The following is a 57,671-nucleotide window of genomic DNA, read 5'->3' on the forward strand; positions in this document are numbered from 1 at the left end:
TTCTCGCCCTCGGACGTGCCTGACCTGCATGACCTGACCGGCAAGGCCTTCGAAGAGCGTTACGAGTATTACGAAGCCCTGATCGAGTACGGCAAGATCAAGCTGTACAAAACCATCCAGGCCCGCGACCTGTGGCGCAAGATGCTCAGCATGCTGTTCGAAACCGGTCATCCCTGGCTGACCTTCAAGGACGCCTGCAACCTGCGCAGCCCGCAGCAGCACGCCGGTGTAGTCCACAGTTCCAACCTGTGCACCGAGATCACCCTGAACACCTCGGCCGACGAAATCGCCGTGTGTAACCTGGGCTCAATCAACCTGCCGCAGCACATCGTCGATGGCAAGCTGGACACTGCCAAGCTTGAGCGCACCGTCAAGACCGCTGTACGCATGCTCGATAACGTCATCGACATCAACTATTACAGCGTGCCGCAGGCGAAGAACTCCAACCTCAAACACCGCCCGGTCGGCCTCGGCCTGATGGGCTTCCAGGACGCTCTGTACCTGCAACACATCGCCTATGGCTCGGACGCTGCCGTAGCCTTTGCTGACCAGTCGATGGAAGCGATCAGCTACTTCGCCATCCAGGCCTCGTGCGATCTGGCCGATGAGCGCGGCGCCTACTCCAGCTTTGATGGTTCGTTGTGGAGCCAGGGCGTCCTGCCGCTCGACTCGCTGGACATCCTCACCGAGCAGCGCGGCCAGCAGTACATCGACGTCGACCGCAGCCAGACTCTGGACTGGGCACCGGTACGCGAACGGGTCAAGAAAGGCATCCGCAACTCCAACATCATGGCCATCGCCCCGACCGCGACCATCGCCAACATTACCGGCGTATCGCAGTCGATCGAGCCGACCTACCAGAACCTGTACGTCAAATCGAACCTGTCCGGTGAGTTCACCGTGATCAACCCCTACCTGGTACGCGACCTCAAGGCCCGCAACCTGTGGGATCCGGTCATGGTCAACGACCTCAAGTTCTACGACGGCTCGGTACAGCAGATCGACCGCATCCCCGATGACCTCAAGGCCCTGTACGCGACAGCCTTCGAAGTCGACACCAAGTGGATCGTCGAAGCCGCCAGCCGCCGCCAGAAGTGGATCGACCAGGCCCAGTCACTGAACCTGTACATCTCCGGTGCCAGCGGCAAGAAGCTGGATGTGACCTACCGCATGGCCTGGTTCCGTGGTCTGAAAACCACCTACTACCTGCGCGCCCTGGCCGCCACCAGCACCGAGAAGTCCACAGTCAACACGGGCAAGCTCAACGCCGTATCCAGCGGCAGTGCGCCAGCGGCAAACGCTGCACCAGCCGGCCCGGCACCGGTGCCGCAGGCGTGTTCGATTGATGACCCCGATTGCGAGGCTTGTCAGTAAACGCACGTATCTGAGCGGCGCCCGCGTTGTTGCCGCGCCAGCCGAACCCGGTCACGTACTCCAGTACGCTCCCGGGTCCGGCAGCCACGGCGCCTAGCGCTCACTCGCTCAGCGACAACCAGGCAGACACCGAACCAATTCAAAAAGGGAGCCCCACCATGCTCAGCTGGGACGAATTCGACAAAGAAGACCAACCCGCCACTCCGGCAGCGGCCGCCCAGAGCGCCCAACCGGCCCAGGCCAACAACGCCCTCAACGACCAGGCCAGCAGCGCCGTTGAAGATGCCCGCCAGGTCAATGCCGACGACTCCGACGCGGTAGCGCGCGCCAAAGCCGCGCTTGACCAGCTCGACATCCAGGAAGGCCTCGACGATCTTGAAGGTGCTGCCGCACGGGTACAGGTTGGCGACAAGCAAATGATCAACGCCCGCGCCGACCTCAACCAGCTCGTACCCTTCAAATACGACTGGGCCTGGCAGAAATACCTCGACGGCTGCGCCAACCACTGGATGCCGCAAGAGGTCAACATGACCGCCGACATCGCCCTGTGGAAAAGCGCCGACGGCCTCACCGAAGACGAGCGCCGCATCGTCAAGCGCAACCTCGGCTTTTTCTCCACCGCCGACTCACTGGTCGCCAACAACCTGGTACTGGCCGTCTACCGCCTGATCACCAACCCCGAATGCCGCCAGTACATCCTGCGCCAGGCCTTCGAAGAAGCGATCCACACCCACGCCTACCAGTACTGCATCGAGTCACTGGGCATGGATGAAGGCGAAATCTTCAACATGTACCACGAGATCCCCAGCGTCGCGAAAAAGGCCGCCTGGGGCCTCAAGTACACCCGCGCCATCTCCGACCCGACCTTCAACACCGGTACCGTGGAAACCGACAAGGAACTGCTGCGCAACCTGATCGCCTACTACTGCGTACTCGAAGGCGTGTTCTTCTACTGCGGCTTTACCCAGATCCTGTCCATGGGCCGGCGCAACAAGATGACCGGCGTCGCCGAGCAGTTCCAGTACATCCTGCGCGACGAGTCCATGCACCTGAACTTCGGCATCGACGTGATCAACCAGATCAAGATCGAAAACCCGCACCTGTGGGACGCCCAGATGAAGGACGAGGCAACCCAGATGATCCTGCAGGGTACCCAACTGGAAATCGAATACGCCCGCGACACCATGCCGCGTGGAGTACTGGGCATGAACGCCGCGATGATGGAGGACTACCTCAAGTTCATCGCCAACCGCCGCCTGACCCAGATCGGCCTGAAGGAAGAATACCCAGGCACCAGCAACCCGTTCCCGTGGATGAGCGAGATCATGGACCTGAAGAAAGAGAAGAACTTCTTCGAAACCCGCGTGATCGAGTATCAGACTGGTGGGGCACTGACCTGGGATTGATATAAGCCACCCGGCTTCCCTGCAATGTTCGGTAGGAGCGGCCTGCGGCCGCGAAACAGATTACCAGCGGCCCCAAACCCATTCGCGCTCGCAGAGCGCTCCTACCGGTGCTCCGGTACTGCAGTGTACGATCGTTCCCACGCTCTGCGTGGGAACACCCCCAGGACGCTCCGCGTCCCCTTCAGTCAAGTTCAAGGAAGAACTTATGGGCCGTAGCCGTTACCTCATCTGCGAACCAGACCAGCCACATTTTCTGACCTGCACGGTGGTGGAGTGGCTGCCACTGTTCANACAGATTACCAGCGGCCCCAAACCCATTCGCGCTCGCAGAGCGCTCCTACCGGTGCTCCGGTACTGCAGTGTACGATCGTTCCCACGCTCTGCGTGGGAACACCCCCAGGACGCTCCGCGTCCCCTTCAGTCAAGTTCAAGGAAGAACTTATGGGCCGTAGCCGTTACCTCATCTGCGAACCAGACCAGCCACATTTTCTGACCTGCACGGTGGTGGAGTGGCTGCCACTGTTCACCCGCCCGGTCCTTGTCGAGATACTGCTCGATTGCTGGCGCCATCAACGAACCCACCAAGACCTGCGCCTGTATGGCTATGTCGTGCTGGAGAATCATCTGCACTTCGTGGCGCAATCTCCTGACTTACCCAAACGGGTCAGCGCCTTCAAGTCTTACACTGCTCGGCGAATCATCGACCATCTGGAACACAACGGCCCCTGGCAGGCTCTGCAACGGCTGCGCCAATACAAGCGCACCCACAAGGTCGACCGGACCTACCAGCTTTGGCAGGAAGGCTCTCACGCAGAGTTGGTATGCAGCGAAGCAGTGATGCGGGAAAAACTCGACTATATCCACCTCAACCCCGTGAAACGAGGCTATGTGGACAGGGCGGAGCACTGGCGTTATTCGAGCGCTAGAAATTACATCGGAGAACAAGGACTGATTGAGGTGGACCGCTGGGGTTAGTACCCCAGAGAATCTCAGCCCCGGCTGGCTCCCACGCAGAGCATGGGAGCCATCAAATTTTGTGGCCACTCCCACACGATCGTTCCCACGCTCTGCGTGGGAACGTTACTCCGGACGCTCCAGCGCCCTGTAGTCGATATCCGCACACATCATATCTGCGTATATCAGTAGGAGCGACGGCCCCGTCGCGAATGACAGCACGCGGATCGATAGTCACTACCACAATACAAACCTGTCAACTCGCCTGTCATTCACCACGTGAATCAGGTTTTTTCTCCAGCCTGATGGAAGACCCGCTTTATTGACACTGACAGAGCATCAACCGTAGCTTGGATTGGCTAGTTGTCAGTGAAGAGCAGGGACGAGCAATCACGATAAAAATAAAACCATCGGAGACGCTCATGAGGATCGCACCGCCAAAGCCTCGGTTGGCTGCATGCCTGTCACTTGCGGGTCTGCTTGCGTTTGGCAGCACCAGCCTGGCCCATGCAGAGGCTGAGGCCTACGACATGCCGCACCTGCTGGTGATAGGCACCCCCGGCACCTCCAGCGGCAGCTTTGCCTCGACCAATGGCTGGGGGCCAATGCTGCAGCAAGAGCTGGGCTCCAACGTCCGCGTCGTGCCGGAAGACAGCGAAATCCAGCGGCATCGGCGCCTTACCGAGCGGCGCGATCTGCTGCTGAGCTCGGTTTCTGCCGCTGAACTGCGCTTTCAAATCCAGGGCATCGGTCACTACGCCACCATGATGCCGGTCCCACAACGCGTCATCTGGCATCACAACGATACGCCCTGGACCTTCGTCGTCGCAGGCGATTCCGATCTGCACAGCATGGACGATCTCAAACGCAGCGGTCTGCGGGTTGCCCAAGGGCAATTCTCGATCCCGATGATGACCACCGTCAGGGACGGGCTCCCGGCTTTCCTGGGTATGACCCCAGAGGAAAGCGCCACACACTTCAACTTTATCGCCGCCAGCAGCTATGTCGAAAACTGCCGGTCGGTGATTGAAGGCCGAGCCGACGTGGCCTATTGCGCATCCGTCAGTTCAGTAATGGCCGAGTTGGAAGGTGCGCCCGGTGGCATTCGCTGGCTCGCCATGGATCTGGATGACGAAGCGGGATGGCAACGCTTCCTCGAGCACAGTCCCATGGCCGTACCCGGCCCCATCACCATGGGCGTTGCCAGCGCCAGAGGCGTGGATGGCCTCGCCTCGAACTTCCTCTACGCCGCACCAGCGGATCTCGACGAAGCCCTCGCCTACACCCTGGCCAGGTGGTTTCACCAGGCCTTTGATCGCTACAAGGGCTCCCACCCGCTGTCCACACGGATGAGCCTGGAGGTGTTCCGAGACTACCTGGACCGCTCCCCTCTCCCCATTCACGAGGGCACTGTCCGCTACCTGAAGGAGATCGGTGCCTGGACCGAGGAGGACGACCGCTGGAATCAGGAGGCTATCGAGAAGATGGACAGCTGGATCTCCGCCAGGCAGGCGGCCCTGGATGAGGCCAAAGAAAAGGGAATCCAACCGGGCAGAAACAACCAAGCCTTTATGGCCATTGTGGAAAAGCATACGCACGGGCTGGAAGGCTTCCGTACCCGTCTTTGATCAAAAAAGCACGCCATACCCAGGGTTGTCATGACCAGCGTCGTCATAAACCGGGCCTGAAAAAGGATCACCATGAACACCGACACCATCACTGCTGAAGAAGCTGCACAGGGTAACGAGGTCACTCGGCTGGGTGAGGCGTATTCGTGGCAGAGCATTGCCTTTGTGCTGCTCAGCGTCTGCGGGCTGGTCACCGGGATAGCCTATATCTTCGGTTTGACCTGGGACGGCCGACGCATGCTAGAAGGTGAGTACTACTGGATCTTCATTGGCTTCTTCGCCGCAGCCGCCTTTCTGGCCCTGCCTGCCAAGTCCGGTCAGTCGAAGATACCGGTTTATGACATCCTCGCGGCTATCGCCATCTTGGCCGTGAGCTTTTACTTTGCCACCAACGCCTGGGAAATGGTCCAGGCTGGCTGGAGCAGCCTGTATCTGGGCATTGTTGTCTGGTTGTTGATGATGGAGCTGGCCCGGCGCAGTGGCGGCCTGCCGTTTCTGCTGGTGGTGCTGGTGATCGGACTCTACCCGCTGGTCGCCAACCATTTCCCTGGGCTGATCATGGGCGTGCCCTATCAGTTCGACCACATGCTGGAGTCTTACATCTTCCGCGCCGAAGGCATGATGGGCATCACCACCAAGATCGTTGCCGAGATCATCCTCGGCTTTCTGGTGTTTGCCGGGATTCTGCTGGCGACCGGAGCGGGAACCTTCTTCATCGATCTGGCTAACGCCAGTTTCGGCCGCTATCGCGGCGGTCCGGCCAAGGTGGCTGTGGTGGCCAGCGCCTTTATGGGCAGCCTGTCCGGCTCGATCTTTTCCAATATCGCCGGCACCGGCTCCATCACCATCCCGACCATGAAAAAAGCCGGCTATCCGCCCCACTACGCCGGCGCCATCGAGGCCTGCGCCTCCACCGGTGGTGTGGTCATGCCGCCGGTAATGGGCGCCATCGCTTTTGTTATGGCCATCACCATCGGCGTGGATTATGCGGTGATCATGATCGCTGCGATCCTGCCATCATTACTGTTCTACTTCGGCCTGATCCTGCAGGTCGATGCCTATGCCGCCCGCACCGGCATCAAGGGCATGCCGAAGGACGAACTGCCCTCCACCCGCAAGGTGCTGCTGAGCGGCTGGCCCTTCCTGTTCGTGATGTTGTTTCTCATGTGGGGGCTGCTGTATATGCGCTGGGAGTACTACACGCCCTGGTACGCCTGCATCCTGATGATCGGCCTGTCATTCCTGCGCAAGGAGACCCGCCTCACGCCCGCCCGCCTGTTCAGCGCGATTCGGCAGATCGGCGTACTGGTCACCCAGACCGCCGCCATCATCCTGCCAATCGCCTTTGTGGTCAGCGCCTTGACCATTACCGGCGTCACCGGCTCGGTGACATCCGGCTTGGTGAGTCTGGGCGGCGACAACGTGTTTCTGGTGATCCTGTTCGGCATCATCGCCTGCTTCATCATGGGCATGGCCGGCCTGGCCATCGTGGCCTATATCTTTCTGGCCGTCACCCTGGCCCCAGCCATTATTGAAGTCGGCGGGCTGAACACCATTGCTGTGCACTTTTTTATTGTCTACTACGCCATGCTCTCGGCCATCACCCCACCGGTCGGCGCCGCGGCTTTTCTGGCTGGCACCATAGCCGGAGCCAGGCCGATGAGAACCTCCTTCACCGCCATGCGCCTGGGCATTGTCATCTACTTTGTGCCGCTGTTTTTCCTGTTCCAGCCCGCGCTGGTTCTGCAGGGCGATCTGACACCACTGGTTTACGTATTACCCTCGATCATCGTCGGCATCATGTTGATTTCCGGCGGTCTGGAGGGCTACCTGCTCGGAGCTGGCTTGCTGAAACCCTGGCAGCGGTTACCCATGGTTGCCGCAGGCTTCGCCTTCAGCTTCCCAGGCCTGATCACAACCCTGATCGGCGGCGTGTTTTCAGCGCTGCTGGTCGCCATGGTCTGGCAGCAGAACCGAAGCAAGCCAGGGCTGGCCTGACAACCCCGATAATGGAACGAGGTAAACATGAACACGCTACGCAGCGATTTTGAAACGGCCGTACTGAATGGCCAGGACCACCTGTCCGACTGGCACGTGATCACCCAGCAGATGGTAGACGAGTACGCCGCACTGACCGGCGACGGTGAAGGTGAATGGGTCCACCTCGACCCTCAACGCGCCTCCCAGGAGCCCGACTATGGCGGCACCATCGTGCAGGGATTCTTGCAGGTGTCGCACCTGATCAAGTTGCACGCCGAAGCCATGAAAGCCCGGCCCGCCATCGACAAGAACTTTGCGCTTAACTACGGCTTTGATCGGTTGCGCTTTGTCGGCCAGATGCCGGTGGGGGTGAAGTTTAGGGCGCGTGTGGGTGCCCGTGAGCTGGTACACAAGCCCAATGGCGGCTGTTTGCTTAAGCAGCAAGTGCAGCTTGAACTGGAGGATGGACGCCCTACGCTGGTGGCGGAGTGGCTGTTTTATCTGGATGCGCGGGCGTTTGGGGAGGAATGACTGTTGGTAATCCCCCATGCAAAAAGGCTACCCAATCGGTAGCCCTTTTTGCATTTACCGCTCTTACCAATCCATCAAGCTGTAGCTGCCAACTCGGCTTCAGCTTTGGCCAGCATGGCAAACTCTTCGTCCGCAGATTTGAGTACCAGGCGTTTACGGCTGTAACCGAAGTAGTAGACCGCACCAATCACGAACAGACCAAGGGTGAAGAAGAACGCACGCGGGTCGAAGGCATAGACTCCGGTCAGCGCCACCAGCGACAGCACCAGTGCAATGCTCGAGGTCACGACCCCGCCCGGGGTGCGATAAGGCCTCAGCAGCTCCGGCTGACGTACCCGCAGCAGGATGTGACTGAACGCCATCAGTGCATAGGACACCGTAGCGCCCACCACCGCCATCGCCAGCATCAGGTCGCCCTCACCACTCAACGAAGCCAGAAAGCCGAATACACCAGGCACGATCAGAGCCCGCGCCGGTACTTTGCGCTCGGTAGTCAGCGACAACGAGGTGGGCAGGTAGCCAGCGCGTGACAGAGCGAACACCAGGCGGCTGTAGCCGTAGATGATCGAGAAGAACGAGGCCACCAGACCGGCCAGACCCAACACGTTGACCAGCGTTGCCAGACCGCCCTGGCCCGTGGCGTTGAGCGCGTCCACCAGCGGCACTTCACTACCGCCCATGGCGGCGGCACCACCAGCACCCGGCACCAGCACCACGACCAGCAGCGCGGTAAACAGCAGGAACAGCATGGCGCCGATGATACCGCGCGGCACGTCACGACCCGGATCCTTGGCCTCTTCGGCAGCCAGCGGCACGCCCTCGACAGCCAGGAACAGCCACATGGCGAACGGCAGCGCCGCCCACACCCCGTACCAGCCCAGCGGCAGCAATGCACTGGCACCAGCGGCTTCGCTGACCGGTACATCGAACAGGTTGGACACATCAAAGTGCATCACCAACGCGACCCCCGTGGCGACAATGGCGAACACCGCCAGACCGCTGATGATCATCATGGTCTTCAGCGCTTCACCAACACCCGCCAGATGAATACCAATAAACACCGCGTAGAAGGCCGCATAGACCCAGGGGCCGTTGACGCCGATCAGCGCTTCCACCGCCGCACCAATGAAGATGACAATAGCCGCCGGGGCCAGGGCATACTCGATCAGCACCGCCAGCCCGGTAAAGAAACCACCGGTCGGGCCCATGGCCTGCCGAGCAAAGCTGTAGCCACCACCAGCAGCCGGAATCGCCGCCGACATTTCCGCCAGCGACAGCACCAACGTCAGGTACATCACCGCCATCAGCACTGCGGCGATAGCGAAGCCGGCCCAGCCCGCCTCTGCAATACCAAAGTTCCAGCCGGCAAAATTACCGGAAATAACATAGGAAACACCCAACCCGGCAAGCAGGATGGCTCCTGCACTGCCGCGCTTGAGCTGCCGTTTGGCCAGATAGGCCCGATTGTCATGGGACATGATCACTCCTCAACCCAGATGATTACCACAACGTGAGCAACGCCCTCCCCGGCGTTACTCGGAAACCAGAAAATTGCGCCGGCTGGCGCCATGCTCGATCACCGCCGAGGCGCTGCGATCTTTCAGCCCCACGCCGGAGAGTTGTAGGCGCTGCGCCTCACGCAGCAGATACAGCGCCCGGTGTGCCGCCTCAGCCCAGGGCAACCCGGCAGGGCGCACGTTGGAAATGCAGTTGCGCGCCGCATCGGTCAGCCCCGGACGCGGCGCCCAGGTCAGATACAGACCAAGACTGTCCGGCGAGCTGAGCCCTGGGCGTTCACCCACCAGCAGCAACACCGCGCGCGCATTCAACAGCGCACCTATGTCATCGCCAATCGCCACCCGGCCCTGCCGTACTATGCTGATCGGTGCCAGTTGGCAGTCGGGAACCTGCTCAGCCAGCAGAGCCAGAAAAGCCTCAAGAAAGGGTGCGGCGTTCTGCTGTATCGCCAGCGACGACAGCCCATCGACTATGACGATGGCCAGATCGCTCGGCTGCTCAATGGCCTGGGCAATCAGCAACTGGCGTGAAGTCTCATCCAGACGCCGGCCCAGATCCGGGCGTTGCAGATAGGTCTGGCGGTCACTGGCCTGGCTGTGCAATTCCAGCGGCCGGCCCTGCGCCGCCAACGCCGGTACCCCAGCCAACGCCGAGCACAGCGCCGGCACATCCAGAGGGCAGTGCACGGCATCACGCGCCTGGGCATGCGATAGTTGAAAGGCCAGCAACTCGCTGGTCGGCAGGCTGATGCCGGCCCGCCCCAGACCGATACGGGCATCGGTAAAAGCACGCAGCCGCCGCCAGGGGTTTTCAATGACGGTAGGTTTCATGCCCGGCCTCCCGGTAATGCCCGCAGTGATCGGGCGAACGGCTCAGGTAAGGTCTCGTGCAGAATGTGCCGATCAGCATCACGCATGATCTGCATGCGCATCAGCCACTGTTCAAACTCAGGCGCAGGGCGCGAGCCCAGTACCCGGCGCACGTAGAGTGCATCGTGGAACGAGGTGGTCTGGTAATTGAGCATGATGTCGTCCGAGCCGGGGATGCCCATGACGAACGAGCAGCCCGCCACCCCGAGCAGGGTCAGCAGATTGTCCATGTCGTTCTGGTCGGCCTCGGCATGGTTGGTGTAGCAGACATCACAGCCCATCGGCAGGCCAAGCAGCTTGGCGCAGAAGTGATCCTCAAGCCCCGCGCGAATGATCTCCTTGCCATCGAAGAGGTACTCCGGGCCGATAAAGCCAACCACGGTATTGACCAGCAACGGGCTGAACTTGCGCGCCACCGCATAGGCCCGAGCCTCACAGGTCTGCTGATCGAGCCCGTGGTGAGCATTGGCCGACAGCGCACTACCCTGCCCGGTCTCGAAATACATCACATTGTTGCCGACACTGCCGCGCTTGAGGCTCAGCGCTGCCTGCTGGGCCTCAGCCAGGGTGGCGAGGTTGAAACCGAAGCTGCTGTTGGTCGCCTCGGTGCCGCCAATTGACTGAAATACCAGATCCACCGGGGCACCGGCGTCGATGCACTCAATGGTGTTGGTTACATGCGTAAGCACGCAGGACTGAGTGGGAATCTGGTACTTCTCGATTACCTCGGCCATCAGCGACATCAATCGCGTGGCCTGGACCACATTGTCGGTTGCCGGGTTGATGCCAATCACCGCATCGCCATTGCCGTACAAAAGACCATCGAGAATGCTTGCGGCAATACCATTCACATCATCGGTCGGGTGGTTCGGCTGCAACCGGGTCGATAGCCGCCCCGGCAGGCCAATGGTGTTGCGAAAGGCGCTGACCACATGGCACTTGCGCGCCACCAGAATCAGGTCCTGATTGCGCATGATCTTGCTAACTGCCGCCGCCATTTCCGGGGTAATACCAGCGCGCACCGACTGCAGCAGTTCAGGCGTAGCCTGATCACTGAGCAGCCAGTTACGAAAGTCACCCACAGTCAGATGGGCAATCGGCGCGAAAGCCACCCCATCATGCTCATCAATGATCAGCCGGGTGACTTCGTCCTGCTCGTAAGGCACCAGCACTTCATTGAGAAAGGTCTTGAGCGGCAGCTCGGCCAACAGCATCTGCGCCACCGCGCGCTCTTCAGCCGACAGCGCAATCACCCCGGCCAGGCGGTCGCCAGAACGTGCAGGGGTCGCCTTGGCCATCAGTTCAGCCAGATCACGGAACTGATAGGTGTGGCTACCCAGCGTGTAACGATAGGCATAACTCATGCAGTAACCTCGGGCATGCAAATTGCTGTGACCGAAATCAATGCGATGGCTGTTCCAGCCGTCTATCAAGATTTGGCAAATTTGATTTTTATTATTTAAATCAGATAGTTATAAATACACATCAGTAATCGACCAGAGTAGGATGGCTCTACCCCACAAGCGAGCGCGCAACCATGCAGCATCCAACAACCGTGAACGCACCAAACTGGAGCACGCGTGAGGCACAGGACGCCGATGAACATGCGCACAACCTGACCAACTGGCAGCAGGAATACGACCAGTTGGGTGGTGGACGTTTCTATGGCCGCATCGATGAAGTGGCACTGGAGGGTTGTCAGCTGTTCCGCGAGCACACCAACCGCGCCCTGCGTCAGCAATGCAATGTCTGGAAGGACGCGCTCTGGCTGGGCATTCCTGTGCAGAATGCCGATTGCCGCATCAACGGCCTGCCGCTCAGCGCTGAGCAACTGATGTGCCGCCCCGGTGAGCGCGATTTCGAACTTATTACCCCGGACAGCTTCGACATCTACGGCATCGTTATCCGCGAGGAAATGCTGCTAAAGCTTGCCGAGCAGCAGGAGCGCCGCATTGACCTGACCCGGCTGGCCGACAGCCCGCGTCTGAGCGTCAACAAGGGGCAACTCAACCGCATCCGGCAGATATTGCAGCAAGTGCTTGATCTGAACGCCCGTGGCCTCGGCTCCAGCCAGCAACGCCAGTTAGCCAGCGAAGCGCTGCTCGATTTGCTCGACAACAGCCCGCAGGCCGAACACAACGCGCCGAGTTACGCCCGGCGCAAACAGGTAGTGGACCGGATCAAGGTCTTGATCCACGAGCAGCCCGACGCCGACTTGAGCATTCCTGAACTCTGCCAGCGCCTGCACGTCAGCCGGCGCACCCTGCAATACAGTTTTGAAAGCATCCTCGGTATCAGCCCGCTACAGTTTCTGCGCAGCGCCCGCCTCAATCAGGTACGCCGCACCCTCAGCAACCCAGCGCCAGACAGCACGGTCGCAGCCATCGCCGCGCAGCACGGCTTCTGGCACCCCGGCCAGTTCGCCCGTGATTACAAAGCGTTATTCGGGGAAAATCCCTCGGAGACGTTCAAGCGGGTGCAGCGCCGAGGCTGACAGGGTTATCGGCCCCGTGCGCCCTCATCTACCTGGCGCGCGACCATAAACACCTCATCAGCGGAATAGAGATCACGGATAGTAGCCTCCACCTGCGCCCCCAGGGTATCGCGGTAGAGTTTTTGCGCGTGGTTGTCGGCGCGGGTATTGACAATCACATGCTTGAGACTCGAGCCCTGACGCACCAACTGTTCACGCACCAGCGGCAGCGACTGCACAATCAACCGGCGCCCGATACCCCGCCCCTGGGCCGTCGGCAGCACCGCCAACTGATCCAGTTCCAGCACAGCCTGATCACGAAAGCCGCTCTTCTGCGCCCAGAGAATGAAACCCAGCACCTGCCCTGCCTCTTCGGCCACAAAACACAAGAAACGCGGAAACGCCGCCAGCGTCGAAGCCAGCCATTGCTCCGACTGCTTCTGCCGCACAAAAGCCAGACGGTGGACCTCGGCTGCAGCAGAGAGGTCATCGGGGTGCATGGGGCGGATATGCATAATGAAAACCGTAAGTTATGAATCAGAACATGCGAAACACAGTTTACACAAACCAGACCTACGCCTTCTTTCTCACTGAAATTTTGAGGCTAACTGTCACTATTGAAACTGCAACCTCAGCGTATATCATGACTCGCCATGCAGGTTAGCCTGCCCCTTTTTCCGCCAACGCCAAGGAGTGACTGTGCGCATTTGTGTTTTTTGTGGTTCCAGCAGTGGTAATCGGCCCGACTATCTCGAAGCAGCCAATCAACTGGGTACGGCACTCGCCAAGGCGGGGATTGGTCTGGTCTATGGTGGGGCGCAGGTCGGCCTGATGGGCGAAGTCGCCAATGCGGCACTGGCTGCCGGTGGCGAAGTCATCGGGGTAATCCCCAAGGCACTGGTGGATCGCGAGCTGGCCCATGAAGGGCTGACTAAACTCAAGGTGGTCGGCTCCATGCACGAACGCAAGGCCATGATGGCCGAGCTGTCCGACGGTTTCATTGCCCTGCCCGGCGGCGTCGGCACTTTTGAAGAGCTGTTCGAAGTCTGGACCTGGGCCCAGCTTGGTCATCATCGCAAGCCCTGCGCAGTGTTCAATGTCAGCGGCTATTACGACAAGCTGATCGACTTTCTAGACCACTGTGTCGAGCAGGGCTTTTTCAAGCCGGTGTACCGCGACATGCTGATCGTAGAGCCGAGTGTCGAAAGCCTGCTGCAGGCCGTAAGCGACTATCAGCCACCCCGCGTGGTGAAATGGATCAATAGCGAGCAAACCTGAACGCAGGCAAAGATTGCACCGCAGCGGCAAAGGTCGCAGGATAAGCGCATCCGCCAGCGCCGAAAGCGACCTGATGCCAATAACGACATCCAGCCCACCCATTCGCCAGCCCTGCCCTCCCGGCACCTGCATTTGCAACCGGGATGCCCTGCTGGACAACCCCGCAGCCGACCCGCGCATTCTGCTGCTGACCCAGCATGAAGAAAAGCGCCTGCTGGCGCGACTGGAAAACTGTGCCAGCCTGGACGACCTGCGCAAACTGCAACAGCGCATGGAGCAACAACTGGGGCTACGCACCGAAATAACCCCTGGCCACAACGAAGTGCGCAGCATGCGCGGCATCCGGATTGTGGTCCATGAGCAGGACGGCTTATGCCGTAAAATCCGCCAATCCATCCCGGCCGCCATTCGCCGGGGGCTGGAACGTAATCCAGAAGTTGCGTACGAGCTGCTCAACGAGCACGATCTGCTCAGAGGAACCTGAGCAGATCCCAGGAGTGCTCATGCGCTACGCAACCGCGCAGCCGCCTTGCTCAAAGCCTGTTCCGTCGCGCTCCAGCCCAGGCAACCATCGGTGATCGACACCCCGTAACGCAGCTCAGCCTTGAGCGGCTGGCAGCCATCGAACAGATGACCTTCGAGCATAACCCCACGCAAGGTGTTGTCGCCTGCCAGGCGCTGATCAATGACCGAGTCAAGCACCGCCGGCTGCTTGAGCGGGTCTTTGCCACTGTTGGCATGGCTGCAATCGACAATCAGCTTGGCTTCGATACCCTGCTTGTCCAGCGCAGCCTTGGCCTCGGCTACTGCCGCCGGATGGAAGTTGGGGCCCGCGTGACCACCACGCAGGACCAGATGGGTGTCAGGGTTACCCTGAGTCTGGATCAGCGCCGGCAGGCCATGATCGTCGACGCCGAAGTGCTGGTGCGGATGCGCAGCCGAACGCATGGCGTCGCAGGCAATCGCCAGGCTACCGTCAGTGCCGTTCTTGAAGCCAACCGGCAAATCCAAACCGCTAACCATTTCCCGATGGATCTGCGACTCACTGGTACGAGCGCCAATCGCCGCCCAACTGAGCAGATCATCCAGGTAACCGGTCGCCAGTGGCTGCAACAGCTCAGTCGCGACCGGCAAGCCACGCTCAGCAATGGCCAGCATCAACCGCCGTGACAGCGCCAGCCCTTCGGCCATATCACTGCTGCCATCCAGATGCGGATCGTACAACAGGCCTTTCCAACCTACTGTAGTGCGCGGTTTTTCAACGTAGGCGCGCATCACCAGCAGCAGTTGATCACCGACCTGAGCATTCAACTCGGCCAGGCGGTCGGCGTATTCCAGTGCCGCCACCGGATCGTGCAGGGAACAGGGCCCCACGATCACCAGCAGACGCCGGTCGGCACCATCGAGTACGGCGCGAATGCTGTTGCGTTGTTGCTCAATCTGCTCGGCAAGCGCAGCCTTGAGCGGCAGGCGCTGGCGCAGAATGGCCGGAGTTGGCAGCGGCTGGCTGCGGCGACGGGCGGGTGACGAAGTATCGATCAGGGTCAGGTCGCGGGCTGACAGGGCGGTAACGGTAGCAGTCATGATTCGGGTTCCTTGGCCGGGCGCCTCTCGCGCCTCGGCACTAGCGAAGTGTTCGTAAATGGTGTCCGGATGTGCAGGCGTTAGCGCTGCTAAATCGCCAGGTGCGGTAATAACCCGAGTAGGTGCGGTAAGTGTTCATCTGTGCTGTCCTCATTGCTGCATGGCAAAAACAAAAAACCCCGGTCGGGTTGCCGACCGGGGTTTTGCTGTGTCTGGTGGCGACCCTGAAACACGGGCGCCTGTTGGGGTATCAGGCGCGCAAGCGGCTAAACCAATATCCAAAATAGAAATACCCATTGCCCAGCAACGACAGCGCACAAACCGCCGCAGCGCGAAGGGCGCTGGTGCGAGTAAGGCTGTGTGCAATGCTGGATGACATGGATAGCTCCGATTTAACTGAGTTCGACTCTAACGGATCAGCGGCTGGCCTGGCAAGTCCCAGATAAAATACTGATCCTGGGAGCCTTGAGCATCTGCTCAAGGCAGGGGATGCAGCGAGTTCTCAGCGGGAGCAGATGCTCCCGCCTCCCAGGAGGAAAGCCCAGAATCTCAACTCACCACCCGATAACAAGGCTCATAGGCCGTGCCGCCTGGAAGTTTCATTCGCTGCTGGTCGACGAAGGCCTGCAGCAGTCGGTCGAGCGGTTGCATCACACTGGGGTCGCCATGAATTTCATAGGGACCGTGTTGCTCGATCAGGCGGATGCCGCGGTCCTTGACGTTGCCGGCAACAATGCCGGAGAACGCCTGGCGCAGGCTGGCAGCCAGTTGGTGGGCCGGCAGCTCTCGACGCAGTTGCAGGGCTGACATGTTGTCGTGGGTCGGATCGAACGGACGCTGGAAGCTTTCGTCGACCTTGAGTAGCCAGTTGAAATGAAAGGCATCATCACGCTCACGGCGGAACTGGCTCACGGCCTTGAGCCCTTTGGCCATCTGCCGGGCAACCTCCGAGGGGTTGTCGATGATCACCTGGTAACGGGCCTGAGCCTTGTCACCCAGGGTAGCGCCAACAAATTCATGCAACTGGCGCAGATAGGCCTCGGCGCAGCGCGGACCGGTAAGAATGACCGGGAATGGCAGATCGGCGTTGTCCGGGTGCATCAAAATGCCGAGCAAGTACAGAAACTCCTCGGCAGTCCCTGCTCCACCAGGGAATACAATGATCCCGTGACCAACCCGCACGAAAGCTTCCAAACGTTTTTCGATGTCAGGCAGGATCACCAGTTCGTTGACGATCGGGTTGGGGGCTTCGGCGGCGATGATGCCGGGCTCACTCAGGCCCAGGTAGCGGCCGTTAATGATTCGCTGCTTGGCATGGGCGATGGTTGCCCCTTTCATCGGCCCCTTCATCACTCCCGGACCACAGCCGGTGCAGATATCCAGGCTGCGCAACCCCAGTTCATGACCAACCTTCTTGCTGTACTTGTATTCCTCGATGCTGATCGAGTGCCCGCCCCAGCAGACCACCATTTTCGGCTCTACCCCAGGTCGCAGGGTGCGGGCGTTGCGCAGCAAGTGAAAGACGTAATCGGTAATCCCCTGCGAGCTGCTCAGGTCAGCCCCTGGCTGGCCCAGATCGCTGGCGGTATAAACGATATCGCGCAGAGCGCTGAACAGCATTTCCCGGGTGCTGGCAATCATGTCACCATCAACGAAAGCATCGGCCGGGGCGTTGATCAGCTCCAGCCGCACCCCTCGGTCTTCCTGATGAATGCGGACCTCAAAATCCCGGTAGGCTTCCAGCACCGTCTTGGCGTTGTCGCTTTGCGCTCCGGTGTTGAGAATCGCCAGGGCACACTGGCGAAACAGCTCATAGGCACTGCCCGAGCCGACTTCACTCAACTGCTGAACTTCACGTTGGGACAGGGTTTCCAGGCTACCCTTGGGGTGTACCGATACTTTCTTGACTACATCTTGGCGCATGCATTTTTCCAGTCAGAGGTTCCTTTATCCCCACATACTACCAGCAGCAACGAGCCTCATACCCAGCCATCGTTACGCTTACGTCGCCGGAACATGCTCGGCAGGATCAACCCGGCCAGCAAGCCGACCCCGGCAATGCTCCCACCGTAGACCATGTAATCCATCATCGCCCCACGATTTTCATCACCCAGGCGTGCCTGGACGCTGCGCAGCTCTGACTGAGTGGCACTCAACTCTTCATTCAAAGCGGAGCGCATTGCCTCCAGCTCTTCGATCAGGGCCTTGCGAGAGTCCAGAGTTTCCTGCATGCCCTGCACCCGGGTTTCCCAGGTTTCATTGATGCTGCCCAGCTCAGCACTGAGCTCAGCTACTCTCTGTTCCAGTTGCGGCAAACGCTCGGCCTGCCCCGGTACTTCTTGCAAATCGGCGCTGGGAATCCAGACCAGGCTGCCTGACTCACTGCGTACCTGGCTGTAATTGCCCTGGCTGGCTACCAGTTCAACACGCTGCCCGGACTGCAGGGTACCAACGATCCGATAGCCATCGGTCGGGCCACTGCGCACGTAGGTGCTCAAGCTATCGCTGACCCAGCGAGTATTGTCACTCTGGGCCTGAAGAACGCCGCTGAACAACAGCATACCGCCCAGCAGGCAGGCCACCGGCACATAGCGCAGACGGGAAGAACGATTGAAACGGGGTACTGATGCGGTTAGGTGACGAGTCATGGGCATACATATCTTCAATTCAATACGGATTTCCCCTTCGATAACCTCGCAGGGTGTCGAAAGGCGGTACAGTCAAGCTCCACTTATGGGCTCCGCCAGCCAAGAGACATTTCAATTTGTGTCAAGTTCACTCCTGGCCCGAGATCCGACCATACTCATCCGAGCCAGGCATGGGAAATGAATGCGCTACCCAAGCGTCCGGCTTGTGCGCTGGCTCACACCTGAGCGGTACCATGCACTCAGAAAAACACAGCCACTGAAGCTAAACGGCCTGTTCCAATCTATAGTCAACTACAGGGGATGGAATTAACCGACAGTTGCACGGTCACTATGGTTATAGACCAGCATGACCGGGCTGAACCCCACAGGTTCTCCGCAAGGAGCCGACATGGCCAGGCAACCTATGGCATTACCCAGTTTCGATGAACTGCGAACTATGGCCGAACAGCGGCCGGATGACCTGGAACGTCTGCGCGAACGCATGATCAACGAAATCCTTGAAGACCTGCCCGAACCTAGGCGGCGGCGTCTGCTGGGATTGATCTTTCGGATCGAATTGGAACGCAAACGCGCCAAGACTCCCATGCAAGCCTGTCTCAAAATCTCGCAAATGATGATGGACTCGGTCTGCGAATTACGTGAAGTCATGCTCAACGGCCCTTCCGCTCAGCGCTCTGAATCGATCCAAGCCCGGATTATCCCGTTCAAACCTCGCCAGACCAGACACTGACACTGGTTGCTGGCCCGAGCAGCTCCACACGGCCTACACTGTGCGCCCCACTACCCTTTTCCGGACCCGCATGAAACTCAGCGCAAGCCACCTTGAACAGATCAGCGGATTGACTCTCGGACACTACCAAAACCAGGCCGAAAGCTTTCGCGCCGGCACTTGGGAGCATGACGTCAGCCAAAACATCGACGCCCTGCTACGCCACATACCAGGCCAAGCCCCTTTTGATTTGCTCGACCTGGGCTGCGGACCGGGGCGCGACCTCTGCACCTTCAACCAACTCGGGCACCGCCCCATAGGTCTCGACGGCTGCCCCCGATTCGTCGAAATGGCCCACCAGGCCAGCGGCTGTGAAGTCTGGCATCAGGATTTTCTTGACCTGCAATTGCCTGGCAACCGGTTTGACGGCATTTTTGCCAACGCCGTACTGTTTCATATCCCCAGTCAGGAGTTGCCCCGCGTGCTCAAACAGCTTTATGCCAGCCTCAAGCCAGCCGGCATCCTGTTCAGCTCTAATCCCCGGGGCAATAACGAAGAAGGCTGGAACGATGACCGCTACGGTTGTTATTACAACTGGCCCACCTGGCGTGCATTGCTGCAGGACGCCGGGTTCATAGAGCTCGAACACTACTACCGCCCCCAGGGTTTACCCCGCGCCCAACAGCCCTGGCTCGCCAGCGTCTGGCGCCGCCCAGCCCCCTGACTCAACCACACCTTTGCCCGCATGCCTTCGCGACCGCAGACAGCTCCTACCCCAAGCACACCGCACCACCGGTAGGAGCGCTCTGCGAGCGCGAACAGATCTGTCTGGTAGTAATAACCAAACATCACACCCGGCAATAAAGCCTCTCACCCCCACCAAGCCGACTAGAATCGAGAATCAAATCACAACAACAAGGATGCTCCATGCCAGGCCGCTTCTCCCTGACAGTACTCGCTACCCTGATCAGCACTTGCAGCTTCGCTGCCAGCTATTCGCCCCCTGAAGTTCTGGTTGCGCCATCTGCATTCAAAGGAGTCCATGGTCTGGCCGTAGACCAGCAAGGTCGTCTGCTGGCCGGCAGTGTGGTAGGCAACAGCATCTATCAGGTCGATATAGAGACGGGCCAGGTGAGCACCTTCATTGGCCCGGACCAGGGACAGGCCGATGACATCGCCATTGGCCCGCGCGGGGAAATGGCCTGGACCGGTTTCTACTCAGGCCAGGTGCTGTACCGGGAAACTGATCAGGCCCCCATCAGGGTGCTGGCTGACGGCCTGCCGGGTATCAACTCGATTGCCTTCAACCAGGACACCGGCGCCCTTTATGCCAGCCAGGTATTTCTCGGCGATGCGCTGTGGGAAATTGACATCAACGCGCAGCAACCGCCACGGCTGATAGGCAAAGACCTTGGTGGCTTCAACGGCTTTGAGGTGGGACAAGATGGCTGGCTTTATGGCCCCCTGTGGTTCAAGGGACAAGTGGTTCGCATTGATCCTGCCAGCACCAGACAAGAAGTGGTTGCCGACGGATTCGGCACCCCGGCGGCCGTCAATTTCGACAGCAAGGGCAACCTGTACGTCGTCGACACCCTCACCGGGCAGTTGCTGCGCATCACTGCCGAGAACCGGCAGGTCGAACAGGTCGCCCAGCTGGCCAGCTCGCTCGACAACCTGGCAATTGATCAGCAGGACCGCATTTTCGTCTCCAACATGGCCGACAACAGCATCCAGCAGATCAACCCGTTAACAGGTGAAAGCCGTGTGATTACCCAGGGTGATCTGGCCGTACCGGCCGGCCTGACCCTGAGCGAAGACGCCAAGACCCTCTATATCAGCGATATTTTTACTTTTCGCGCGGTTAACACTGAAACAGGTCAGGTTCGCGATATTCGCCGGGCCCACGGATCTGACGTCGAGTACCCCACCGCTGTTGGCCTGGGGCAAAAGCAGTTGCTGCTGACCAGCTTCGCCACTGGCACCCTGCAAATCCTGAACCGCAGCGATTACAGCACTCAGGCCATGATCCATGGGCTCAACGCGCCCAGTGCCGCGGTCGAGCTGGAGCCCGGCCGGGTGGTGGTCAGCGAAATGGGGGCAGGCACCCTGGTGATACTCAGCGGCGAGCAATGGCAGGAACGACAGCCCCTTGCTCAGGGTCTGCAAGGGCCAGTACAGATGGTCCGGGGCCAGGATGGCATGCTCTACCTGACCGAGGCTGCCGGTTTCCTCACCCAGGTAGATCCTAGTAGTGGTCAAATCACACGCCTGGCCCAGGACCTATTGATGCCTGAAGGACTGGCCCAACAGGCCGATGGTCAGTTCATCATTGCCGAAACTGCCGCCCAGCGCCTGACCCTGGTGAATCCGGAAAACGGCGAACGCCGAGTGCTTGCCGAAAACCTGCCGATCGGCTTCCCCGCCGGCCCCGGGATGCCACCCAGCGGTATCCCGACTGGCGTGGCGGTAGATAACAACGGAGTGATTTACTTCGGCTCGGATATCGATAACGGACTGTATCGAATAAAGCCCGAACACTGAGCCATCCTGCCCCTCCGAGCCGTCAGACAGTTCCAGCATCGCGCAGGTGCCGGGCGGCACTCCGACGACGCTACCCAGGCCACCCTCCGATCTCTGTATTTCAGTGGCCGGCAATCACCTGCCTGAGCACGTAATGCAAAATCCCGCCAGCCTTGAAGTAATCGATCTCGTTACCGGTATCGATTCGGCACCTGGCCTTGAACTCGATACGCTCGCCGTTGGTGCGGGTGGCTCTTACGTTCAGCAGTTGCCCCGGCTTGAGTTCATCATCGATACCCAGCACATCGATGACTTCATGACCGTCCAGCTCCAGGCTGGCCACCGACTCACCATCAACGAATTGCAGCGGCAATACCCCCATGCCTACCAAGTTGGAGCGGTGAATCCGCTCGAAACTCTCAGCGATCACCGCCTTAACCCCCAGCAGATTGGTGCCCTTGGCCGCCCAGTCACGGCTTGAGCCAGTACCGTATTCCTTGCCTGCCAGCACCACCAGCGCAGTGCCGTCACGCTGGTAACGCATGGCGGCATCATAAATCGACATCCGCTCGCCGCTGGGCACATGGATGGTCTCGCCGCCTTCCTCCCCAGCCAGCATCAGGTTGCGGATGCGAATATTGGCGAAGGTGCCGCGCATCATCACTTCATGATTGCCGCGCCGCGAGCCATAGGAGTTGAAGTCTTCGGGTTTGACGCCCAGGCTCTGCAAGTACTCACCCGCGGGCGAGCTGGCCTTGATATTACCCGCCGGCGAAATGTGATCAGTGGTGATCGAGTCACCGAACACCGCCAGCACGCGGGCTTGCTCAACCGGCTCAAGCCCAACCAATGGCTCGTCGATCCGCTCGAAAAATGGCGGGTGCTGAACGTAGGTAGACTGGCTATCCCACTGGTAAGTCTTGCCTTCACCGACCTGAATAGACCTCCAGTGTTCATCGCCGGTAAACACATCGGCATAGCGCTCACGGAACATGCTGTCCTCGACCAGCGCCACGGCCTCGGCGATTTCCGCATTGCTGGGCCAGATATCCTTGAGAAATACCGGTTTGTTGTTGCTGTCCAGCCCCAACGGCTCATCGTGCAGGTTGATTCGGGAACTGCCAGCCAGCGCGTAGGCCACCACCAGCGGCGGCGAAGCCAACCAGTTGGCCTTGACCTGCGGATGCACCCGGCCTTCGAAGTTGCGGTTGCCGGACAACACTGCCGAAACCACCAGATCCTGCTCACTGACCGCCTTGGCAATCGGCTCCGGCAGCGGCCCCGAGTTGCCGATACAGGTGGTGCAGCCATAGCCGACCAGATTGAAGCCCAACTGATCCAGGTAGTCGGTCAGACCAGCCTTGAGCAAATAATCGGTGACCACCTTGGAACCCGGCGCCAGCGATGACTTGACCCATGGCCGGCGTTTCAGCCCACGCTGCACAGCCTTTTTCGCCAGCAGCCCGGCGGCCATCATCACGCTTGGATTGGAGGTATTGGTGCAGGAGGTAATCGCCGCGATCACCACCGCGCCATGGCCCAGAGTGAACTCTTCGCCAGCCATGTGCACCGAAGCCAGACCCCGGGGGCTACCAACCGCCGTACCGCCACCCTCGCCTTCCAGTCTGGCCTGATCCTGATCGGCCGGAGCCACCTGCAACGCCAGCAGTTCATTGAAGGCCTTGGGCACATCGCCGAGCGCCACACGGTCCTGCGGCCGTCGCGGCCCGGCCAGGCTGGCCTCAACCTGGCCCATATCCAGATGCAGCGTGTCGGTGAAAAGTGGCTCATGACCCGGCTCACGCCACAGACCCTGGGCCTTGCTGTAGGCCTCGACCCGCGCCACCAGTTCATCACTGCGCCCACTCAGGCGCAGATAGCCCAGAGTCACGTCGTCAATTGGGAAGAATCCACAAGTCGCGCCATACTCGGGCGCCATATTGGCGATAGTCGCCCGGTCGGCCAACGGCAGATCAGCCAGGCCATCGCCATAAAATTCGACAAATTTGCCGACCACACCCTTCTGGCGCAGCATCTGGGTCACGGTCAGCACCAGATCGGTAGCGGTCATGCCCTCGCGCAACTTGCCGGTCAGCTTGAAGCCGATCACCTCGGGGATCAGCATCGACACCGGCTGACCCAGCATCGCCGCCTCAGCTTCAATACCGCCAACACCCCAGCCCAACACCCCCAGGCCATTGACCATGGTGGTGTGCGAGTCGGTACCAACCAGCGTGTCCGGATAAGCCCAGCGCTCGCCGTCACGCTCTTCGGCCCAGATACTCTGGGCCAGATACTCAAGATTAACCTGATGGCAGATACCCGTGCCCGGTGGCACCACCCGGAAATTGTCGAAGGCCTTCTGCCCCCAGCGCAAGAACGCATAGCGCTCACCATTGCGCTGCATCTCGATGGCGACGTTGTCATGAAACGCCGAAGCATCGGCAAAACGGTCAACCATCACCGAATGATCAATCACCAGATCAACCGGCGACAACGGGTTGATCCGCTGTGGATCACCACCGGCCTTAGCCACCGCCTCACGCATGGCTGCCAGATCAACCACCGCCGGCACCCCGGTGAAATCCTGCATCAGTACCCGGGCCGGGCGGTATTGAATCTCACGATCGGAGTGCCGGGCCTTGAGCCAGTCAGCCATCGCCTGAATGTCATCCCGGGTGACAGTCACGCCATCCTCGTGACGCAACAGGTTCTCCAGCAGCACCTTGAGCGACATCGGCAAGCGGCTGATATCGCCCAGTGCCTGAGCAGCTTTGGGCAGCGCATGATAGCGATAGCTGGTGCTTCCAACCTGCAAGGTGCTGAGGGTATCCAGACTGTTGGGCATGACCGCAACCTCCTTTTAGTGGTAGTTCTGCATCAGGCTTATGCTCTACTGTTATACTCACCACGGTATGGCAGTACAGAGAACATTTATCCCGGCCTTACTCAAGAACCCATGACTCAGGCCGATATACCCAGCATAGACAAGAATCTCGGCCACCGTTGCCCAATGGCCACCCGCTGCACAGGACACCCCCATGCGTAACAACCAGCCCGTCACTCAACGCGAACGCACTTTCAGTGACAGCCAACGACTGATCTCCACTACCGACCTCAAGGGCATCATCACCTACTGCAATGACGCTTTTGTGGACATCAGCGGTTTCAGCCGCGAGGAGCTGATCGGCAGCCCGCACAACCTGGTCCGCCACCCGGATGTTCCTGCCGCGGTGTTCGAACACATGTGGAAAGACCTGAAAGCCGGACGCAGCTGGATGGGGATCGTCAAGAATCGCAGCAAGAACGGTGACCACTACTGGGTCAACGCCTTCGTCACGCCAATCTGGGAGAAAGGCCAGGTGGCCGGTTTCGAGTCGGTCCGGGTCAAGACCACTGCAGGCCAGGTCAGCCGTGCCGAGGCACTGTACAGCCGCTTGAACAAGGGCCAGAAAGCCATCCGCACTGACTGGGCCGGCAGCGTCTCGCAAGTGCTGCCGGTCACCGCCCTGACCGCGCTGGGTGCAGTTGCTGGATTGGCTCTGGGCGGCTGGGGCATTGTACTGGCAGCAGCGCTGGGCGTACCTTCGGCCTTTGCCCTGAAAGCGCTGCACGAGCAGCGACTGCAACGCATTCTGCAAGCTGCCGACAACAGCATCAGCGACCCACTGCTGGCCCAGATGTACACCCCTTACAACGGTACACTGGGACAACTGGAAATGGCCCTGCACAGTCAGCAGGCTCGGTTGCGTACCTGTCTGACCCGGCTGCTCGACAGCGCCGAGCAACTGCGCCTGCAAGCCGGCGAAGCCAGCCACCTGGCCGGCGAAAGCCACAAAGGTCTGAGCCGGCAACGGCAGGAAACCGATCTGGTAGCTACCGCCATCAATGAAATGGCAGCGGCCACTCAGGAAGTTTCCGGCAACGTCCAGCGCGCCGCCGAAGCCACCCGTGACGCCAACGAACTGGCCAACCACGGCAAGGTGGTGGCGAGCAAGACCCGCGACGCCATCGAACTGCTGTCCGCATCGGTCAACTCGGCCGCCAGCGTCTCGGCGCAACTGGCCAGCGATGCCAAGGAGATTGGCACCGTGGTCGATGTGATCAAGGGGATTGCCGAACAGACCAACCTGCTGGCCCTCAACGCCGCCATCGAAGCGGCCCGGGCCGGTGAGCAGGGACGTGGTTTTGCCGTGGTAGCCGATGAGGTCCGGGCCTTGGCCAGCCGTACCGCCGACTCAACCGAGCAGATTCATGGACTGATCGCCAACCTGCAACAGGCTGCCCAACGCGCCGTGGATACCATGCGTGCCGGCAACGAGCAGGCTGAAGTCGGGGTGGCTCAGGTGATTGAAGCTGATGAGGCGCTGGATGGCATTCGCGCGGCCATCGAACGGATCAACGACATGGCCAACCAGATTGCCAGTGCCGCTGAAGAGCAGAGTGCGGTAGCAGAAGAGATCAACCGCAACGTGGTGAATATCGCGACCCTGTCCGACACCACTGCCGATCAGGCCCAACGCAGCGCCAGCCTCAGCCAGGAACTGGCAGGCACCGCCGCCAATCAGGCCGCACTGGTAGAGCGCTTCAACCGGCGTTGATCGGCCCCCGGGAGGCGGGAGCATCTGCTCCCGCTGCGAACTCTCTGCACCCACATCCTGGAGCAGATGCTCCAGACTCCCAGGCGGCTCAAGACTCCCGAGCTTCCGAGCAAAAGCTGCGCGCTGTTACTCCACTGTCACCGACTTGGCCAGGTTACGCGGCTTGTCCACGTCGGTGCCCTTGACCAGGGCCACGTGGTAACTGAGCAACTGCAACGGAATGGTGTACAACACCGGTGAGATGCAGTCCTCCACCCAGGGCAAGGTATAGGTCACGCTGTTGCTGTCGTCGTGGTGCTCCACGGTTTCACAGGCGAAGGTAATCAACTGACCACCGCGCGCGCGCACCTCTTCCAGATTGGACTTGAGCTTTTCCAGCAGACTGTCGCTGGGCGCCACGCTAACCACCGGCATGTCCTCATCTACCAGCGCCAACGGGCCGTGTTTGAGTTCACCTGCGGCGTAGGCTTCGGCGTGAATATAGGAAATTTCCTTGAGTTTGAGCGCCCCTTCCATGGCAATCGGATAATGCGGGCCACGGCCAAGGAACAGCGCATGATGCTTGTTGGCGAACCGCTCAGCCAGCGCAGTGATCTGCGGCTCCAGCCCCAGCGCCTGCAATACCAGGCCCGGCAGGCTGCGCAGCGCAGCAACATTGCGCGCCACCAATGCTGCATCCCCACCACGCACCTGCACCAGCGCCGTGGTCAACCACAGCAGCGCCACCAACTGAGTAGTAAAGGCCTTGGTTGAGGCCACGCCAATTTCCGGGCCAGCATGGGTCAACAGCCGCCAGTCAGCCTCGCGCACCAGTGAGCTGCCGGCCACGTTGCAGATCGCCAGAGTAGCCAGATAGCCCTGATCCTTGGCATAGCGCAGCGCCGCCAGGGTGTCGGCGGTTTCTCCCGACTGGGAGATGGTGATCAGCAGCGTACCGTCAGGCACGACAACAGTGCGGTAGCGGTACTCACTGGCCACCTCGACCTGACAGGGAATCCCGGCCTGCTCCTCAATCCAGTACCGCGCCACCAGGCCCGCATGATAGCTGGTGCCACAGGCAACGATGTGAATGTTACGGATCTCGCCCAGGCGGGTTTCCGCTTCCGGGCCCAGCACAGCAGTCAGCACATGATCATCGCCCAGAGTGCCTGCCAGAGTGTCACTGATGGCATCGGGCTGTTCGAAGATCTCCTTGAGCATGTAATGCCGGTACTCGCCCTTTTCCAGGCTGTGCGCGGCATGTTCATAACGCTTGACCGGGCGCTCAGCGACCTGATGATCACGACTCCAGATATCGCAGCCGGTGCGGGTGATACGGGCGTAGTCGCCCTCTTCCAGATAACGGAAGCGGTCAGTGACCTGCAACAGCGCCAGCGGGTCAGACGCCAGATAATGCTCGTCGCTGCCCTCACCAATCACCAATGGGCTGCCGGCACGGGCGCAGTACAGAGTTTCCGGCTGGTCCTGGTGAATGATCGCCAAGGCGTAAGCACCATGAATATCGCCCAGGGTCGCGCGGAAGGCTTCAAGCAAGTCTTTCTTTTCACCGTAATAGTGCGCCAGCAGGTGCGCTACCACTTCAGTGTCAGTTTCCGAGGTGAAGCTGTAACCCAAGTCGATCAAACGCTTGCGCAGCGGTGCATGGTTTTCAATGATGCCGTTATGGACAATCGCCAGACGCTGCGACAGGTGCGGGTGAGCATTGTGTTCGGCCGGTTTGCCGTGAGTAGCCCAACGGGTGTGGGCAATCCCCAGATGACCGCCAGCCGGCGCGGCCTCCAATGCCTTTTCCAGCTCGATCACCTTGCCTACCGCACGTACCCGCTGAATGCTCCCGTCGCTGGCCAGAACCGCCACGCCAGCTGAGTCATAGCCGCGATATTCCAGCCGGCGCAGCCCCTCAAGCAGGATGGGGGTGATATTGCGCTGAGCAATGGCGCCAACGATTCCACACATGATGATGTCCTTGATGCAACGGGCAAAGAAAGTCGGAGTTTAACACGAGCGTCGCAAGGCATATGCCCCCTGCGCGCCCGAGTGGTTAGCTGCGGTAGCCTTGCGGATTCTGCGACTGCCAGCGCCAGGTGTCGGCACACATTTGCTCAACTCCCTGCTTGGCCTGCCAGCCCAGTTCGGCTTCGGCGCGTGAAGGATCGGCGTAATAACTGGCCACATCACCAGGACGGCGGTCGACCAGCTCATAGGGCAAGGCCTTGCCGCAGGCCTGCTCAAAGGCACGCAGCATATCCAGCACCGAACAGCCCTGCCCGGTCCCCAGATTGAAAGCCCGAACACCCTGCCCCTTGGCCAGCCACTCCAGCGCCCGCACATGCCCACTGGCCAGATCCATGACATGGATGTAATCTCGCACGCCGGTACCATCGGGCGTCGGGTAGTCCGAGCCGAATACCTGCAGCGCCGCACGCAGCCCCACCGCTACCTGAGCAATATAGGGCATGAGATTGTTGGGAATACCACTGGGATCTTCACCGATCAGGCCGCTGGGGTGAGCACCAACCGGGTTGAAGTAACGCAGCAGGGCAATATTCCAGCCCGGCTCGGAACGCTGCAAATCCTTGAGCAGTTCCTCGATCATCAGCTTCGAGCGGCCATAGGGGTTGGTCGCACTGGTAGGCATATCCTCACGCAGCGGTAGCTCGGTAGGGTCGCCGTACACCGTAGCCGAAGAACTGAACACCAGATTGCGCACCCCGGCCCGCTGCATAGCCTCACACAGGGTCAGGGTCCCAGCGACGTTATTGTGGTAATAACGCAGCGGCTGCTGCACCGACTCGCCCACCGCCTTGAGCCCGGCAAAGTGAATGACAGCTTCGATCGCGTGTTCGGCAAACAGCCGCGCCAGCAGCTCAGCATCCAGAATATCGCCTTCCACCAGGGTCAACGGCTTGCCGCTGATCTGCTCGACCCGGCGCAGCGCCTCAGGGCTGCTGTTGCTGAAGTTATCAAGCACCAATACCTCATACCCCGAAGCCTGCAGCTCGATACAGGTATGCGAGCCGATATAGCCAGCCCCACCAGTGACCAGAATGGTCTTACCCATTGCTCAACTCCCCTGCCCCGGGTTTACCGCCCAGTGCGGTCAAAGACTTCAATTAACACGCACAGGTTACACTCACCAGGGATGAACTGCACAACCCAGGCACACTGCATCCCGGCAGGAGCGGCCTACGACCGCGAAAGCAAACTCAAAGGCGACGGATAGCCGCCAGCAGCACTTCGGTCTTTGCCTCCATCAACGCCTGATCTGCCCGGCTCTCGACGTTCAGGCGGATCACCGGCTCGGTATTGGACGCGCGCAGGTTGAAGCGCCAGTCGGCAAAGGCCACGCTGACACCGTCGGTATAATCCACATCCTCGGCGCCAGCGGCGAACTGGCGTTCGATCTCCCGCAACACCGCAGGCGCATCGGACACCTTCAGGTTGATCTCACCGGATGAGGGGTAAGCGGCAATCCGTTCATCGACCAGCGCCGACAACGGCTTGCCCTTGCGGCACATCAGTTCGGCCACCAGCAGCCAGGGGATCATGCCGCTGTCACAGTAGGCGAAATCACGGAAATAGTGATGCGCACTCATCTCGCCACCGTAGGCCGCATCTTCCTTGCGCATCCGCTCCTTGATAAAAGCGTGCCCAGCCTTGGTCTGCACCGGCACCCCACCGTTGGCCTGCACCTGCTCCACGGTATTCCAGACCAGCCGCGGGTCATGGATGATCCGCGCGCCCGGCTCCTTCTGCAGAAACGCCTCGGCCAGCAGACCGACGATGTAATACCCCTCGATAAAACGGCCCTGCTCATCGAACAGGAAGCAGCGATCAAAGTCGCCATCCCAGGCAATGCCCATATCAGCCTTGTGCGCCAGCACCGCATCCCGGGTCACCGCCCGGTTTTCCACCAGCAGCGGATTGGGAATGCCATTGGGGAAGCTGCCATCAGGCTCATGGCAGATCTTGATGAATTCAACCGGCACGCCCAAGCGCTTGAATGCTGCCTCGATGGCATCCAGAGCTGGCCCAGCAGCGCCATTACCGGCATTGACCACCAGCTTCAGCGGCTTGAACGCGGCTGGATCGATATAGCCCAACAGGTGCTCGACAAAGGCCGCTCGGGTATCCACCTGCTGATAACTACCACGTGCCGCTTCCGGCACCGAGGGGTCGCGGCCATCGACCAGATTGATCTGCATCTGCTCGGCCATGGCCCGGATGTCGGCCAGGCCGGTGTCGGCAGAAATCGGCCGCGAACCCTCGCGCACCAGTTTGAAGCCGTTGTAGTCGATCGGATTGTGCGAGGCCGTAACCTCGATACCGCCATCCACCCCCAGGTGGAAGGTGGCGAAATAAACTTCCTCGGTGCCGGTCAGCCCCAGATCCAGCACCTCGACGCCTTCGTCGCGCAGGCCATTGGCCAATGCCGCCTTAAGGGCTGGCGAGGTTTCCCGCACGTCGCCACCCAGCACAATACGCTTGGGCGACAGGAACCGGGCAAATGCCCGGCCAATGCGATAGGCGATGTCATCATTCAGCTCCGTGCCAAGCTGACCACGGATGTCGTATGCCTTGAAACAGGTCAAAGTGGTCATGTGATCTCCATATAAAAAGCCAATAGGTTTTACTTGGTCATCACGAGTGGCGTAGCTGCGTGGTGATCCATACGCACTCTGGATTGCCACGTCGCTACGCTCCTCGCAATGACGCGAAAATGGGCCACCACGTCGCCGCACCCTGCAATGACGTGAAAATGAGCCGCTAAATCACCGCACCCTGCAATGACGTAAAAGACGCGCCCCAAGCACTCGCATCAACGAGCCCCCCTCTCCGTCATCACGAGCGGCGCAGCCGCGTGGTGATCCATGCGCACCCTGGATTGCCACGTCGCTGCGCTCCTCGCAATGACGCGAAAATGGCCGCCACATCACCGCACTGACGATCAAGGAGCACAGATAAAGTCGGGCTGGTTTATTTATGATTGCCCTGAATAAACGCCAGCAACCCTTCGGTAGAAGCATCGCTGCGTTCGGTGACAGCTGCGCCGCGCAAACGCTCAAGAGTCTGCACGGCAATGCGCTTGCCCATTTCCACCCCCCACTGATCGAAGGGGTTGATATCCCACAGTACCGATTGCACAAACACTTTGTGCTCGTACAACGCAATCAGCATACCAAGAGTGTACGGCGTTAGCTCATCCAGCAACAGGGTCGAACTGGGCTGGTTGCCGCGATAACGCTGATAGGCCGGCAACGCTTCCGGATCATCCAACGCCCCATCTCCCAACGCCAACAGGCGCGACTGGGCCAGACAATTGGCCAGCGCCAGTTCATGCTGGGCCAGAAGCTCACGCGCAGCCACGCTGTGGGCCTGCTCACGGTAACGCCGGGCCGGCATGATGAAATCGCAGGCCACCGCCTCGGTCCCCTGATGCAGCAACTGGTAAAACGCATGCTGGGCATTCGGACCCACGTCGCCCCAGATAATCGGGCAAGTTGAATGCTCAACCGGCGTACCGTCGCGCCGCACGCTCTTGCCGTTGGACTCCATCTCCAACTGTTCCAGATACAGCGGCAACTGTTTGAGCCGGCCATCGTAGGGCAACACCGCCAGCGCGTTGATACCCAGCACATTAACGTTCCAGACCCCGATCAGAGCCATCAGCACCGGCACATTCTGCGCCCAGTCGGCCTGACGGAAATGCTCATCCACCGCATGGGCGCCCGCCAGCAAGTCGCGAAAACCCTGCATGCCCACCGTCAAGGCAATCGGCAGACCAATCGCCGACCAGAACGAATAACGTCCACCGACCCAATCCCAGATCTGCAGTTGGTTGTCTGGCGCAATTCCCCATTCGGTCATCTTGCCAGCAGCCGAAGATACCCCAAGAAAATGACAATCCAACAACCCGGCACAATCGCCCAACGAGCGCTCCAGCCACTGCCTGGCCGTCGCAGCATTACTAAGCGTGTCCACCGTGGTAAAGGATTTGGACGAAATCACAAACAGCGTCGCGTGCGGGTCCAGGGTGCGCAGCAACTGGGCCAACTGACTGCCATCCATGGTCGATGCGAAATGCATGCGCAGCGGCGCAGCCGTATCAGCAGCAAAGTCTGCCAACGCCTCAGACACCATCAGCGGCCCCAGGTCAGAGCCACCCACACCGATATTGACCACATCGGTGATAACCTCACCGGTCGCTCCACGCCATTGCCCGGCATGAATCTTGGACACCAGCACGTCCATCCGCTCAAGCTGGGCCTGCACCAGCGCAGTGACATCCTTACCATCAACCAGACAGGTCTTGCCGGTAGGCAGGCGCAATGCCCAGTGCATGGCCGGGCGGCCCTCGGTATGGTTGACCGGCTCACCGGCAAACAGGCGATCGATCCAGCCGCGCAAATCATAGGCCTCAGCCAGCGCAAACAAGTGCTGCAAGGTGTCTTCATTCAAACGCTGCTTGGAAAAATCCAGCAGCAGCGGTCCCAAACGCCGGTGCAAACGCTTGAAGCGCTCCGGATCGGCGGCAAACAACCGGGCCAGGTGCTGACCCTGAATCTGCTGACGGTGCTGCTCAAGCGCCGCCCACTGGGTTTCATTCACTGCTGTCATCAACGCCGTCCAATGCCGTAATAGTCGAACCCATGCTCACGGACAAAATCCGGGTCCCAGATGTTGCGCCCATCCAGCAGCAATGGTGCTTTCATGCTATGGGCCAGACGCGGGAAATCCGGGCTCCAGTAAGCCTTCCATTCAGTCAGCAGCACCAGTGCATCGGCCTGTTCGGCAGCGCTGTAGGGGTCATCATGCAGAATCAGATCGGCACGCTCACCGGCCCAGCTATGCAACTCGGGCAAGGCTTGCGGGTCATGCACATGCACCTGCACACCCTGCGCCCAGAGCGCCTCAAGCATGCGCAACGAAGGCGCGTTGTCGATCCGCCCGGTTTCCGGCTTGAATGCCACACCCCAGATCGCCACCCGACGGCCCTTGAGATGAGTGCCATAATGGCGCCACAGCTTGCGAAACAGCACCTCTTTCTGGCGCTCGTTGATCCGCAACACCTGATCGAGCAACTGGGCCTGCATACCGCTGACCTCAAGGGTCGAAGCCAGGCTCATCACATCGCGGGAAAATTTCAAACCACCAAAGCCACAGCCCGGATACAGATAGGCCTCGCCGATCCGCGAGTCCGCCCCCATACCCAAACGCACCCGTTCGATATCCACACCCAAGGTATCTGCCAGATTGGCCATATCGTTCATATAGCTCAAACGGGTCGCCAGCATGCCGCTGATCGCCAGCTTGGTGAACTCCGCCTCACGCGGGCGCATCACCTGCACCACATCGCGGCGGCGATTGAACGGCCGCAGCAGTTCCATCACCTGACGTCTGGCCCACTCTGAATCAGCGCCCAGCAGCCACTGCTCGGCCCGCAGAAAGCCCTGCAGCGCCGCACCTTCGGTCAGCAGGTCCGGCAAGCTGATCACTTCATGGTGCGCACCAGCAGCAAACTGGTACTGATCAAGGGTAGCCTGCAAAGTCTCGGTCGAGCCAACCGGAAAGGTCGACTGATTAACTACCAGCCAGTCGCCCTGCACCTGCGCAGCCAAACGCCGCAACAAGGCATGGGCCTGTTCAACCCGATTGGGCGCTTTGGCCAACCACAGCACCTGCCCCACCGCTGCCGGCAACTGTTGCGCATCGCCTAGCCGCAAGCGCCCAGACGCAATCTGCTCAGCCATCAATTCCATCAGCCCCGGCTCACGCCAAGGCAAATGCCCAGCCTGCAACGCCGCCAACTGCTGGGCATCGCTCACGAACAGCGTCACCGCATGCCCGCTCGAAGCCAGCGCCGCAGCCGCCACATGGGCGCACAGAGTGTCGCCGTATACGTCGATATGCATGTACAGGCTCTTATTAATATTGGCGAATCAACGCCTTGAACGCCTCACCCAGTTGCGCGTGGGCCGTGCCGTAGGCCAGCGTGGCCTCCAGGTAGCCGAGCTTGCTGCCGCAATCAAAGGAGCGGGCCTGAAGCTGATAGGCTTCAACCGTCTGTTCGGCCAGCAGTGCTTCGATGGCATCGGTCAACTGAATCTCGCCACCAGCCCCTGGCTGGGTCTGATCAAGCAGGTCGAAGATACGCGCCGGCAATACATAGCGCCCGACCACCGCCAGGTTGGACGGAGCCTGATCACGCGGCGGCTTTTCCACCACCCGCTGCATCGCCGCCATACCGCCCGGCTGAATCGGCTGACCGCCAAGGTCAACCACCCCGTACTGGTGCACCTGCTCCATTGGCACCGGCTCAACCATGATCTGGGCATGCCCGGTCTGGTTGAAGCGTTCGGTCATTTGCGCCAGGTCTGGAGTACTGCCCTGCTTCACCAACACATCCGGCAGCAACACCGCAAAGGGCGCATCACCCACCACCGGGCGGGCGCAGGCAACCGCATGGCCCAGCCCCAGGGCACGGCCCTGACGTACGGCCGACACCTTGAGCTGTGGCGGCGCAATGCTGCGCAATACCTCCAGCAGCTCATGCTTGCCACGACGCTCCAGCTCGGCTTCCAGCTCGTAATTAATATCGAAGTGATCCTCGATCGCCTTCTTGCTGGCATGGGTCACCAACACGATCTCGGTAATCCCTGCCGCCAGCGCCTCTTCCACCACATACTGGATCACTGGCTTGTCGACCACCGTGACCATCTCTTTGGGGATGGCCTTGCTAGCCGGCAAAAAACGAGTACCCAGCCCGGCAACGGGCAACACCGCCTTGGAAACTTTCACAGAAACTCAAACTCCTAACCAGACTCAGTTGAGTCTTTCCAGTCTTCAACTATTTCAGCCGCCTAATACCCAGCGGGGAAGCCAACCTCAAAGCGGGCCGCCAGTTTTGCCAACCTCTTGTCGAGAGTCCATAAACGGCAAGCAGGCGTAATCAATGCGGAAGCCAGCAGCGATATGTCCACCCAACCACAGCCCAGACCAAACAGTTGCTCCCTGTCGATCAAAGCCATGACCTCGTCATTTGTCGCCGTAACTGCAGGCTCCAGCTGAGAGAGTGCGGTAAAAGTTTGCTGGCGCGATGGTGGCGTTCCACAAGCCAACTCACCAATTACCATCGAATGTGTCAGCACCCGATCCTGCAGCAACAGACTAACCAAGCTCTCGTTAGCCCTCTTGAAATGCGACACCCAGACGGAGGTATCAACCAGAACATTCACTCACTGTCACCCGCCGCTCGCCTACGCGGTATCGTCTTCATCTCTGGGGCTGTACCACCAAGAGCGGCCAAGCGCTTAGCCGCCTGAACACGCACAAAAGTACGCATGGCCTCACGGACCAGGTCGACGTTACTCACGTCCGGTCCCGCGAACGCCAAAGCCTGCTGATATAGCTCATCATCAATGGACACTGTTGTACGCATCGGCATTCTCCAATCATCAATACCATCACCAGCTTGCATCACAATTGATGATCAAGCAACCCTGCTTTAAGGGTACACCGTTACCCCAACCCGTTGGATATGTGCCAGAAAATCAGGATTTTCGATATGGTGCATCAAGACCAGATCAAGACTATAGGGCGCCACCAATTCATCCAACGTAGCCGCCAATTTCAGGTAATCAGCAAACGCCAGAGAAGGCGCATCCAGGCACAAATCAATATCCGAATTCGGGCGATGAGTGCCCAAGGCACGGGAACCAAACAGCACCGCCCGGCGCACAGCCGGACAAGACGCCAGCACATCCCGCACAGGCCCCAGCAGATTTGCTGGTAAAGATGAAACCGAATCAGCCGTTGTCACGCTGCTTCACCAAAGTAACCAGCAGCGCTTTCAGCAACGGGTGGTAGGTATTGAGAATTTCACCCGCGATCAAGCGAGCGGTTTCGCGATTGTAGGTATGGGAAGTCAACGTCCGGCTCTTGATCATGGCCATCCACGACGGCCCCTCAGCAATCAATCCTCGCTCGAATGCCAACCGGATAGCATCGCGGCTCCCTTGAATCCCGCCCTCACCCTGATACAGATAAAAATCCTTGATCGTATTCCAGGCCAACTCATAGGTATATTCGAACGCCTTAATCAAGCCCTGTTCTTCCAGCTTGGAAAGGCTGCGCTCATTATTCAACGCCACGGCCTCATCCAGTTCTTTGAAGGCCGCCTGAAAGTTCTGCAACCGCTGGTGCCAGCGAATATCCTGTGCCTGACTCATTGCTTTCAACCTATTCCCGACTATCCACAATCATAACAGAGCGAATCACAGCACCAACTTCCAGGTACCAAATCCTCCCCCCTACACCTCACGCTTCTTGTGCAGGTGAATCCAGTCAACGATTTCACCCTCGGGCCGGTAGCCGTCCACCAGTTCACGCAGCAGTTGGCGCACGGCGGTAAAATCCTCCCGCTCCACGGCGTTCATCAACCGGCCCAGTCCGGCCTGCAGCTCAGCCCAGTTCAGACAATCCTCGTTGGCGCGCATGATCATTGGGTGTTCGGTCATCGTTACATTGTCGCCAATCAGCAGCTCTTCATAGAGCTTTTCACCCGGGCGCAGGCCAGTGAACTCAATGGCGATATCGCCTTTGGGCGTTTTGCGATTACGTACAGACAAGCCCGACAGATGAATCATCTTCTCGGCCAGGTCGAGAATCTTTACCGGCTGGCCCATATCCAGCACAAACACATCCCCGCCCTGGCCCATGGAACCGGCCTGAATCACCAACTGCGCCGCCTCGGGAATGGTCATGAAATAGCGGGTAATCTTCGGATGGGTCACCGTCACCGGCCCACCCTGGCGAATCTGCTCACGGAAACGCGGAATCACCGACCCGGAAGAGCCCAGCACATTGCCAAAACGCACCATGGTGAAACGGGTACGGTTGACCTGATGTGCGCCAGAGGTATCGCCCATCAGTACCGGGCCTGGCTCCTGGCTGAGTGCCTGCAACACCATCTCGGCCAAACGCTTGGTGCTACCCATTACATTGGTTGGCCGCACCGCCTTGTCAGTGGAGATCAGCACAAAGTTCTGCACCCCGGTGCGAATCGCCGCCTGCGCGGTATTGAGAGTACCCATCACATTGTTGAGCACCCCTTCGGCAATATTGTGCTCCACCAATGGCACATGCTTGTAAGCAGCCGCGTGGTAGACGGTATTGACCCTCCAGGTCCGCATGACCTCCACAAGACGGCTGGCGTTGCGAATCGAGCCCAGAACCGGAATCAGCTCAACAGGCCAGGACTCACGCTCAATCCGACTGAGCAACTCGCTGTGAATGCTGTAAAGATTGTATTCGCTGTGCTCAAACAGAATCAGCGTACGCGGCTTCAACTCAATGATTTGCCGGCACAGCTCAGCCCCAATCGAACCGCCAGATCCGGTCACCATCACCGACTGATCAACCACGCACTGCTCACTCAAGGCTGCGATTGGCGGCACCGGGTCACGGCCCAGCAAGTCAGCAATATCCACTTCCTGCAAATCATCGACCTGAACCTTGCCACTGGCCAGATCCGTCACGCTGGGTACCGAACGAACCTGAACGGGGAAGCCTTCCAGGCTTTCGAGGATTTCGCGACGGCGCGCCCGACTTTCGGACGGTATAGCCAAAAGCACCTCCTCAACCCCCGTCTCCTCAATCATGTCTTGAATACGATTAGGGGAGTACACCTTGATACCTGCAATCACACGATTGGCAATGATTTCATCATCATCAACAAAGGCAACCGGCAACATTGACTTACCCATCCGCAGAGCCGCCACCAGTTGATTCCCCGCAGTGCCTGCACCATAAATAGCCACCTTGGGCAAGTTCTCATCACGCTTGGCAAAGGGCAAGCCACCCAAGCTATGCCAGTCGCCGAGAAAGTACTGACGCATCACCAGGCGCAAGCCGCCCAGCATGACCAGACTTATCCACCAGTAGTTAATCACCAACGAGCGGGGAATAACGACTGGCGACTCACGGTACCAATAAATGGCCAATGCCAGCAGCAGGGTAGACAGGCTGATTGCCTTGAGCATGGTCAACAGCGCCTGGTTGCCCATATAGCGCAACACCGCCCGGTACATGCCCATGCGAATAAAGATGGGAATGGAAAGCAAAGGAGTGGCAATAAACAACCACAGATGCCCTCCCAAAGGATGCACCAGCTCATCCGTACCAAGGCGCACCACAAAAGCCAGCCACAAAGCCAACCATATAAGCGCAGTATCAGCAGCAATCTGCAACAGCCGTTTATAGCGGCGACGCATACCCAACAGTTTTTCACGGATCATTTCGAACGCCCTCTGTATCGCAGAACCTCAAGCCCAGAGGTGGCTTATCCGCACTCACTATCACATTAGTTCAAGCTTGGCGGCGGGGTCTGGCATTTCTTTATATTGTTTACGACATGCACTCAGGCTTTACAGTTTCAGCACAGCCAGCGTTAAAGCGCAGAGCCAACCCCATCAACGGGAGATAGGCGACAATCAGCGCAAGTACTCCATCAACCCACTGCAACGCCGCAGCTACAGCCCAAGGCAGCAACCAAAGCAGGTTTATAGCCAACACCGAGAGGGTCACAACCCGATGGCTGGCATATTCACGAGCGGCAAACTGATAGGCATGGCTGCGGTGCGCCTCAAAAACCCTTTCGCGCCGGAGCAGGCGATGCAGCAGAGTCCAGGTCGCGTCGACGACAAACACCCCGAGCATGATCAGCCAACTCCAAAGCAACACCGGGTCAACCCAGGCTGCATGCAGCGTCAACCCACCCAGCATCAGCCCCAGAAAGCCACTACCGGCATCACCCATGAAGATTCTTGCCGGAGGGAAATTCCAGAACAAAAAACCGCCCACCGCTGCTGCCAGCAGCGTAGGGGCTAAAGCAAGCACCGGCTGGTCGAGCAAAAAATAAATCGCCGCGCCGCCCATACACACGGTTATCGCCTCGACACTGGCGATACCATCAATACCATCCATAAAATTGTACAGATTCAGCAGCCACACCAGAAACAGCGCGGCCAGCGCATAACCCAGCCCCCCCAGTTCAAGCACATGCCCCAGCAACACCAACGGCGGCAGCTCCGGCAACCAGTACAGCAGCCAGCATGCACCCAGAAAGTGCGCCAGCAGCCGCCAACGCGCAGCAATGTGGCGGTGATCGTCAACAAAGCCAACAATCGCAACCCAGGCGCCAGCCCCCCAGAGCGCAATGACCATGGCCCCAGCCATAACGCCAAGCCACTCCATCAACGGTAAAACAAGCAAAAAACTGACCACGATTGCCACACCGCCTCCGCGAGGGGTGGGTATCTGATGCGAGCTGCGAGCATTGGGCACATCCACCAGACTGCGGACCAATGCATAACGCCGCAAACGAGCGGTAAGCCAGCCAGCCAACGCAATAACCATCACCAGCAAGACCAGAAGACTCATTTTTTTATATTATCCAGATAGCTCTGAGCGACCACGGCCAATGCATCATCCACCGGCACAGGAGGCTCCCAGTTCAGCAATTCGCAGGTTTTTCTCATATCAACCTGGAGTGAACCACAAAGACGTGATGCTACATCCTGCTTGCCCAGCAATGAGGCTCCCCAGCACAACAACGTGGGAGGTACAGGTAACAGTCGAGCGGGCTTACCTAACGCGCTACCCAAACGCCGAAGCAGCTCGGTTGTCGACAAATCCTCGCCATCACTGACCAGAAAAACCTGATTGGCCGCCGCCGGATGATCAACACAGGTCACCAAAAGGTCAACCAGGTTATCCCGCGCCACCAGGCTACGCAGATTATTCGTAGCCCCCAACGGCAAAGGTATTCCCCTGCTCAACCAGTTCAGCATCCGTTCAAAATTGGCCTTTACCCCCGGCCCGTAAACCAACGGCGGGCGCACAATTACGATCTCCAGCCCAGTTTCACGCCCCAGAGCCAGCAACCCCTGCTCAGCCTCCCACTTGGACTGAGCGTAGGGATCACATGGGTTGGGCTTATCTTGGGCCGTGAATGGCTGCCCTGGCGGGGAGTATTCACCGTTAACCTTGATCGAACTGACAAACACAAAGCGCCTGACCCCAGCACTGGCCGCCTGCCGTGCAAGCGCCAGAGTCGCTTCAACGTTGACAGCGCGAAACGCCTGCAAAGAATCGGAGACAGACTCGTGCATCACATGCACACGGGCCGCGCAGTGCACAACAACGTCCACGTCCTGCACAGCCGCTGACCAGTCAAAGTCAACAGAACTGGCCAGATCTGGAATCGGAAAATACTCTGCCGCTGGCGGCAGGCTCAGAGATTGCCGTGCAGCGCAGCGCAGCTTAGAGCCGTCAGCCAACAACCGCATGGCCAATGCCCGGCCGACAAGACCGCTACCACCAGTAAGCAAAATCTTCATGATTGATTCGGCCCGGCAAGCAGGCTACGAATATCAGCAACCATATCTCGCATGATCAGTGCACGCGAAAAACGCCCCACAAACCCGCTACGATCACTGTGCTCCAGTTTGAGTTGCTCCAACCCCACCACAGCCCCATCCACATCCAGCGGAGCAAACACAGCCACGTTACTTAACTCATGCTGAATGAACTCAGCTGCATAGCCGCTGACACCCGCCAGAATCGGCTTGCCCGTCGCCGCATACTCAAACAGCTTGGACGGTAAAACTCGACGAAACGCCGGTAAGTCGTTCAAATGCAGAAACAGTACATCAGCATCCAGGTAATTCTGCCTCAACGATGCTCTGGCCACCGGCGGCAACAAACTTACTGTACTTATCTGATTTACCTGCAAAGCGTTGCGCAACGCCTCTAGTCGCCCACCATCGCCAATAACCTTGAAGCTCACACCAGAACCAAGACGTCGAGCCAGTTCAGGTAGAACAAGATGCAAGCCCTGACCTTCTCCAACATTCCCTGCATATAGAATGTTAAGACGACTGCCCGTCGTTACAGAAGCCTTACCGTTACTACCCAGCTCATCTGCTGCATAGTCAAATAACGAATCAACACCGTTTGGAAAGAAACTGAACGAGCGCCCTGGGTAACGGGCTTCGAAATAGGAAGCGAACCCCCTGGAAACCAAATTGACCTTATCTGCCCGCCCAATAGCCCAGCGCTCCAGACGATCCAGCACTGCAAGCACCGGGCGCCACAATTTACCAGGGTATAGATAACTCAGGGTTTCAACGAAGATATCGCGGATATCCAGATACAGCGCCGCCCGCTGGCGCTTGGCAATCCATGCCCCAAGCACCGCCGTCATCAGCCGTGAAGAAGTAGCGACCACCAGTTGATAGTCCTGGCCGCGCGCCAACCGACAGGCCTTGAACATGAAAACCAGCATCATCAGAGCCTGCCCGAGCAGGCCTGTGCGGATCTGTGGCAAGCTCACTCGGTGCAACCGCACCCCGGCTGGCAATACCGACTGATCATCATCAGGTCGCCAAGAACCATAGCGCGACGGCTCACCAGTAATCACATCCAGCGTATAGCCATCAGACTGGGCAGCCAGCTCATTGACAAGAGCCTGCGCACGAAAGGAGCCGGCACTCAGATCCGGCGGATAATACAGACTCAACATCAGCACTTTAGCCGTTGGCATAGGCACGGCTCTCACTTATCGACACAAGAACCGCCCGACAGCAACCTAGCAGGGTTTTCAATTACAACCTCAGCATCATAGTTCAAGCGCCCTACGGGTCAGCACCAGACGAGCTCTGGCACCATGTTCATCTACTCGACTATAGTCAGCCATCAACGTTGCATCCGGCTGGCCCTTGAGCACGTAATTGACCACATAACGGTCAGATTCTTTGCGACGTTCACGACGCTCATAGCCACGAGCGGAAAGTTCCCAGAAAAGCGCACGCTCCAGCTCGACATGGCTCACCGGGGACTCAACGGTGTAGCGATCAAAGCTACCTCGGTCATTGCGTCGCAGATCATAACGCACAATGCGCCCATCAAAAGTCAGCATGTTGCCGTCATTCAGCGTAATGGCATTCAAGGAAAGACTGGCAGCAGGCTTCACCGCCGTATCGTCGGATGTACCGCCCGAACCAGTTGACGAATCCTGGCAAGCAGAGAGGATAAAAGCTGAACACAAAGCCAAAGCAATTTTTCGCATAGATTTATAAGCCTAAGGCCCAAACAGTTAAATCAGAAATGCCATACAAAAGGTATTAATGCGACCGCCGTTGTGCCTACCAGCACACTCAGCGGAATTCCTATCTTTAAATAGTCGGAGAACCGATAACGACCAGGCCCATATACCATCAGATTGGTCTGGTAACCTAGCGGAGTGATAAAACTGGCTGATGCTGCGAACATCACCGCGATCACGAACGGTAAATAGTTCACGCCCAGCTGCTCAGCCAACGCCAAGGCAATTGGGAACATCAGCACCGCTGCCGCATTGTTGGTAATCAGCTCCGTGAATGCGACTGTCACCCTCATTGCATTGCCCAACGCAAAGGATGCAGCAATAACAATGAGGACCGGCAGATCTATATAGCGCCGAGCCTTACTGGCTGTAATACAGCGAGTAGCAATCATGGCTCCGGCAGCCAGGAAGGCAGCCTCCATTATTGACAGCAGACCGAATGCCGAAACCACAACCATTGCCAACAAGATGCCCAAAGCCAAGGGCGCCTTACGAAAGTCCGGAGGCGTAGAGTCATTCAACGCACTGACTAGCAGAAAGTCGCGGCGGAAACGGTACTGCTCAACAAACTGGTGACTTGCTTCAAGTAAAAGCGTATCCCCCATCCGCAAGCGAATATCACCCAGCTTGCCCGGAATACGGTTTCCTTCACGGGAAACCGACAGGATGACCGCATTGAACCGGGTACGAAACTTTGACTCCCGTACCGTTTTATCCAAGGCTGGAAACTCCGCGCCCAAGACAACTTCAACGATACAGCGTTGATGGTTCTCCACATCAAGCTTGTGGATACTGCCATTAGCCGGTTTCAACCCTTGGATACGACGCAACTCACTTGCACACTCTGGAGCACCGATGAAATATAGCTTGTCTCCTGGCTGCAGCGTGCGGTCCGGCTCTACAGCGGTGATCAATCGCCCCTGGCGGTCAATCTCCGCAAGATAACCGTATGACAGGCTACGCAGCCCAGCCTGGGCAATGGTCTTGCCCACCAGCGGCCCAGGGCTTTCCACTTCTACTTCGACACCGTACTCACGCACCAGCTCCAACTGTTCGGTGACCCCTCCCCGGCTTGGTAGCAACTTGTCAGCAAACAACACCATAAAGCCAACACCCACCAGCAACAGAGGTATGCCTACCCAGGCCAGCTCGAACAACCCCAAATGTGTGCCCGTCTCACTATGCAACAAGCCGTCGACCACCAAGTTTGTGCTGGTACCAATCAGCGTGCAGGTGCCTCCAAGAATAGTGGCGTAGCTAAGTGGTAAAAGCAGCTTGGAAGCCGAAATCTGCAAACGTTGAGACCACTCCTGAATCGCCGGAATGAACATGGCCACTACCGTGGTGTTATTCATGAACGCGCTGAGTACACTGGTTGGCAACAGCATACGAACCTGAGCACCCCGAATCGAATGGGGCTGCCCAAGCAAGCGTGAAGCAACCCACTGCACAGCGCCAGTCTCCTTCAAACCGGCGGCAACGACATAAAGCGTTGCGATGGTTATCACCCCGGTATTGGCAAACCCGACCAAAGCCTGAGGCGGAGTAAGAATTCCGCTGATAACCAGAAAGGCCAACGCAGCCATCAAGATCAAATCAGCAGGTATGCGGGTAACTGCCAGCGACAACAGCACGCCGGGGACCAGCACCAGGGTCAAAATGGCATCCAGTTCCACGTACTGTTATCCCCTGGCAGCGATCATTCGACCGGCTTACAGCCCCATTCAGGATAATTCTCCCGAATGAAGCGGTTAAGATTAACCTCCGCCGAACTATACACCCTGCCTGCAGACTGACCTGATTGCAGGCCGTCACGAATCATGCCCGCAGCCAAGGTCACATTGCTCAACCGGTCAATCAGGATAAAAGAACCGGTCTCGCGAGAGCAGGCATAAGCATCAAAGGGCACCGGCTCCGAAAGCTCCAGTTGCACCAGAGCAATGCTGTTAAGCGGTAGTTCAGCAGAACCCTGTGGAGCTTCGGTTTCCAGCGTGTTGACATCAATGACATGCTCAATCGCTGTCACATAGCCCCAGGTTGACTTACTGCCGATCTTGATGCCGTACTCTCTATTGAGCTGCATGGGTTTATCGCCCATCCAGACCAAGTGAGCCTCTAAACGCGCTCCCATACCAGGCAGATTGTTACTGTGCACCAGGATATCGCCACGGGAAATATCCACTTCATCCTGCAGGGTCAGCGTTACCGCATCACCTGGCCAGGCTTCCTGAAGCTCACCTTCGTACACATGAATCCCTTTGACTACCGACTGCTTGCCTGAGGGCAATACTGTCACTGGATCGCCCACACGCACCACGCCAGAGGCAAGCGTGCCGCAATAGCCACGAAAATCCAGGTTGGGACGGTTGACGTACTGCACAGGAAAGCGCAAGTCAGCCAGATTCACATCGGCAGCCACCTCCACATGCTCAAGAATCTCCATCAAAGTATTGCCGTGATACCAAGGCATATCTGGAGAGCGGTTGACCACGTTGTCGCCGTTAAGAGCGGACATCGGCACAAAGTACACATCTTGCAAGCCTAGCCGGTCGATAATGGCCTGGTATTGCCGTTTGATGTTCTCGAACACCTCTTCAGAGAAATCCACCAGATCCATCTTGTTGACCGCCACAACGATATGACGAATACCCAACAGACTGGCGATGAAACTGTGCCGGCGAGTCTGGGTCAAAACACCCTTGCGCGCATCGATCATGACGATGGCCAAATCACAGGTCGATGCACCCGTTGCCATATTGCGGGTGTACTGCTCATGGCCCGGGCAGTCGGCAATAATGAACTTACGCTTATCGGTGGAGAAATAGCGGTAGGCCACATCAATGGTAATGCCCTGCTCACGCTCGGAAGCCAGACCATCCACCAGCAAAGCCAGATCCAGAGCCTCGCCGGCATTGCCAAGACGCTCGTTATCCTTGTGCAAAGCAGCCAGGTGGTCTTCAAAAATCAGCTTTGAGTCAAACAGCAAGCGGCCAATCAACGTCGACTTACCATCATCCACGCTGCCGCAAGTGAGAAACCGCAGCAAATCCTTGTTTTCATGCTGATGCAGATACGCCTCGATATCTTCAGCGATCAATGTACTGGCATGCGACATATCAGAAATACCCCTCGCGCTTTTTCTGTTCCATCGAGGCGGCAGCATCATGATCAATGACCCTGCCCTGGCGCTCTGATGTAGTGGTCAGGAGCATTTCCTGAATGATTTCCGGCAATGTAGCGGCAGTCGACTCAACCGCCCCCGTCAATGGGTAACAGCCCAGAGTACGGAAGCGAACACTCTTCATTTCCGGTACCTCGCCAGGTTCAAGCGGCATCCGCTCATCATCGACCATAATCAGTGTGCCATTACGCTCCACCACCGGGCGCGGAGCAGAAAAGTACAGCGGTACGATCTCAATCCCTTCGAGGTAGATGTACTGCCAGATATCCAGCTCGGTCCAGTTACTAAGCGGAAACACCCGAATACTCTCGCCCTGGTTAATCTTGCCGTTATAAAGATGCCACAGCTCGGGACGCTGATTCTTCGGGTCCCAGCGGTGAAACTTGTCGCGGAAAGAATAGACCCGCTCCTTGGCGCGCGACTTTTCCTCGTCACGCCGAGCACCGCCAAAGGCAGCATCGAAACCGTACTGGTTCAATGCTTGCTTCAACGCCGCCGTCTTCATAACGTCGGTATGTTTGGCACTGCCATGTGTAAAGGGACCAATGCCCTGCTCCACGCCATCCTGGTTAATATGCACAAGCAGCTTCAGCCCCAGCTTTTGCGCCATGCGATCACGAAACTCAATCATCTCGCGAAACTTCCAGGTGGTATCCACGTGCAATAGCGGGAAAGGTGGTTTACCCGGAGCAAAGGCTTTCATCGCCAGGTGCAGCATCACCGCACTGTCTTTGCCGATGGAATAGAGCATGACCGGATTGTCGAACTCGGCGGCAACTTCGCGGATGATCCGGATTGACTCCGCTTCCAGCTGTTTGAGGTGGGTACGACGCGGTGGAGTCAGAGTCATGGGGTGTCCTCGTGGGCCACAGACGACCACTGTCGCTGCATGGCCTGGATAAAAGTAGCAAGTTGGTCACGCGGCAACTGATTGATGCCGGCTGCCGCCTTGCGCCCACCGCCAGTGGGGAACTGGCGCGCCAGCTCATCGGCTCCGCAACGACTGTTCAGCGGTGCCCGAATGCTCACTAGATAGTGCTCTGCACCTGCCTCGGTGAGCACTGCGCAGGCCTGGTCAGGAAAGCGGTTGGCCAGCTCATTACCCAATACCCCGCTCACCCGGCGAGCCCAAGGCTCGTCTGGCAACGCCAGCACCAAGGCTGTTTCACATTGATGCAAGGGGCTCATCTCAAGTCCCTGGGCCATGTCCTCCGTATAACCACGGCTCAGCGTACGCCAGACGTCAGGCTCGCTGTGCAGCAAAGTCAGCGGATCGGCATAGGGTAGCAAGGCACGAAACAGCTCCGCCGGATGGAAATACAGATCATCCACCGACGCACCGTAGCCGTTGTAATTGATGCAGATACCCAGATGCTTGAGCGCCTGTATCTGGGCAACGTCAAAACCTGACTGCTCGGCCAGTTTCTCAGCCACCGCGTTCAGATTATCGCCAAACGCAGCAGCTATCGCCCAGCCACGAAAACGCCCTGCCAGGTGCTGATCGATCAACAGGCTGGTGCAGGTTGTGGGCTGTGTATCGATGAGTGCTGTAAAGCCGGGATGCTCAGGCAACTGCTCGCCAGGATAGTGATGGTCACAGTAAAAAACGCGGCTACCCGCCTGCAGCAAAGCATCCACCGCATCGCGGTTTTTTTCCAGGCTAATATCAAGCGCCGTAACATCCAGCGCGGTATAGGTGGGCAATTGCCGCAACAGGCTTATGTCCCGCTTAACACCAGTGACAAGTACTGCATCACGTGGCTCGGCCAATCGCAGCTGCAGCAACGCACAAAGACCATCGGCGCCGCCGTTGAATACATCATACGCCTGCATCTCAAGCCTCCTTGAGTATGCTGCGCGCCTTCAGAAACGCCGCAATCTGATCGACCGACTGATCAAGCGTCTGCACTGAAGTATCCACTACCAGCTCAGGGTTGGCTGGGGCTTCATATTCCGAGTCGATACCGGTGAAATTGCGTATTTCACCAGCCCGTGCCTTTTTGTACAGCCCTTTGGGGTCACGCTGTTCACAGGTACTCAATGGCGTAGCCACATAAATCTCAATGAACTCGCCGGGCCCCACCAACTCACGCACCATACGGCGCTCAGCCCGAAACGGCGAAATAAACGCAGCCAGCACCAGCAGTCCTGCATCCACAAAGAGCGCCGCCAGCTCACCAATACGACGAATATTCTCCTGCCGATCAGCGTCGGAAAAACCCAGATCCTTGTTCAGACCATGGCGCAGATTGTCACCATCGAGCAGATAGGTATGGTGGTTAAGCTCGAACAGTTTTTGTTCAAGTGCGCTGGCCAAAGTGGACTTACCAGCCCCACTCAATCCTGTGAACCATATAATGCACGGCTTCTGGCGTTTTTGAGCTGAGCGCTGTTCCTTGGATATCCATTGTTTGTACCGAACTACATTATTTGTCATCCGCCACTCTTTTTATACGTAGATCAAACATCCATGGAAGTAGATGGAAAATTTGTTTCAGGTGATACCAAGCAACTCCTCTCGGCTTGGCTACAGACCTCAAGGAAATTGGCACCTCCTGAATGCGCCCCCCTTTTGCAAGTACCTCCAAGGCCATAACCCCACAGATACATTCACCTTTTAGCTCAAGCTGCCTGGCAAGATCGGTGCGTATGGCGCGCATCCCCGTCCCCGAGTCACCTACAGGTCCCTTCAACGAAGCAAGCCACGTAAGGAGTCGCTCAGACGGCCTGACAATTTTTTGACGATGCCCTTGCACCATATCGGCTAGCCCTTGGCGAATCGGAGCCATCAAAGCATCAATATTTTCTAGCGGCATTTCGCCATCAGCGTCTATTGTTAGAAGAATATCAGCGTCTGCCGAAGCAAAGCCTGTGCGTAATGCAGCCATATAACCCTGATTCGTTGGATGATATACCACTATTGCTCCCGCAGCCTCAGCCGCTTCCGCGGTACCATCTGTACTGCCGTCATCAACAACCAAAATTGCGTCCACTTTTCCTATAAGTTCAGCAACTACGAAACCAATACGATCAGCCTCATTGAAAGCAGGAATCACAGCAGCAGTACGCATACGTTTATCCAACACCATGTCTGAGCATTTTCTTTGAAATGATGTTAATAATTTTTTTTACCTAAAATTTCAGCATACACGGAAAATATTATTGAGCTCTCCGCAGCCCAGTTGAAATCATTAACAAACCCGCTAGCCTCAACTGCCAATCGCTCTCTAAGACATTGGCTATTGATCAAAATACAAAGGACCTCAGATAAGCCTCGGAAATCTTCTGGCTGCACCCACATACCTCCCTTCCCTGCAACAAACTCACGCCACAGTGGAAAATCACTGGCCACGAAAGGCAAGCCACACGCCATATACTCGAACAACTTGGTTGGCCTGGCTGCGGCATGGTCTCCTTCGTCAGCCAGCACAGCCAATCCGATGTCAGCACGCATCATATGCGCCAATACCATTTCATGCGGTTGCAGGCCAAGATAATCCACATACCTCCAAGAGGGATGGAGCTTTGCCTCCTCAAGGCAGGGTTCTAGCTCAGGCCCTAGCAGCCAGAGCCGAGTAGCAAAGCCCTTCTCGTTAAGCTCCTGCAACGCATCAAGCGTATTGAACAAGCCTCGCGCCCGGGACAGCCCCCCGGCATAGATCAAACGATAAGGCAGGGCATCGCGTGACAGGGTTGCAGCTTTGGCCCTGACCCTCTCCATCAGCGCCTCAGACAATACTGGAGCATTACGCAATAGCCGACAGCGTGAGGAGAAATGCAGAAGCTGGCGCTCTTGGGTTACCAAGGTGGCGTCGACCCAATAGCTTAATAGGCGCTCTGACAGAGAAACCAAGTACCCAAGCGGCCTGCGCAAAGGTCTTGGTAGCCAAGCGCGTAATAACAGACGCTGAGAGTAATCCTCATGAGTGTCGTAGATAACTGTCTTGCCCAGCAGTTTGAGTATGATTGCCACCGGGATCATATCGGGATTGTGCAGATGGTAGATATCAGCTCGCTCTTTCAATGCTGTACACAGCACCTGTGGCAAACACAAGAAACGCTGTAAGCGGTTGCGATATGTTGGCGCAGGTATAAAGGTCACACCATCAGTAATATGCTCACTCTCGCAGCGCATTAGCGCCTTAACCCGGTAGCCTGCCTCAGCCAAGGATGCACTTTCGCGCACCACTCGATTACCCCAGCAACGGTGAACAGGGGCTAGCATAAGTACTTTGAGCGGAGCTTGGTTCACCCCTGCAGTCTCGCTGATATATTGGGGTGACGACGCAACCACTTTTCCGGGTTCTGGCAAAACGCTTCATATTCAGGCATCACCTGCCTGGGCCTGCCATCAAGTACCAAGTGCCCTCGCTCCAGCCATACTACTCGGGTACAAAGTTTTTTGATCTGTCCGGCGCTGTGGGAAACCATTACCACGCATTTCGCCTTGCCCTTCATCTCGCGCATGCGCGCCTCGGCCTTGCGCCGGAATGAGTCGTCCCCGGTGGAGAGCACCTCATCGAGAATCAACACATCGGGCTGGATCACCGTGGCAATCGCGAACGCCAGGCGGCTGCGCATACCGGCCGAGTAGGTGCGGATCGGCTCATCAATGAACTCGCCGATCTCGGAGAACTCGATAATCTCATCCAGGTGCTGCAGCACATCTCGCCGCGACAGGCCCAGCAACGCCGCGTTGACGAACACGTTGTCGCGTCCGGACAACTCGTTGTTGAAGCCGATGCCGAGCGACAGCAACTGAATCCGTCCATGTCGCTGGATACTACCCAGATCAGGCTGCAGGATACCGGCCAGCAGCATGCCCATGGTGCTCTTGCCGGAACCATTGCGCCCGACAATCCCCAGCACCTCGCCCTCACGCAAGGTCAGTGACACCCCCTTGAGCGCCCGAAAGTCGCGATCCTGACGCTGGCGCAGCCAAGTATGCAGACGCACCCCGCGCCGATATGACAGGCTGACATCGATAACCTCGATCACCGGCTTGCCGAGCGACTGTTCTTTGCGCACCGGCGCCTGCTCCTGCGTCGGGACTACTGGAGCCGCGACCACAGGCGGCGAAAGCTCTGCCCGCGGCACCTCGACGACCGGAGAGGTTAGGCAGGGCTGCGGCCGGGTGGCATCGACCAGCAGCGGCAAATCGCCGACAACGCGGCATATATCCGCCGTGAAGGGGCTCAGATAGAACGGCGCCGGGAAACGAAAACCCGCCACCTCCGGCAGCAGATAGAGTTTGTCCTGTGCGCCGCTGCGCGGATCGAAGCGAACGATCTGCGAGGCGACCTTTTTCTTCTCGTCCTTCTCGAAGTTGAAGAACCCCGCATACAGGCCTTCGCCGTCGCCAGCCAGCCCGCGCAGATTGATCTTCAGCCCACGCGCGGCGAAGCTCTGGCTCGTCGCCTTGGCCTGCAATGCCTCGCCACCGGCGGACAGAGGCAGACCCAGCAGGCTGCCACGCTGTACGTCCAGCACGAAGTAGCGACCGTCGAGGAACAAGCCGGAATGCGGCGTCTCCAGCTGGTCCAGCAGCAGCTCTCCAGAGTCGTAGCCAATCACGCTACCTGTGTCCGACCAATTGCGAAAGGCTACAGTCAGGAACAACTCTCCGGCGGGGTTCTCGCAAATACCGCGGATATGCCCAAAACCGCTTTTGCCCGAGACTTTGGCCGGCACTTGAAAGTGCTGAGGAGCGATCTGCCAAAGGTGACGCCGGCCAAGGAATTCGCCCTCCAGGTCAAACTCCTCGATGCTTGCAAGGGCATTGCAGGCCACCAGCAAACGCCCCTTGCTGGTAGCGTGATGAACAGCCAGCAGCCCAGCGTCAGGACGTTTGTCCAGCACCCACTCAGGCAGCACCACCTCACGCAGCAAGCGGAACCAGGCCTGGCCTGCCACCGGGCTCGGTTCAATGGTGTAGATACGAAGACTCGACGGCGTCGTCACATACAGCCTGTTCCCTACGCAGCAGAGGCCGCGTAGCTGAGGCTGGCTCAATGAATTGGAGAGATCCTCGATCTGCAGGTACTGCAACCCCTGCTCGCTATCGAACACACCGATAGCCGACTTGTTGTCAAACTCAGAATGCAGAGAAAGAACGAAACGTGCCACATAAACCCCTAGAGCATCTTCACGATTCGATTGCTGCACAGCCGCAGATACAGCAGCCCCGCCTGCACCAGCAGCAGCGCCAGCGCCAACTGCACGCCGTACTGCAGCCAGTCGAACATCCCCCCGTCGAGAATCACCCGGCGAAACGCCTCGATGATCCAGCCAATGGGGTTGAGCTCGAACAGCAGCTTGGCAAAGGCGGGAATGTTATCCGCATCCAGCACCCGTGAAGTGGGGTACAGCACCGGACTGAGGAAGAACCCCGCACGGATGCCATACGCCACCAGTTTCGCGGTATCCGCGAAGAACACCTGGGTCACCGCCACGAACAGGCTGACCGCATAGGCGATAAAGAACACCAGCAACAGCAGCGGCATTACCGCCAGCGATTGCACGCCGAGGGTCACATAGGACCAGCACATGACGATCAGCATGCCTACCGAGGCGAAAAACAGCTGCACCGCACAGGGCACCGCGATCAACAGGCCCATCGGCGTACTGGTCTGGCGGATGATGCCGCGGTTCTTGCTGATCGCCGTGACCGCAGCGGACAAGGAGCGCGCGAAGAACTGCCAGGCGACGATGCCGCACAGCACGAACAAGTGGTAGTTCTCGCCCCCGCGCTGAAACACCACGCGGATGATGAAGTAGTAGATCGCCATCATGATCAACGGGTCGAGAAACCACCACACCCAACCCAGACGGGCCGAGGCTACCGTGGTCTTCACGTTGACCGAGAACAGCGTTACCAGGGCATGGTGGTAGTGCCGCAGATCCTTGAGCAGTTGCAGCATCAGCGGCCCCTGCCCTTTTCAAGTGTGCTGTTCATGGCTGAGCCAGTTCCTCGATCACGGCCCGGTAGATGCGCTCGCAATTGTCGCCGTCGCGGTGGCTGAACAGTTTGTCTAGACGACTGCGCTTGTCGGCAGACATCTTGCAGCCGCCCTCCAGGCACTGCTGTAGTTGCTGCAACAAGGCGTCCTCGGTGGTGACCAGTTCCAGTGCCAGATCGCGTTCGTAGTCCAGGTGCGGCGGCCCCGGTGGCTGTACCTCCCACTCGTGGCGGTCGAACATGTAACCCAGCACCGGCTTCTCCTGATAGAAGAAGTCGTACATCACGCTGGAGTAATCGGTGATCAGCAAATCCGCCTCGCGAATCAGGTGATGCAGCGGCTGATCGAGATCGCGGATCACATGAACCCGCGGCGAACCTTTCTCGAACTCGTCAATGAAATGCATCATGTTGAAATGCGGGCGGAAATACAGCTCCATCTGGTGCCGTTCCAGCAGTTCGGCCAGACTCACGCTGGTGAGGAAGCTGTTCCAGGCGTGGTAGTAGCGGCTGGCCTGAATCTGCTCCTGCCCCTTGAGCCAGCGCCGCCAGGTGGGTGCCACCAGAATCTTGCGCGAGCGCTCGGCGCCGCGCCGAGGCGCCAGGGCATCCAGCCGGGCGATGCCGGTGAGCTTCACCTGCTTTGGTGTGAAGCCATAGTGACCACTGAAAAACGCCTGCTCGATGCCGTTGGAAACGATCACCTGCGAGAAGTAGGGATAGTTCTTCCGCGTGTAGGTCATGGTCTTGTTGCCGGCCACGCCATGCTGCAGGAACACGTTCAGAGTCTTGCGGCGCAGGCGCGGCAGTGACTCGCTCGGATAGTCCAGGCCACGGAAACTGTCGGTGGACAGCATCACCCGCGCGCGCCACAGCAGATAGGCGTGCTTCCAGGAGTACTGAGCCACCACGTTGCCCAGCGGCGCCACGATGCCCCAGTGCGGCGAATTGCGCTTGAGCACGTAGAACACCGGCAGTTGCGGGTAGGTTTCGCGCAGGTACTTGAACAAGAAGTAGCCGTTGTCCTCGGCACTGCTGGCAATCCGCTCGTCCATCAGCCAGATGGCCTTGTTCGGTTGCAACGCCCCGGCCAGCTTGGCCACCGGCGCCGCCGCGAAGTACTTGAGCATCGGCAGGCCCTTGACCGTCGACGCCAGCTTCAGACACTTCGCCGCCAACAGGCTGATACGCGAGGCCACGGCAAATACTCGAGAGTTCTGGATTTTCTGTACCCGCTCGAAACGGGCCAGGCCCTGGAACTGCATACGCATCATGGGTTCGAAAAGCTGCGCCTTGGCGGCATCGGACTTGAGCAGGGTCAAGTAACGCGGTGAGCGCGGGGCGTTTTCATAGGCCACTAGCGCGTCGTACTCCTCAGCACTGAGCATGATGATGCGCACCTGCTCACGCAGCGCATAGTCTTCCGCAGAGCGCATATCCTCCGGTGACAATTTTTTCACCAGGCGACCGATGATGCCAAATATCTGCAATTGCTCGTCGTATGCAGACTGCTTGATCACTTTCAAGAAGCGATTGCCCACCAGTTTCCTGACCTCGGAGCGCAGCAAGCGCTGGTAGATATCCAACGCGTCTTTCTCGGCAAAAGCCCGCTCAAGGCTTTCGGTGACTGCTACGCGATCCTCGAAGAACTGCGGAGAGATTCGACTGGTACGCGAATCATCACGCCCGCGATAGTTGTAAACTACCTCAGGCAAAATGGTGATCACATCGCACTTCAGATACATCCTGGCCATGAAATCCAGGTCTTCGCCAGCCGTACCCTCAGGGAAACGCATCGCGTGTTTCTCAATGCTTTCCCGACGGATCAGGCGATTGCAGGCACTGATGTCCTGTATCAGCGTAGGCATCTCTTCTATGGTGGTGCATTCGATCAGTCGATTGAACTCACGCTGATGGACAGGAACTCCAATCCATTTACGCCATTGACTAAAAGACTGCTGAATGCCGCAGACCATGTCGCTGCCATACTTCTCTGCAGTCTCAACCATTTTTTTAAGAGAAGTTTCAGGCAAGGTATCGTCAGAATCTAAAAAAGATAGAAAACGGCCACTAGCATGCTGAATAGCTAGATTCCTCGCCGCCCCCTGACGCTTTCTATTCTGGGTAAAAACACGAATATTCTTATACCTTGCCGCATAGTCATGAAGCACATCAAGACTACCATCAGTGGATCCATCGTCCACCATTATCAATTCGACCTCCACCTCCGACTGCGCAAGAACAGACTCAATACATTCAGACAAATAATCCCTTGTATTGAAAACAGGCACTATAACCGAAACAGCAGGAGCCATAATTTCCAGAGCACCTTTAATCATTTTTTCTTAAACACGAGGGCGCACAAATCAAATGGCAACCTCAAAGTATTGATACCCGGGCGAGCAAAGGCGCGAACAATGATTGAGCCCAAGCGATATGAGGTAGACATCTCCAATCTTGCAAGGCGCCCCTGATGTTTTTTTGATAGCTCAGCCTCTTTCTTTAGACGAATACGCAGCAAAGAGAGTTCGTCATCAAGCCGACGCACACGTTGAGCATTCTTCTCAAGCTGTTGCAAACTGGCTTTGTGCCTTTGCTCAAACCCATGCTTCAGTCGCTCTTCATTGGCAAAGGCCTCTTTAAGCTCTATTGACTCTCTCTGTAGAGCCTTAACAAACTCCTCCGCACTACAGTCCTTCTGCTTGAGCGCATTACGAAGATTAAAATTTTCAGCCTGCAGATCCTTGAGCCCCATTATCGTTTCACTGAGCACCTCAAGGTCTCTCTTGATTTCTGGAGAAGCAATCTTAGTAACGGGCTTCTTGAGGGCCGTGCGCTCGGTTTTAAGTTTCTCAGAGCGCGCCCAATAATTCCTGGCCGTCATCGCCCAACCGGAAAAGCCTCTGATGGCTTTTCGGCAAGAGCCAACAGTCTGCATCAGACGGTCGCGATCAAACGACGTCCCATGGCACTCTTTTAGGACAGAGTACAACTGTCGCACATAGTCGTTGACAACGACGTAATCATCATACGACGAGCGATTCAAATTCTCTCGAAGCGCATCAGAAAGCTGAAAGCCGTCATTGCTCTTGAGCCCCGTATACTCCCGCAACTGCTCAAGAAACTCATTAGCCCCAGGCTCGAACCAGCGCTCGTAGTTAACAATGAAACAATTGCCACCCGTTTGATAAAGGGCTTCACAAGTGCGCCAAAGCCACACAAGCTCGGCAACTTCATGATGATCATTATACTGGCGATGCATTGATGCGACGGCTGCAGCGGGATCCCTAATAGCTAGCACATACTTGGGAACCACTTTTGCCCGATTGAAAACACGAGTCCAGAGCGGGATCAAACCAGCTGTTCTCGGATCTTTAAACCCCCATATCTCATCATCTAATACTCTGGCGTCAACAAGATCAATCAATCGACGCTGAAACGCCCCCATCCCTGGCAAGTCAAGAAACCCATCGGGCATTGGAAGGTAAGGATGCCCCCCTACAGCCTGAATGATTTCTTTGTGCACCGCCTGTATTTCCGTATCCTCATAGAGCCCCTCAGGATTGTGCTCCGCAGCCATAGTGTATGAAGGAGAGGGGCGCATCCCTATTCCCAATAAAATCTTGGCGAGCAAAGAAGTACCTGTCCTTCCCGGCCCAACAATGGAAACAACCTGACGAACTCTATCTGACATAATCCCTACAGCCTATCAACGAAGTATTTAACAGTCTTCTCGACTCCAAGAGCAAATGGCACTTCCGGTTGCCAGCCAAGCATCCTGGCTGCCTTACTAGTGTCCGAATAGTTCCGCCTGACGTCCCCGACACGGGGCGAAGACTTCACTACCTCCATGGAGAAGCCGAATTTAGCCAGCGCGGAAGATACCTCATCAATAGCCTCGGACACGCTCAATTCACCCCCGCTGGCGATCTGGAAAACCTCTCCCCCTAGAGGTGCTTTAAGAGCCATGATAATCGCGCGAACCAAATCATCTATGTAAATGAAATCACGTGTCTGTGCACCGTCGCCATAGACCTCACAGACCTGACCATTGAGTGCCTGCCGAATAAACTTGGCGATAACACTAGACTTATTCTTTGAACGAGGTCCAAAGACATTACCGAATCGCAAGGCAACTGTGTTGATACCGAAAGAATGGTAATAAGCGGAACAATAACCTTCCCCAGCAAGTTTACTAGCACCGTATGGCGAGACTGGATGCGGAGCTATCTCCTCATGAATAGGAGGCTCTACAGCACCCGCCGGCGCACCAGATGAGGCAAAAACAAGCTTGTTAACTGCATTGGCCCTCATGCCTTCCAAAAGATTGAGAACCCCTATCACGTTGGATTCCATATCCATTCGAGGGTTTTCTACCGAGGGTGCTACCCCGGTATTTGCAGCTAAGTGCACAACCTCCCCGACCGCACGGCAGCACTTTTCGACCAAACCATGATCCCGAATATCCCCCTCGACGAATCTCAGACCACTCTTAGGGATATCCAAATTAGCATCACATCGAACGAAACAGCCGACCTCTTGCAAATCTTCAAAAGAGCCCTCGGACAGATTATCCAAGACACAAATATCAGAAACGCCATAATCTTTTATTAGAGACTGTATCAGTGACGTCCCAATAAAACCGCAACCACCCGTAACTAAAACGTTCATACAACACCCGCTTCACTGAAGAATTTTTCACGACTTCTGAGCATATGACGAGCACGCTCAGGGTCAACTGCCGACTGCTCATCATAGAGCCTTTCCATATTCCCTTTATAGGAGGCCGCCTCTAAAAAAAGAGCTTGCCATTGCTCATATGTGCGCTCAGGTAAAAAGAGCAACGAATCCTCAAAGGCTTTCTTACCTAGCCGCCGTCGCAGATCTGAATCCCCCATCAACGAACGGAGCGCCTCAAGCAAAGATGGCACCTCATTAACACCATCGTATAGCACGCCATTATCAGGCGTAATCAGCATATTAGTTCCATGACAATGCGAACTGCCAATACTCGGCATACCATGCGCCATCGCCTCTAATACGCACCCTGGACATCCTTCACTGGGAGATGTTATTACATGCAGGTCTGACCGCTGATACTCATAAGATATATCCTGAACCGCACCGGGGAATACCACTCGCCCAGTCAAGGAATGATGCCCAATAAGCTCATCCACCTCCCTTCTATAGGAATCAGTTGCAGGAGTACCACCGCCATATACATATAAGTCCCAATCGCGATACTCATCGGCAAGCTGAGCAAAAGCCGCCAACAGAACAGAAAGGTTCTTATT

General features: G+C 57.9%; 49 protein-coding genes (2 of these 49 cut by a window edge). 13 read left to right on the forward strand and 36 right to left on the reverse strand.

Going from position 1 to position 57,671, the window contains the following annotated elements; genetic code table 11:
- The 6 genes from C2846_RS15100 to C2846_RS15130 all read left to right on the forward strand — a co-directional run.
- Positions 1-1,374: the end of a ribonucleoside-diphosphate reductase subunit alpha gene (locus tag C2846_RS15100; protein ID WP_080050193.1), read on the forward strand. Its footprint begins 1,509 nt before the window's first position; 1,374 of the gene's 2,883 nt are visible here — the last part of the coding sequence; its start codon lies off the left edge, out of view; it ends in the stop codon at positions 1,372-1,374.
- 158 nt (positions 1,375-1,532) lie between these two features.
- Complete coding sequence (locus C2846_RS15105; RefSeq protein ID WP_119701838.1) at positions 1,533-2,780, forward strand: ribonucleotide-diphosphate reductase subunit beta; 1,248 nt, start codon at positions 1,533-1,535, stop codon at positions 2,778-2,780.
- Between the two features lie 441 nt (positions 2,781-3,221).
- Positions 3,222-3,755 (forward strand): REP-associated tyrosine transposase, encoded by a 534-nt coding sequence (locus C2846_RS15115; RefSeq protein ID WP_119701839.1) that lies wholly within the window; start codon positions 3,222-3,224, stop codon positions 3,753-3,755.
- 401 nt (positions 3,756-4,156) lie between these two features.
- Positions 4,157-5,362 (forward strand): TAXI family TRAP transporter solute-binding subunit, encoded by a 1,206-nt coding sequence (locus C2846_RS15120; protein WP_119701840.1) that lies wholly within the window; start codon positions 4,157-4,159, stop codon positions 5,360-5,362.
- Between the two features lie 72 nt (positions 5,363-5,434).
- On the forward strand, positions 5,435-7,360 hold the full coding sequence (locus C2846_RS15125; protein ID WP_119701841.1) for a TRAP transporter permease: 1,926 nt from the start codon (positions 5,435-5,437) through the stop codon (positions 7,358-7,360).
- Between the two features lie 27 nt (positions 7,361-7,387).
- A complete protein-coding gene (locus C2846_RS15130) occupies positions 7,388-7,873 on the forward strand; it encodes a MaoC/PaaZ C-terminal domain-containing protein (RefSeq protein WP_119701842.1) in 486 nt (161 codons plus the stop codon).
- Positions 7,874-7,947: 74 nt separating this feature from the next.
- Here C2846_RS15130 and eat read toward each other — a convergent pair whose 3' ends face one another.
- From eat to C2846_RS15145, 3 genes are read right to left on the reverse strand one after another with little or no spacing between them, the layout of a single operon-like run.
- The gene (gene eat, locus C2846_RS15135) at positions 7,948-9,351 is read right to left on the reverse strand and encodes an ethanolamine permease (RefSeq protein WP_119701843.1); all 1,404 of its coding nucleotides are present in this window, start codon (positions 9,349-9,351) and stop codon (positions 7,948-7,950) included.
- A gap of 54 nt (positions 9,352-9,405) precedes the next feature.
- Positions 9,406-10,221 carry an ethanolamine ammonia-lyase subunit EutC gene (gene eutC, locus C2846_RS15140; RefSeq protein WP_080050180.1) on the reverse strand — a complete coding sequence of 272 codons (816 nt, stop codon included), beginning with the start codon at positions 10,219-10,221 and terminating at the stop codon, positions 9,406-9,408.
- A complete protein-coding gene (locus C2846_RS15145) occupies positions 10,218-11,624 on the reverse strand; it encodes an ethanolamine ammonia-lyase subunit EutB (RefSeq protein WP_080050179.1) in 1,407 nt (468 codons plus the stop codon). Before C2846_RS15145 ends, eutC begins: the two co-directional genes overlap by 4 nt.
- 191 nt (positions 11,625-11,815) lie before the next feature.
- Here C2846_RS15145 and C2846_RS15150 point away from each other — a divergent pair, with 191 nt between their 5' ends.
- Complete coding sequence (locus C2846_RS15150; RefSeq protein ID WP_205890233.1) at positions 11,816-12,754, forward strand: helix-turn-helix domain-containing protein; 939 nt, start codon at positions 11,816-11,818, stop codon at positions 12,752-12,754.
- A gap of 5 nt (positions 12,755-12,759) precedes the next feature.
- Here C2846_RS15150 and C2846_RS15155 read toward each other — a convergent pair whose 3' ends face one another.
- A complete protein-coding gene (locus C2846_RS15155; protein ID WP_205890235.1) occupies positions 12,760-13,248 on the reverse strand; it encodes a GNAT family N-acetyltransferase in 489 nt (162 codons plus the stop codon).
- Positions 13,249-13,426: 178 nt separating this feature from the next.
- Between C2846_RS15155 and C2846_RS15160 the strand changes: the two genes are divergently transcribed.
- Both C2846_RS15160 and C2846_RS15165 read left to right on the forward strand, forming a co-directional pair.
- Positions 13,427-14,011 (forward strand): LOG family protein, encoded by a 585-nt coding sequence (locus tag C2846_RS15160; protein WP_205890237.1) that lies wholly within the window; start codon positions 13,427-13,429, stop codon positions 14,009-14,011.
- A gap of 73 nt (positions 14,012-14,084) precedes the next feature.
- On the forward strand, positions 14,085-14,495 hold the full coding sequence (locus C2846_RS15165) for a hypothetical protein (RefSeq protein WP_080050176.1): 411 nt from the start codon (positions 14,085-14,087) through the stop codon (positions 14,493-14,495).
- Between the two features lie 17 nt (positions 14,496-14,512).
- On the opposite strand, the gene C2846_RS15170 is transcribed toward C2846_RS15165, so the two are convergent.
- The 3 genes from C2846_RS15170 to C2846_RS15180 form a co-directional block, all read right to left on the reverse strand.
- Entirely contained in the window at positions 14,513-15,595 is a 1,083-nt protein-coding gene (locus C2846_RS15170; RefSeq protein WP_119701845.1) for a 3-deoxy-7-phosphoheptulonate synthase, read from the reverse strand.
- Between the two features lie 549 nt (positions 15,596-16,144).
- Positions 16,145-17,518, reverse strand: a complete 1,374-nt coding sequence (gene ppnN / locus C2846_RS15175; RefSeq protein WP_080050174.1) for a nucleotide 5'-monophosphate nucleosidase PpnN — start codon at positions 17,516-17,518, stop codon at positions 16,145-16,147.
- Between the two features lie 56 nt (positions 17,519-17,574).
- Positions 17,575-18,243 (reverse strand): TIGR04211 family SH3 domain-containing protein, encoded by a 669-nt coding sequence (locus C2846_RS15180; RefSeq protein WP_373279446.1) that lies wholly within the window; start codon positions 18,241-18,243, stop codon positions 17,575-17,577.
- 388 nt (positions 18,244-18,631) lie between these two features.
- On the opposite strand from C2846_RS15180, the gene C2846_RS15185 reads away from it, so the two are divergent.
- The 3 genes from C2846_RS15185 (at position 18,632) to C2846_RS15195 (ending at position 21,493) form a co-directional block, all read left to right on the forward strand.
- Positions 18,632-18,973: a DUF3135 domain-containing protein gene (locus tag C2846_RS15185; protein WP_165443836.1), complete on the forward strand. Its 342-nt coding sequence runs from the start codon at positions 18,632-18,634 to the stop codon at positions 18,971-18,973.
- A gap of 70 nt (positions 18,974-19,043) precedes the next feature.
- Positions 19,044-19,676 (forward strand): class I SAM-dependent methyltransferase, encoded by a 633-nt coding sequence (locus C2846_RS15190; RefSeq protein WP_080050171.1) that lies wholly within the window; start codon positions 19,044-19,046, stop codon positions 19,674-19,676.
- Positions 19,677-19,879: 203 nt separating this feature from the next.
- On the forward strand, positions 19,880-21,493 hold the full coding sequence (locus C2846_RS15195; RefSeq protein ID WP_119701846.1) for a Vgb family protein: 1,614 nt from the start codon (positions 19,880-19,882) through the stop codon (positions 21,491-21,493).
- 100 nt (positions 21,494-21,593) lie between these two features.
- On the opposite strand, the gene acnA is transcribed toward C2846_RS15195, so the two are convergent.
- Positions 21,594-24,320, reverse strand: coding sequence for an aconitate hydratase AcnA (gene acnA / locus C2846_RS15200; RefSeq protein ID WP_119701847.1), 2,727 nt, complete (start codon positions 24,318-24,320; stop codon positions 21,594-21,596).
- Positions 24,321-24,513: 193 nt separating this feature from the next.
- Here acnA and C2846_RS15205 point away from each other — a divergent pair, with 193 nt between their 5' ends.
- The gene (locus C2846_RS15205) at positions 24,514-26,073 is read left to right on the forward strand and encodes a methyl-accepting chemotaxis protein (protein WP_119701848.1); all 1,560 of its coding nucleotides are present in this window, start codon (positions 24,514-24,516) and stop codon (positions 26,071-26,073) included.
- A gap of 126 nt (positions 26,074-26,199) precedes the next feature.
- On the opposite strand, the gene glmS is transcribed toward C2846_RS15205, so the two are convergent.
- The 28 genes from glmS to C2846_RS15345 form a co-directional block, all read right to left on the reverse strand.
- Positions 26,200-28,029 carry a glutamine--fructose-6-phosphate transaminase (isomerizing) gene (glmS, locus tag C2846_RS15210; protein WP_080050167.1) on the reverse strand — a complete coding sequence of 610 codons (1,830 nt, stop codon included), beginning with the start codon at positions 28,027-28,029 and terminating at the stop codon, positions 26,200-26,202.
- An 85-nt stretch (positions 28,030-28,114) separates the two neighbouring features.
- Positions 28,115-29,134, reverse strand: a complete 1,020-nt coding sequence (gene galE / locus C2846_RS15215) for a UDP-glucose 4-epimerase GalE (protein ID WP_119701849.1) — start codon at positions 29,132-29,134, stop codon at positions 28,115-28,117.
- A gap of 145 nt (positions 29,135-29,279) precedes the next feature.
- The gene (locus C2846_RS15220; RefSeq protein ID WP_119701850.1) at positions 29,280-30,674 is read right to left on the reverse strand and encodes a phosphohexomutase domain-containing protein; all 1,395 of its coding nucleotides are present in this window, start codon (positions 30,672-30,674) and stop codon (positions 29,280-29,282) included.
- Between the two features lie 376 nt (positions 30,675-31,050).
- Positions 31,051-32,691, reverse strand: a complete 1,641-nt coding sequence (pgi, locus tag C2846_RS15225) for a glucose-6-phosphate isomerase (protein WP_119701851.1) — start codon at positions 32,689-32,691, stop codon at positions 31,051-31,053.
- Positions 32,691-33,986, reverse strand: a complete 1,296-nt coding sequence (locus tag C2846_RS15230) for a UDP-glucose dehydrogenase family protein (RefSeq protein ID WP_119701852.1) — start codon at positions 33,984-33,986, stop codon at positions 32,691-32,693. The genes pgi and C2846_RS15230 overlap by 1 nt, the downstream gene beginning before the upstream one ends.
- 13 nt (positions 33,987-33,999) lie before the next feature.
- Positions 34,000-34,872 carry a UTP--glucose-1-phosphate uridylyltransferase GalU gene (gene galU, locus C2846_RS15235; RefSeq protein WP_119701853.1) on the reverse strand — a complete coding sequence of 291 codons (873 nt, stop codon included), beginning with the start codon at positions 34,870-34,872 and terminating at the stop codon, positions 34,000-34,002.
- Between the two features lie 62 nt (positions 34,873-34,934).
- Positions 34,935-35,309: a PIN domain-containing protein gene (locus C2846_RS15240; protein ID WP_080050159.1), complete on the reverse strand. Its 375-nt coding sequence runs from the start codon at positions 35,307-35,309 to the stop codon at positions 34,935-34,937.
- Positions 35,306-35,551, reverse strand: a complete 246-nt coding sequence (locus tag C2846_RS15245; RefSeq protein ID WP_338067876.1) for a type II toxin-antitoxin system VapB family antitoxin — start codon at positions 35,549-35,551, stop codon at positions 35,306-35,308. The genes C2846_RS15240 and C2846_RS15245 overlap by 4 nt, the downstream gene beginning before the upstream one ends.
- A 27-nt stretch (positions 35,552-35,578) precedes the next feature.
- A complete protein-coding gene (locus C2846_RS15250) occupies positions 35,579-35,893 on the reverse strand; it encodes a nucleotidyltransferase domain-containing protein (protein ID WP_080050157.1) in 315 nt (104 codons plus the stop codon).
- Positions 35,880-36,302: a nucleotidyltransferase substrate binding protein gene (locus C2846_RS15255; RefSeq protein ID WP_119701854.1), complete on the reverse strand. Its 423-nt coding sequence runs from the start codon at positions 36,300-36,302 to the stop codon at positions 35,880-35,882. The genes C2846_RS15250 and C2846_RS15255 overlap by 14 nt, the downstream gene beginning before the upstream one ends.
- Before the next feature lie 81 nt (positions 36,303-36,383).
- Positions 36,384-38,369: a polysaccharide biosynthesis protein gene (locus C2846_RS15260; protein WP_119701855.1), complete on the reverse strand. Its 1,986-nt coding sequence runs from the start codon at positions 38,367-38,369 to the stop codon at positions 36,384-36,386.
- Positions 38,370-38,478: 109 nt separating this feature from the next.
- Positions 38,479-39,513, reverse strand: coding sequence for an MraY family glycosyltransferase (locus C2846_RS15265; RefSeq protein WP_119701856.1), 1,035 nt, complete (start codon positions 39,511-39,513; stop codon positions 38,479-38,481).
- The gene (locus tag C2846_RS15270) at positions 39,510-40,472 is read right to left on the reverse strand and encodes a UDP-glucose 4-epimerase family protein (protein ID WP_119701857.1); all 963 of its coding nucleotides are present in this window, start codon (positions 40,470-40,472) and stop codon (positions 39,510-39,512) included. Before C2846_RS15270 ends, C2846_RS15265 begins: the two co-directional genes overlap by 4 nt.
- Positions 40,469-41,677: a glycosyltransferase family 4 protein gene (locus C2846_RS15275; RefSeq protein WP_119701858.1), complete on the reverse strand. Its 1,209-nt coding sequence runs from the start codon at positions 41,675-41,677 to the stop codon at positions 40,469-40,471. The genes C2846_RS15270 and C2846_RS15275 overlap by 4 nt, the downstream gene beginning before the upstream one ends.
- A 75-nt stretch (positions 41,678-41,752) precedes the next feature.
- Positions 41,753-42,202 (reverse strand): membrane lipoprotein lipid attachment site-containing protein, encoded by a 450-nt coding sequence (locus C2846_RS15280; protein WP_131038229.1) that lies wholly within the window; start codon positions 42,200-42,202, stop codon positions 41,753-41,755.
- Positions 42,203-42,234: 32 nt separating this feature from the next.
- The gene (locus C2846_RS15285; protein WP_119701860.1) at positions 42,235-43,914 is read right to left on the reverse strand and encodes an SLC13 family permease; all 1,680 of its coding nucleotides are present in this window, start codon (positions 43,912-43,914) and stop codon (positions 42,235-42,237) included.
- Between the two features lie 23 nt (positions 43,915-43,937).
- Positions 43,938-45,353: a sulfate adenylyltransferase subunit CysN gene (cysN, locus tag C2846_RS15290; RefSeq protein ID WP_119701861.1), complete on the reverse strand. Its 1,416-nt coding sequence runs from the start codon at positions 45,351-45,353 to the stop codon at positions 43,938-43,940.
- Position 45,354: 1 nt separating this feature from the next.
- The gene (gene cysD, locus C2846_RS15295) at positions 45,355-46,269 is read right to left on the reverse strand and encodes a sulfate adenylyltransferase subunit CysD (protein WP_119701862.1); all 915 of its coding nucleotides are present in this window, start codon (positions 46,267-46,269) and stop codon (positions 45,355-45,357) included.
- Positions 46,266-47,252 carry a DHH family phosphoesterase gene (locus C2846_RS15300; RefSeq protein WP_119701863.1) on the reverse strand — a complete coding sequence of 329 codons (987 nt, stop codon included), beginning with the start codon at positions 47,250-47,252 and terminating at the stop codon, positions 46,266-46,268. The genes cysD and C2846_RS15300 overlap by 4 nt, the downstream gene beginning before the upstream one ends.
- A 1-nt stretch (position 47,253) precedes the next feature.
- Complete coding sequence (gene cysC / locus C2846_RS15305) at positions 47,254-47,856, reverse strand: adenylyl-sulfate kinase (RefSeq protein ID WP_119701864.1); 603 nt, start codon at positions 47,854-47,856, stop codon at positions 47,254-47,256.
- Entirely contained in the window at positions 47,846-48,490 is a 645-nt protein-coding gene (locus C2846_RS15310; protein ID WP_119701885.1) for a glycosyltransferase family 2 protein, read from the reverse strand. Before C2846_RS15310 ends, cysC begins: the two co-directional genes overlap by 11 nt.
- Positions 48,491-48,534: 44 nt before the next feature.
- Positions 48,535-49,644 carry a glycosyltransferase gene (locus C2846_RS15315; RefSeq protein ID WP_119701865.1) on the reverse strand — a complete coding sequence of 370 codons (1,110 nt, stop codon included), beginning with the start codon at positions 49,642-49,644 and terminating at the stop codon, positions 48,535-48,537.
- A gap of 23 nt (positions 49,645-49,667) precedes the next feature.
- Positions 49,668-51,545 (reverse strand): ABC transporter ATP-binding protein, encoded by a 1,878-nt coding sequence (locus C2846_RS15320; protein WP_165443838.1) that lies wholly within the window; start codon positions 51,543-51,545, stop codon positions 49,668-49,670.
- 8 nt (positions 51,546-51,553) lie between these two features.
- Positions 51,554-52,339: an ABC transporter permease gene (locus C2846_RS15325; protein WP_119701867.1), complete on the reverse strand. Its 786-nt coding sequence runs from the start codon at positions 52,337-52,339 to the stop codon at positions 51,554-51,556.
- A 31-nt stretch (positions 52,340-52,370) separates the two neighbouring features.
- Positions 52,371-54,716 carry a bifunctional glycosyltransferase/CDP-glycerol:glycerophosphate glycerophosphotransferase gene (locus tag C2846_RS15330; protein ID WP_119701868.1) on the reverse strand — a complete coding sequence of 782 codons (2,346 nt, stop codon included), beginning with the start codon at positions 54,714-54,716 and terminating at the stop codon, positions 52,371-52,373.
- A complete protein-coding gene (locus C2846_RS15335; protein ID WP_131038231.1) occupies positions 54,713-56,011 on the reverse strand; it encodes a hypothetical protein in 1,299 nt (432 codons plus the stop codon). The genes C2846_RS15330 and C2846_RS15335 overlap by 4 nt, the downstream gene beginning before the upstream one ends.
- Before the next feature lie 65 nt (positions 56,012-56,076).
- Positions 56,077-57,048, reverse strand: a complete 972-nt coding sequence (locus tag C2846_RS15340) for an NAD-dependent epimerase/dehydratase family protein (protein ID WP_119701870.1) — start codon at positions 57,046-57,048, stop codon at positions 56,077-56,079.
- Positions 57,045-57,671, reverse strand: the 3' portion of a protein-coding gene (locus tag C2846_RS15345) for a glycosyltransferase (RefSeq protein ID WP_119701871.1). It continues 576 nt past the right edge of the window; 627 of the gene's 1,203 nt are visible here — the last part of the coding sequence; the start codon falls outside the window, past its right edge; its stop codon occupies positions 57,045-57,047. Before C2846_RS15345 ends, C2846_RS15340 begins: the two co-directional genes overlap by 4 nt.

Origin of the sequence: Pseudomonas jilinensis, from assembly GCF_003586265.1 — a bacterium.
Taxonomy (GTDB): domain Bacteria; phylum Pseudomonadota; class Gammaproteobacteria; order Pseudomonadales; family Pseudomonadaceae; genus Halopseudomonas; species Halopseudomonas phragmitis.

Bases quoted from the DNA above. Each gene is read 5' to 3' on its own strand.
- C2846_RS15105 (WP_119701838.1), top strand. From the start codon at position 1,533: ATGCTCAGCTGGGACGAATTCGACAAAGAAGACCAACCCGCCACTCCG.
- C2846_RS15115 (WP_119701839.1), top strand. From the start codon at position 3,222: ATGGGCCGTAGCCGTTACCTCATCTGCGAACCAGACCAGCCACATTTT.
- C2846_RS15120 (WP_119701840.1), top strand. From the start codon at position 4,157: ATGAGGATCGCACCGCCAAAGCCTCGGTTGGCTGCATGCCTGTCACTT.
- C2846_RS15125 (WP_119701841.1), top strand. From the start codon at position 5,435: ATGAACACCGACACCATCACTGCTGAAGAAGCTGCACAGGGTAACGAG.
- C2846_RS15130 (WP_119701842.1), top strand. From the start codon at position 7,388: ATGAACACGCTACGCAGCGATTTTGAAACGGCCGTACTGAATGGCCAG.
- eat (WP_119701843.1), bottom strand. From the start codon at position 9,351: ATGTCCCATGACAATCGGGCCTATCTGGCCAAACGGCAGCTCAAGCGC.
- eutC (WP_080050180.1), bottom strand. From the start codon at position 10,221: ATGAAACCTACCGTCATTGAAAACCCCTGGCGGCGGCTGCGTGCTTTT.
- C2846_RS15145 (WP_080050179.1), bottom strand. From the start codon at position 11,624: ATGAGTTATGCCTATCGTTACACGCTGGGTAGCCACACCTATCAGTTC.
- C2846_RS15155 (WP_205890235.1), bottom strand. From the start codon at position 13,248: ATGCATATCCGCCCCATGCACCCCGATGACCTCTCTGCTGCAGCCGAG.
- C2846_RS15165 (WP_080050176.1), top strand. From the start codon at position 14,085: ATGCCAATAACGACATCCAGCCCACCCATTCGCCAGCCCTGCCCTCCC.
- C2846_RS15170 (WP_119701845.1), bottom strand. From the start codon at position 15,595: ATGACTGCTACCGTTACCGCCCTGTCAGCCCGCGACCTGACCCTGATC.
- ppnN (WP_080050174.1), bottom strand. From the start codon at position 17,518: ATGCGCCAAGATGTAGTCAAGAAAGTATCGGTACACCCCAAGGGTAGC.
- C2846_RS15180 (WP_373279446.1), bottom strand. From the start codon at position 18,243: ATGACTCGTCACCTAACCGCATCAGTACCCCGTTTCAATCGTTCTTCC.
- C2846_RS15185 (WP_165443836.1), top strand. From the start codon at position 18,632: ATGGCCAGGCAACCTATGGCATTACCCAGTTTCGATGAACTGCGAACT.
- C2846_RS15190 (WP_080050171.1), top strand. From the start codon at position 19,044: ATGAAACTCAGCGCAAGCCACCTTGAACAGATCAGCGGATTGACTCTC.
- C2846_RS15195 (WP_119701846.1), top strand. From the start codon at position 19,880: ATGCCAGGCCGCTTCTCCCTGACAGTACTCGCTACCCTGATCAGCACT.
- acnA (WP_119701847.1), bottom strand. From the start codon at position 24,320: ATGCCCAACAGTCTGGATACCCTCAGCACCTTGCAGGTTGGAAGCACC.
- C2846_RS15205 (WP_119701848.1), top strand. From the start codon at position 24,514: ATGCGTAACAACCAGCCCGTCACTCAACGCGAACGCACTTTCAGTGAC.
- glmS (WP_080050167.1), bottom strand. From the start codon at position 28,029: ATGTGTGGAATCGTTGGCGCCATTGCTCAGCGCAATATCACCCCCATC.
- galE (WP_119701849.1), bottom strand. From the start codon at position 29,134: ATGGGTAAGACCATTCTGGTCACTGGTGGGGCTGGCTATATCGGCTCG.
- C2846_RS15220 (WP_119701850.1), bottom strand. From the start codon at position 30,674: ATGACCACTTTGACCTGTTTCAAGGCATACGACATCCGTGGTCAGCTT.
- pgi (WP_119701851.1), bottom strand. From the start codon at position 32,691: ATGACAGCAGTGAATGAAACCCAGTGGGCGGCGCTTGAGCAGCACCGT.
- C2846_RS15230 (WP_119701852.1), bottom strand. From the start codon at position 33,986: ATGCATATCGACGTATACGGCGACACTCTGTGCGCCCATGTGGCGGCT.
- C2846_RS15245 (WP_338067876.1), bottom strand. From the start codon at position 35,551: ATGCAAGCTGGTGATGGTATTGATGATTGGAGAATGCCGATGCGTACA.
- C2846_RS15255 (WP_119701854.1), bottom strand. From the start codon at position 36,302: ATGAGTCAGGCACAGGATATTCGCTGGCACCAGCGGTTGCAGAACTTT.
- C2846_RS15260 (WP_119701855.1), bottom strand. From the start codon at position 38,369: ATGATCCGTGAAAAACTGTTGGGTATGCGTCGCCGCTATAAACGGCTG.
- C2846_RS15265 (WP_119701856.1), bottom strand. From the start codon at position 39,513: ATGAGTCTTCTGGTCTTGCTGGTGATGGTTATTGCGTTGGCTGGCTGG.
- C2846_RS15270 (WP_119701857.1), bottom strand. From the start codon at position 40,472: ATGAAGATTTTGCTTACTGGTGGTAGCGGTCTTGTCGGCCGGGCATTG.
- C2846_RS15275 (WP_119701858.1), bottom strand. From the start codon at position 41,677: ATGCCAACGGCTAAAGTGCTGATGTTGAGTCTGTATTATCCGCCGGAT.
- C2846_RS15280 (WP_131038229.1), bottom strand. From the start codon at position 42,202: ATGCGAAAAATTGCTTTGGCTTTGTGTTCAGCTTTTATCCTCTCTGCT.
- cysN (WP_119701861.1), bottom strand. From the start codon at position 45,353: ATGTCGCATGCCAGTACATTGATCGCTGAAGATATCGAGGCGTATCTG.
- cysD (WP_119701862.1), bottom strand. From the start codon at position 46,269: ATGACTCTGACTCCACCGCGTCGTACCCACCTCAAACAGCTGGAAGCG.
- C2846_RS15300 (WP_119701863.1), bottom strand. From the start codon at position 47,252: ATGCAGGCGTATGATGTATTCAACGGCGGCGCCGATGGTCTTTGTGCG.
- cysC (WP_119701864.1), bottom strand. From the start codon at position 47,856: ATGACAAATAATGTAGTTCGGTACAAACAATGGATATCCAAGGAACAG.
- C2846_RS15310 (WP_119701885.1), bottom strand. From the start codon at position 48,490: ATGCGTACTGCTGCTGTGATTCCTGCTTTCAATGAGGCTGATCGTATT.
- C2846_RS15315 (WP_119701865.1), bottom strand. From the start codon at position 49,644: ATGCTAGCCCCTGTTCACCGTTGCTGGGGTAATCGAGTGGTGCGCGAA.
- C2846_RS15325 (WP_119701867.1), bottom strand. From the start codon at position 52,339: ATGCTGCAACTGCTCAAGGATCTGCGGCACTACCACCATGCCCTGGTA.
- C2846_RS15330 (WP_119701868.1), bottom strand. From the start codon at position 54,716: ATGATTAAAGGTGCTCTGGAAATTATGGCTCCTGCTGTTTCGGTTATA.
- C2846_RS15340 (WP_119701870.1), bottom strand. From the start codon at position 57,048: ATGAACGTTTTAGTTACGGGTGGTTGCGGTTTTATTGGGACGTCACTG.